Source organism: Winogradskyella undariae, assembly GCF_013285155.1.
GTDB lineage: Bacteria > Bacteroidota > Bacteroidia > Flavobacteriales > Flavobacteriaceae > Winogradskyella > Winogradskyella undariae.
This window is the reverse complement of sequence record NZ_JABTEL010000001.1, coordinates 230686-288356: the sequence shown is the minus strand read 5'-3', so window position 1 is coordinate 288356 and position 57671 is coordinate 230686. Positions and strand designations below refer to the sequence as shown.

Here is a 57671-nt window from a genome sequence, read left to right as displayed (position 1 = left end):
ACAGAATATTACAAAATAGTCGCCTTGTATGCTGCTCTTTTTTTTCTGTTTTACAAATTAGTAGATTACAATAAAACAAACCTTAAACTATTAACGTATACAGCAGTTATATTACGTCTAATTTTTATTTTTTCGACCCCAAATCTATCACAAGATTTTTATCGCTTTATTTGGGATGGACGAATGATATTTGACGGTTTTAACCCTTATTTATACACTCCAGATTCTTTTATTAATAACGGAATATTCCCTATTAAACAAGCACAAGAATTATATAATGGAATGGGAGAATTAAGCTCTTCTCATTACACTAACTACCCACCTATTAATCAGCTGTGTTTCACAATTGCTGCTTTATTTTCTAGTCATAGTATTTTAGGCTCCATTATATCCATGCGACTTATAATTATTGCTGCAGATATTGGTACTCTTTATTTTGGAAAGAAACTCTTAGAACGTTTAAAACTACCTTCAAATAGAATTTTTTGGTATATTTTAAATCCTTTTATTATAATAGAATTAACTGGTAATCTTCACTTTGAAGGTGTTATGGTTTTCTTCCTCATTTGGGCATTTTACCTGTTATATTCAGATAAATGGAAATGGACCGCTGTAATTTTTGCCTGTTCAATTTCAGTGAAGTTAATTCCATTAATGTTATTACCTCTGTTTTTTAAATTCTTTAGAACAACAAAAACATCACAGATTTGTTATCCCAAACTAATCACATTTTACGCGATAATTGGTATAACTATACTCCTACTATTCCTTCCTTTTTTCTCTATGGAATTTGTAAATAATTACTCTAAAACAGTTGGGCTTTGGTTTGGAAATTTTGAATTTAACGCAAGTATTTATTATCTCTTAAGAGCAATTGGCTATAGTATAACGGGCTATAATGAAATTGCTATTATTGGTAAAATTCTACCAATAATTTCGGTCTTCATAATTTTTGGGTTTTCATTGTTTAAACAAAACAATAGTTTACCTAAACTGATCACTTCAATGCTATTAGTATTTACTTGCTATTTATTTTTAAGCACAACAGTTCATCCTTGGTATATTGCAACACTAGTGATATTTTGTGTATTTACTAATTACAAGTTCCCTCTCGTTTGGTCTTTTGTTATTATCTTAAGTTATTTAGCCTACTCAAACACCTCTAATACTGAGAATTTATGGATTATAGGTTTAGAATATCTTATTGTGTTTTCTGTATTTATTTGGGAAGTGGTCTTAAAAAAAAGACTGTCAGTTTCCTAACAGCCTCTATTTACAATTTTTAGAAATTTCTATTTAATTACAACTTTTTGAGTTTAATTATTTTATAACTTTCGTAGATCTCAGTGTAACCATTTTCATCTACTTCTTCATACTCTGTAACTTCGTATGTAATCTCAAATCGCTTACCTATTAAATCCTTAGACTTTAGATTCGCTATTTTTAAAACAGATGCATCAACCGTAGCAAAATAAACAGTTGCCTCAGTGTCTTCATCTTTCTCATCCTCTCTAATTAAAAAGGCATAACCATCATCAATATCATAACCATCATAAACTCCCTGAGCAGTTACGATTGTTTTATCTTGAAATTTATCTTTTGTAATTGAAATTGCATTCACGCTTAAAACCATTACCATAAGCACAAATACTGCTATTGTTCTTGTATTCATTGCACTAAATTTTGTACTGAAATTATTCAGTATGAATTAATATAAGATTGTGGTTTTGGGAATTTGCCACTTCAAGCCCAAATGCTTTTAGAATACAGCCTTATGGCTATAATTACTGTGGATATTTTTGAAGTATTTCTTTCTGAAGTTTCGTTGTGCTAGATTATAAAATAACAACCTTAAGTTGTAAACATATGATTAGGATCCTTAAAACTTTTAAACTCTAACATATAATCATTAGGATCTTTTATAAAAAAAGAGCAATGCTCACCTCGTTTATCACCTAAAAAAGTCGTCTGAGTTACTATTTTTAAATTTGAATTACTAAGGTTTTCATATAACACTTTCCATTTTTCAACAGCTACAATAATACCAAAATGGAATGAAGGTAATAATTTACCTCCAAAGACATAATTAGGACTATTGAAATTAAATTTTTCGGTTTGAATAAAGGTGACTTGATGACCAAAGAGATTAATATCTACCCAGTTTTCTCCTGTTCTTCCTAAAGAACCACCAATGTTATCAATATAAAAGTTTCTAGTATCTTCTATACTTAAACATGGTAAAGACATGTGAAATGCAGTTTCCATAATTCAACTATTTAAAAAGGATTCACTCTTAAATTAAAAACTCAGCTTCAACTTTTTTGTAGACAAAAGCTAAAGCTGAATTCCTATATTAAATTACAAAATATTTTTTACGTGATAATCTTTATTAAGAAAAATCTTCGTCTTCTGCTCCTGGCTCTAATTCTGGATCAACAACTGCATCGGGATCATCATCTTCGAAATCCTCATAATCATCTTCGTCGTAATTTTCCATCGTCTGCTCAAGTTTCGTACTCACTTTAACCAAATACTTGGTATCTTCAGTAGTGACTTCAACAGCTTCAACTATTTCATTTTTTGCATTTTTAAACGAAATTACATTTTCATCATCATATCCATCGGGATATTTCTCTACTAAAAGTGATAAAATTTCTGGTGTTAATTTTTTAAAGTCAACTATAACTCGTTTTAAATGTGCGTCTTTTGGTTTCATTCTTTAATATTATTTCTAAAGCTAAATTTTTTTAAATATAATACTTATTTACTTACTCGAATAACATCGTAAACATCTTTTCTTCGATCTTTTAAATTTTTTACTGCACCAAAAGAATTCAGCTCTCTTAACAACCCTAAGTCTACATCTGCAACTAAAATCATTTCCGTATTTGGCGTGGTTTCTGCTTTTATACCATTACTTGGAAAAGCAAAATCACAAGGCGTAAATACAGCAGACTGCGCATATTGAATGTCCATATTACTCACATTTGGCAAGTTACCTACACTACCTGCAATGGCCACATAACATTCATTTTCTATGGCACGTGCCTGTGCACAAAGCCTTACACGAGAATAACCGTTTTGAGTATCCGTTAAAAATGGCACAAATAAAATATCCATACCTTCATCTGCTAACAACCTTGATAACTCAGGAAATTCAGAATCATAACAAATTAAAATTCCTATTTTACCTGCGTCTGTTTCAAACGTTTTTAGTTCACTTCCACGTTGCATTCCCCAAACTTTAGCTTCATCTGGCGTAACATGAATTTTTTCATAACGTTCTAAACTTCCATCTCTACGACACAAATAACCCACATTATAAAGCACATCTCCAACCAATTCTGGCATACTCCCTGTAATGATATTTATATTGTAAGAAATTGATAATTGCTGCATTTTCTCTACAATAATCTGCGTATAACCTGCTAGCTCCCTAATGGCTTGCGGCTCGTGCATGTGATTGTATTTTGCCATTAACGGCGCATTGAAAAACTCTGGAAATACCGCAAAATCCGAACGGTAAGCAGAAACACTATCTACAAAATATTCCACTTGCTGCATTAAATCATCTAAACCATTATAAGGACGCATTTGCCATTGAATCAATCCTAAACGCACTACTGTTTTTACGCTGCTCGCTTTTTTATTTGGTTTGGTATAATAAATATTATCCCATTCCATTAAAACCGCATATTCACTAGATGCTGTATCGCCTTCTAAATATCCTTTAATAATTCTTAAGGGATGAAAATCATTAGACGTCTGAAAGTTTAAAACCGGATCATGAATCTCCTTACGTTTTACTTTTTGAATGTATTCTTTTGGCGAATATTGATCCTTATATTTATGAAAATTAGGCATTCTACCTCCAAAAACAATTCCTTTTAAATTTAGATTTTCACACAATTCTTTACGGTAATCATATAAACGACGCCCTAATCTTAAGCCTCTAAATTCTGGTTTTATAAAAACATCAATTCCATATAAGACATCACCTTCGGGATCGTGATTTTTAAATTTATCACCTTCAATAATGTCAGCATACGTGTGATTATCATCAATCTTATCGTAATCTACAATTAAAGATAATGCACAACCTGCCAACTGACCATCAATTCTAATAACCACCTGACCTTCTGAAAAAATAGAGGTCAAACGTGCAATGTGGTCTTTTTTCCAATAGGAATTTAAAACACCACCATAAGCTTCTAACGTTGCTGATTTTAATTCCTCAAAATCACCAACCGTTAAAAAGCTTAATTCTATATTATTAATTTTATGATCTTCCATAATTACATATCTAAAAGATAAGCAAAGATTAAAGGTGCAACAATAGTAGCATCACTTTCAATGATAAATTTAGGGGTATCGATATCTAATTTACCCCAAGTTATTTTCTCATTCGGCACAGCCCCAGAATACGAACCGTAACTTGTTGTACTATCACTAATTTGACAGAAATAACTCCAGAAAGGTGTTTCTGGACGTTCCATATCTTGATACAACATTGGCACTACACAAATAGGAAAATCACCTGCAATACCTCCACCGATTTGGAAGAAACCAATACCATTTTCAGAATTATCTGTGTACCAATCTGCTAAAAACGTCATGTATTCTATACCAGATTTCATAGTGCTAGCATTTAACTCTCCTTTAAGTACGTAGCTTGCAAAGATGTTACCCATAGTACTATCTTCCCAACCTGGACAAACAATAGGTAGGTTTTTTTCGGCTGCAGCATACATCCATGAATCCTTTAAATCTATTTCGTAATGCTCTTCTAAAACACCAGATAATAATAATTTGTACATATATTCATGTGGTAAATAACGTTCACCTTTAGCTTCTGCATCTTTCCAAATCTTAACAATATGTTCTTGAATTCTTCTAAAAGCTTCCTCTTCTGGAATACAAGTATCCGTAACACGATTTAATCCTTTTTCAAGTAAATCCCATTCGTCTTGAGGCGTTAAATCTCTGTAATTAGGTACACGTTTGTAATGCGAATGCGCTACCAAATTCATGACATCTTCTTCTAAATTGGCACCAGTACAAGACACTATTTGCACTTTATCTTTACGAATCATTTCAGCAAAAATCTTACCCAATTCTGCTGTGCTCATTGCACCCGCTAAAGACACTAACATCTTTGCGCCAGAATTTAATTGTGCTTCATACCCCTTTGCAGCGTCTACTAAAGCCGCTGAGTTAAAGTGTAAATAATATTTTTCTATAAATTTCGAAATTTCTCCTTTGCTAGTATTCATCTTCTGTATTGAATTTAGATTTTTTATTTCCTTCTTTGTTTGAATCGTTAAAGTTGCTTTCAAAACCATCTTCTATATTTTGATTTTGAAATTTGTAACTCAACATTTTGTAATATAATTTGGCAGCTAAGAAGTCTGAAGATTTATCAGCTTCATTAGGACATAATTCTACGATATCGAAACCAACCACATTCTTCTCGTCAAAAACTTGTTTTAAGAACTCTAGCGTTTCGTAATACAATAATCCTCCCGGCTCAGGTGTTCCTGTACTTGGCATAATTGAAGGATCAAACGCATCTAAATCGAATGTTATAAAGACGTTATTTGTCATTTGGTCTATTGCAGCATCTATCCAGCTATCATCCATAGCCATTTGGTGAGCGAAATACGTTTTTTCTTCATCCATTACCGTTTTTTCGATACTATCCATGGAACGAATTCCAACCTGAATTAAGTTGGTTGTCTGGCTCGCTTCGTAAACAGCACAAGCGTGATTACATGTAGAACCTTCGTAGCTTTCGCGTAAATCTGCGTGTGCATCGATATGAAGTACCGTAAGATCTTCAAACATTTCGTTGAAAGCTCTAATTGTTCCGATAGATACCGAATGCTCACCACCAAAAACAGTAACAAATTTATTTTTCTTAATATATTTTTTTGTCGCTTGGTGCACCGCTTCTACCATAGCTTCTGGCGATGTATGTTCTGTAACCGCATTGGCTAAAAATACACCTTGTTGGTAAACTTCAGAAGCGGTTTCAATATCATAAAGCTCCATATTTTCAGAAGCATCTAAAAAAGCATCAGGACCTTTATCTGCTCCTTTTTGCCAAGTGCTTGTACCATCATAAGGTACAGGAATCAATACAATTTTAGCTGTTTCTAATTTTGCTAAATCTTCTGGAATACCAGCGTAAGTTTTTGTTTTCATTTTATATCATTTTCCGCTAAAACGGAAGTGTTTTATTATTCAATAATTTTATTAATACTGTTTACTTAACCTCCTCTTAAGAGTCATACCCTAAAATACCGAGTAAGTGTTCACTTTTTTGCTGTTCTGCAAAAACGCTAGTCTTTAAGTTTCCATCCGCATCTTTTTGAATTAAAATATGCTTTGGTGTTGGTATTAAACAGTGTTGCAAACCTCCAAAACCTCCTATAGTTTCTTGGTAAGCACCTGTATTAAAAAAGCCAATATATAAGGGTTTATCTTTATTATATTTTGGTAAATAAATAGCATTAGTGTGTTGCTCACTATTATAATAATCATCACTATCGCATGTTAAACCACCTAAAAGTACACGCTCATAACTTTCGTTCCAACGGTTAATTGGCAACATTATAAAACGTTTATTAATCGCCCATGTATCTGGCAATGTTGTTATGAAAGATGAATTAATCATGTTCCATTTTTCACGATCGTTTTGCTGTTTTTGATAAAGAATTTTATAAATCGCACCACCACTTTCTCCAACGGTAAAACTCCCAAATTCTGTAAAAATATTGGGTACCGCTACCTCTTCTTCTTCACAAACTAGGTTTATTTGATTTACAATTTCATCTACCATATAAGCATAATCAAAATCGAAAGCCAATGAGTTTTTTATAGGAAAACCACCACCAATGTTTAAACTATCTAAAGTTGGGCATATTCTTTTTAAAGCTGTGTATACCTTTAAACACTTATGCAATTCGTTCCAGTAGTAAGCATTGTCTCTTATCCCTGTGTTAATAAAGAAGTGCAGCATTTTTAACGCTACTTTTTTATTATCTTGAATTTGATTTTTATAAAAAGGTACAATGTTTTTGTAGCCAATTCCTAAACGTGAAGTGTAAAATTCAAACTTTGGTTCTTCCTCTGAAGCGATTCTGATTCCGACTTGAAATTTTCCATCAATCTCTTCAGATAATAAATCAATTTCTTCGTAATTATCTATAATAGGGATACAGTTTTTATGACCGTCATTAATAAGACTTGCAATATTAGTAATGTATTGATCACGTTTAAAACCGTTGCTTAACACATAAGTTTTGTCGGTAATTTTACCTTCTTTTTTAAGTGCTTTTACAATATCTATATCAAAAGCCGAAGAGGTTTCAATATGAATATCATTGGTAAGTGCCTCATCTAAAACATGCTTAAAGTGTGAGCTTTTAGTACAATAACAATAATTGTATTGCCCCTTATAGTTATACTTTTCAAAAGCATCAGCAAACCATTTTTTAGCACGCTGTATGTTATTAGAAATTTGTGGTAAATATGTAAATTTTAAAGGTGCTCCGTATTCTTCAACCAATTTCATTAGGTCTATATCGTGAAAATGCAAAGCTTTGTCTTCAAGTTTAAATTCGTCTTGAGGAAAGTGAAAGGATTGATCGATGAGATCAATATATTTATTGTTCATGTTGTGGATTAAAAATTCAAGTATAAGATAAAAAATATATGCGTAAACAATGTTAAGGATACGTTATATCATACCTGAATTTGGCTTTGTGTAGTAGGTACAAAACCGTAAATATGCTGACTAGCAGCAATCGATGATGCGGAAGTTAGCTCTAAAATTCGGTTACTTAATCTATAAGCTGCTCTTGAATATGACTTCCTAATTTTCAAGAACCCGAACATATAAACATGTTTCAATTGTTCAGCTAAAATTGGTTTTATTATCTTGTTAGACGGTCACCAATTTCGGGACAAATATATCTTTTTTTTTAATACGTTAATCTTTTTTTATTTTTTTTAAACATTTATTTTAGACTCCTTATCTTTAAAGGAATACATCATTTATTAGAGTTAATAATTAGAGCAACAAAGCCTTAATTCTATATTAATATTAAGAGATAAAGTGTATATTTATAAAACACTATTAACGACATATTACATAATTTGAGAAGACTAATATTTATGCTATTCCGAATTCCATCCTCATAAAAACATTAAATTCTCGTTAAAAAAGAATTAATAAACTCAAAACCCGTAATAAAATTTAAATTTTACGACCTATAGCTTCAACACACTTTAGGTTTTTATATAATCTATTAAGCTTAAAGCAGCACAATCAATCTTCTTAAATGAACAATTCACACTTAAATAAAAGCATAAAAAAAATCAACAATTACCTTTTTTTAAGTCTTTTACTTTTATGCTCTATTTTTATAAACGCACAAGATAAAACGCAAAAATTAGATTTAATTATTGACGCTGACACCGCAAATGAAGTTGATGATTTGTATGCGATTGTAAGAGCTATTTTAGAACCTAGCTTTAATTTAATAGCGATAACATCTGCTCAGTTTTACACCTCTCCTCTAGCTTCAGACAATACCGTTAGCGAAAGTCAAAAAATTAATGAAGACATTATTAGCCTAATGAATGCTAAAGGTATTTCACTCCCCTTAGGAAGCAACACACCTTTAACGGAATACGGCAAACCGGTTTCTTCTGATGCTTCTCAGTTTATTATTGAAACAGCGCATAAAATGAAAGGTGATCAAAAACTAAATATTGTTGTTCTAGGCTCGTGTACCAATATTGCCTCTGCTATTTTAGAAGACCCAACAATAATCCCTAAAATTAAAGTACATTATCTTGGTTTCTGGCACACACCAGAGACTAATATTTATAATAAAAAAGAATTCAACTCTGGAAATGATCCTATTGCTGTAGAAGTTTTACTTAACACAAAAACACTTAATCTAGATGTAATGACAGCGACTACAAGTCAGCATTTAGTATTTACAAAACAAGAAGTAGATCTTCATTTAAAAGATAAAAAAGGTATCGCCGCTTATTTAATCAATAGATGGGAAACATACGATCGCTGGTGGACAAAAGAAGATCCTAAAAAGGAAAAATGGACCATGTGGGATATTGCAATTATTGAAGCTTTAGCAAAACCAAAATTATCCACTATAGAAAGCCATCTAACACCTCCTGAAAACACACAACGCAATATTGGTATACATACCAAAATAGACGCTGAACAAATGACAAGTGATTTTTGGAATACTTTAAAAAAAATATAATCTGCCCTTTTTATGTTTATAGACCTACAAACACCTAGAGAAGACATTAAAAATCTCTTACAAAAAATTGATTTTTTTAATGATATAAACGAAACCATCACTCACGTTACAAAACCAGGTGAAGGCAATATGAATGTAGTATTACGTATTGAAACTAATTTGCGTTCATTTATTTTAAAACAATCACGTCCATTTGTTCAAAAATATAAAGATATACAAGCACCAATAGAACGCATTGATGTAGAATTTCAATTTTATTCTTCTATTGAAAATAACATTTTGGTCAATAAACATTTTCCAAAAGTTTTAAAATACAACGCAGAGCATCATTTATTAATTTTAGAAGATTTAGGTAAATGTGAAGATATGACCAGCTTATATGATGCTCATAAAATTGACTTAAACCAATTAAGACTACTAGCCAATATTGCTGCAAATATTCACAACTCAAAAGCACCTAAAAACTACCCAGAAAATAAAGCGCTACGATTACTAAATCATCAACATATTTTTGAACTTCCATTTATAGAAAATAATGGTTTTTGCTTGGACGACATTCAACCAGGATTAGAAGCGCTTTCTATTCCATATAAAAAGGACACTTTACTAAAAGAGAAAATTAAAGAAATAGGACAGCAATATTTGTCTAAAGGAACAACTTTATTACATGGTGATTATTACCCTGCAAGTTGGATGACAAATAAAGATTCGCTTTATATTATTGATCCCGAATTTAGCTTTTTAGGTTTCCCTGAGTTTGATCTTGGTGTTCTTGCTGCACATTCGATTATAATAACAAAAGACGAAACATTTATTTCTAGGATTAAAGACTATTACCCAAATGAAATAGACAAAAACCTTTTAGCACAAATAACAGGTGTTGAAATTATGCGTCGCTTAATAGGTTTAGCACAATTACCAATTTCGACTTCTATAAAAGAAAAAGAAGCACTCTTACAATTGGCTTACAAATTAATTATGAATTAATCATGAATTAATGCTGCTTCTTAAAACCCGAAGGACTTACACCAACATATTGCTTAAAAAATCTTGAAAAACTACTCATAGAACTAAAACCTAAATCAAAAGCCAACTCTTTTGTTGAAATTTCACTTTTAATCAATCTGCGTTTGGCCTCCGTTATTTGACGCTGCTGAATAATTTGTTTTGCGGTGAGATTTAATTTTTCTTTTAAAATCTGATTCAATCGTTTGGTACTCATACCGATTTCTTCAGCATAAAAATGAGGATTGGTTTCGTTTAAAAAATTAGCCTCCATCAATTCTAAAAATTGAAAAACTCTTTTTTGGTGAAGATCTTGCTTTAAAAAATCATCTTTCTGAGAACGTATTAAATGAAGTAACAAAACTTTAAGTAAGGTTTTTAGCATTATATAAGATGCTAATTCACTATAAAATTCATCTTTAATGAGGTTAATGATTTGTCGAAGTAAAACAACCTCTTTAGCATCTTTAATTTCTAATTCTGGATACTTATTAAAAAGAAACATCACATCTAAAGCATACTCAATATCATCCTCGTCAATAAGTTCACGTTCAAAATTTAATAATACACCGTGATTCGAATTAAAAATGGTCGTATCAAAAACCTCGTTTAAAGGTTTAAAATAAACAATAACTTTATTTTCTTCAATAAATTTGAAATAAACACCCATAGAATTAACTGAAAGTGAAGCTGTATCACTTTCAAAATCATCTACTATCTGAATTTTATTTTTCCAGTGCTCTTTACTCATTCTCTTTTTCAAGTGAACTCCAAAAATAAGAAGAAATTACCCAAATTTATTGTTTAGATAATTTCTGAAACATTACAAACATCGCAATACCAATGATTAAAGCTAGTGCTGCCGCTGTTCCAAAAATCGCTTCATAATCATTAGAAATGTAATTAATAAACGTAGATAAAAATTGACCACCAAACACTCCCATAGAAAACAAACCTAAGTTTTTCCCTTGGTCATGTACCGTACTTGCCTCAACCATCATGTGGTTAAGTAACGGAATGGTAAAACCAAAACCAACACCTATAAACAATACCGTTAACACTAAAAATGGTGCAGATGTAGCAGTTGCTAGCACCAAATACCCTAACATAAAAAACAGAAAACCAAATGAGACCGTTTTTCCATCTCCAAAAGTTTTTACCATTTTAGGCATCTGACTTGCTGTTACAATAGCAATAAGTGAAATAAAAGCCATTAGGTATCCGGTGTGCGATTCGCTAAATCCAAACGATTCTGGCAAGTATAGAGGTAAGGTTACAAAACCTATAAAAAAGAGCATCATAGCTAATAAAGATGCTGTAAAAATTAGCCTAACTTTAAATTTCTGTTTATCACTCGATGTTGTGTTGTCTTGTTCCTCTAGTATTTCAACCTCAGGTTTTGGTAATGTTTTTGCGACTAAAACCAAACACAACAAAGCAATTAAATAAATGTAAAATGGGTATTGCCAATTTAGCTCCCCTAAAATTCCGCCAATTGCAAGAAACACAACGCCACCCAACTCAATAGACATTCCCTGCCAAGCCATCATTTTCATTCTTGCTTCACCTGTAAAAAAATCAGCAATATACGCCGTTACAGAAACCTGAACAGCAACTGTAGCTCCACCTAATAAAAACCGATCTAAAATCAGCAGATAATCATTAGCTATAAAAGCACCAATAAGTCCTAAAATAGCATAAGGAATAAGACCTAAACTCAATAATTTTAGTGTTCCTAACTTATTTAAAAGCCGACCAACAAAAGGCGCAAAAACCACAACACCTAAAGAAGGCAATGTAATTAACCAACTTGGTGAAAAACTAAGATTTTTATGCTCTACAATTCCTGAAAGTGATGGAGCGATAACCGTCCCAACCATTATGGTTAAACTACTCACGAAAAGCAGTGTGAAAATTCCGAAGTTTGATATTTGTTTCATAATGCAAAATTCAAACTATTATAATGAAATGACTTTACCAGTTTTCTAGATAAGTAAACCGAAATGGACATTCTTATAAAATAAAATACATAAGCTCAACTTTCAAGTCTTCTCAAATATCCTTAAGCATTTATATTACGAATCAAAAACAGGATCTAAATTCTATTTTTTGTAATTTTCAATCTTCTAATGAGACTTAGTAAGTATATGATACACACTTTCAAAGAATTTTCTACAAATGCTATTTTCAATATTGGAAATGAGAATGATTTATTGTCCTTCAAAAAAGCAAAACAAAGTGAATTTTACACTTTTATTTGGGTAAAATCAGAAGCTGTAGATCTTGTTATTGATAGTGTCCCATTCACGGTACAACCACACAGTATCTTAGCACTTACACCTATTCAATACCTTCAGTATATAAAAGGAACAAATGTTACTGTATATCAATTTAACCAAGAATTCTATTGCATTAAAGACCACGACCAAGAAGTTAGCTGTGTTGGTATATTATTCTTCGGAAATATCAATATTCCTATTATACATTTAGATGAAAAAGAACAAACAAAGTTTGAAACTTTACATGAAGTTTTTATTGATGAATTAGAAACTGAAGATAACATACAAGCCGAAATGCTCAGAATGCTAATGGCTCGTTTTATTATAAAAAGCACACGTTTATTAAAAGCGAAAGAGGGAATTATTGAAACCCCAAAAAGTTCTAAAGTAGACCTCTTACGTGAATTTAATTTTTTAGTAGAACAACATTTCAAAACAGAACACAGTGTTGGTTTTTATGCCGAAAAATTATTTAGATCTCCAAAAACCTTATCCAATAATTTTGCTAAACTAAACAGAAGTCCACTACAAATTATACACGAACGTATTATTTTAGAGACGCAACGCCAATTAAGTTATACTGATAAAACAGCAAAAGAAATTGCTTACGATATTGGTTTTGAAGATGCTTCTCACCTAAGTCGTTTATTTAAGAAACACACCACGTTATCACCTTCAGACTACAAAAAACGACTAAATACCTTAAGTTAGGAAAAATTGACATGCCATAGGGCAAATTATTCATTTTATAACAGCTTATTCTATCGCATCTTTGCATTGTAATATTAAAACAATTAAAAGATGAAACTAAAAAACATATCCTTATTCAATCTCATAGAAATATTCACTAACAACAAAAAACGAGTTGTTAACACCATTAGCCCTAAAACATACTGTGAACAAAAACATATTCATGACTTCTATTGTGATGCAGAAAAACCTTTTATAGGTTAAAACAAGACAAAGGGAAAAAATGACATGCTAAAGGGAATAAGAATCATTCCCCAACTCTTATAAAACACGCAACTTTGCACCAACAAAAAAAATTAAAATAAATAACATAACACTGAACACCTTTCAGTATAAAAAAATAAATTATGAATACATTTAATATCCCAACAAAAGAAGAAGTAAGTTCAAACAATCAAGCCATTTTTGAAAATTTAAATAAAGCTTTAGGTTTTGTTCCAAATTTATATGCAACATATGCACATAGTGATACAGCTTTAGAAAACTATCTAAACTTTGCTAATGCTAAAACATCATTATCTGCAAAAGAGAAAGAAGTCGTAAACCTTGCTGTAAGTCAAGTTAACGACTGTACATATTGTTTATCTGCACACACAGCAATTGGAAAAATGAATGGTTTTACAGATGAACAAATCATAGAATTAAGAGCTGGTTTTTCTTCTGTAAATGACAAATTAGATGCTTTAGCAAAATTAGCTAAAAACATTACCGAAAATAGAGGAAAAACAGATGATGCTGTATTAGAAAACTTTTTTAATACAGGATATACAAAAGGAAACCTAATTGATACTATTTCTTTAGTTGGAGATAAAACAATTTCTAATTATATACATAGCACTACACAAGTGCCAGTAGATTTCCCAATTGCTCAACCTTTAAAATAATAAACCCAATACTTAATAATAAACTTTAAAAATAAAAAAAGATGAAAAAAATTATCACATTACTCGTAATCGCGTTAACTTTTACATTAACAGGAAATGCTCAAGACTCTATGAAAATGAAAACTAAAGCAACAACTGTTTCTTTAGAACAAACGACTGGAGAATTCACTCAAAAATCACTTAAATTAAAAGAAGGAGATTATATTTTTGAAATCGCTAACAAAAATGTAGGACACCAAGTTGGTTTCGTATTAGTACCTAAAGGAAAGGATGCTTCTAAACCAGAAAACCACATCAGCACAGCTTATGTTACTAAAGCCGTAGAGAACAACACAAAAGAAACTAGTAAAGTTACAAGCTTAACTAAAGGAGAGTATATTTATTTCTGCCCTTTAAATCCAACACCTCAATATACATTGACTGTAGAATAAAGTAAATGTCTCTAATTAAATAAAGAAAGAGCAATCCAATGGATTGCTCTTTCTTTATTTAATGTCACCCTCTTCACAATAGCATATTATATTACCTCAGGAAAATATATTAATCATTAAAATAAACACATAAAAAAATACCCGTTAAAAGGATGCTAAATTCTCAAAAAATCAGGAAAAATACTGCTTCTTACCAAGTAATGTGAAGATGTTTCTTGCTAAATTATCTATACTTCAAAAATAAACAAAACCTATTTTAACTATGTTAAACACATGTTTTATCTAGGTTAAGTATTCGTTGCAAAACAATATGACAAAATAGATAACAGACTATTTAATTATACAATAGTTAACTCTACTCCCATTTCTAGTAATCTGCGTTTTGTATTCTCGTCAATACCAGAGTCAGTAATAATTTGATCTACCTCATTAAGTTCACAAATTCTACCAAAACCCTTTTTATTAAATTTTGAAGAATCAGCTAAAACAATAATTTTTTGTGACGACTTTATCATCTCCTTATTTAAAGAAGCCTCCATTAAATTGGTTGTTGTAAGCCCATAATCTAAATCAATACCATCAACACCTAAAAACAATTTAGTAAAGGTAAATTCTGCTAACATTTTCTCACCAATAGGTCCAACAACAGAAGCAGAACTAGGCCTCACCATACCCCCTAATTGCATAACATCTATTTCTTTATTTTTAGATAAAATAAGAGCTGTACTTAAAGAAGCCGTCAAGACAGTTAATCCCTCCACAGGTTTAATGCGTCTAGCAAATTCAATAACAGATGTACCAGAAGCAATAATTATGCTGTCATGTGGCTCTAAAGTTTTTGTAGCAGCTTTGGCTATTTTATTCTTTTCTTTTGCATTAATTTTTTCTTTAACCTCAACATGATTCTCTGTAATATATGGATTTACAGGTATTGCTTTTCCATGAGATCTAAACAGTAATTTTTTTTCTTCAAGAAGCTTAAGATCCTTTCTTATAGTCACCAATGAAACATTAAACTCTTCACTTAAATCATTGACATTTACAAATCCATCTTCATTTAATTTACTTAATATGAGTTTATGACGATCTATGATATTCATTGCTTTTTCTTCGTTTTAAACAAAAATAAAGATTATTAATATCATTTTAACATTGAAATCACAAATATTCTTGATTTTTTTAACACAAAACGAAACCTCTTTTATGTATTCATGAAATAAATTGACAAAAAAATCATAATTACAAAATTAAAACACGCCTTTATTGTTAAAAAAACATATAAAAATTAAAAATAACAATAAAAAACTTTTTTTTAGTTTCGTTTTGTTGTAGTTTTATACTCGGAAACAAAAATAACAATAAGTTAACAACATATTAATCTAACCCGTTATGGATAGAAATAAAATGATAAGTAAGTTAAGAAGTGATTCAAAAACTTATGATTTCGTAATTATAGGAGGAGGAGCAACAGGTATTGGTATTGCTCTCGAAGCATCTGCAAGAGGATATTCAGTTGCATTGCTTGAAAAATCTGATTTCACTAAATCAACATCAAGTAAAGCGACAAAATTATTACACGGAGGTGTAAGATATTTGGCGCAAGGAGATATTGGACTAGTAAGAGAAGCCGTAGTAGAAAGAGGTTTAATGCTAAGAAACGCACCCCACATTACTAAAACTCAATCTTTTATAATTCCAACACATGGACTTTGGGATGAAATATTATATACTGTTGGTTTAACATTTTATGACTTATTAGCTGGTAAGTTAAGTTTAGGAAGATCAAAACGCATCTCCAAAGAGAAAACTTTAAAACGTATCTCTCTCATCAATCCAGATAAAATATCTGCTGGTGTCGTTTATTACGATGGTCAGTTTGACGACTCACGTATGGCGATAAATGTTCTTCAAAGTTCAGTTGAAATGGGAGCCTTAGTCGCTAACTATTGTTCCGTTGAAGGCTTAATTAAAGATGAAAACGGAAATGTAACAGGTGTTAAAGCTCATGATGAAGTAGACGGAACCTCTTTCGAAATAAAAGGAAAGCAAGTTGTTAATGCTACTGGGGTTTTTGCTGATGATGTGTTACAGATGGACAAACCGGGTGCTGAAAAAACAATTGCACCAAGTCAAGGTGTTCACTTAATGTTAGATAAGTCTTTTTTACCAGGAAATGACGCTATCACTATACCAAAAACAGATGATGGCCGTGTGTTATTCTTAGTGCCATGGCACAACAGAGTTATAGTAGGAACAACAGATACACCTTTAGAAAAAGAATCATTAGAGCCAGTTGCTCTTGAAGAAGAAATAGGGTTTATTTTAAACACCGCAGGTCGTTACTTAACCAAAGCTCCAAAAAGAAGCGATGTACTAAGTGTATTTGCAGGATTACGTCCTTTAGCAGCTCCAAAAGCAAAAGGAAATAAAACTAAAGAAATATCAAGAAGTCATAAAATCTACACTGCAGATTCTGGACTATTAACTATCGTTGGAGGTAAATGGACCACTTTTAGAAGAATGGGACAAGATTTAGTAGATACTGCTGAAAAAAATCACGATTGGAAACACATCCCTACCAAAACAAAACGTTTAAAAATTCATGGTTACAAAGAAAACATTAATCATAATGATCCTTTGTATTTCTACGGTAGTGATGAAGAAGAAGTGCTAAAATTATCTAAAGAAAACGGATGGGATAAATCCCTAAGTGATTCTATGGGAGTTATACAAGCACAAGTTGTATGGGCTGTACGAAATGAAATGGCTTTAAACATCGAAGATTTTCTTGCTAGAAGAGTTCGTTGTCAATTATTAAATGCTAAAGAAAGTGTTACAATGGCACCAGAAGTTGCTAAAATAATGGCAAAAGAATTAGGTAAAGATGAAGCTTGGCAAGCTGCACAAGTAGAAGAATACACTAAGGTGACCTCTAATTATATACTATAAACAACAAATTAAAAACAACTAAATCAAACTGTAATGAAAGACAAATTAATTTTAGCGTTAGACCAAGGGACAACATCGTCTCGAGCTATTTTGTTTAACCACAGCGGAGAGATTGTAAAAGTATCTCAAAAACCTTTCGAACAAATATTTCCAAAACCGGGATGGGTAGAACATGATCCAAATGCTATTTGGTCATCACAAATATCAGTTGCTGCAGAAGTTATTGCACAACATGGAATTAACGGAGAATCTATTGCTGCTATCGGTATCACAAACCAAAGAGAAACTGTAGTGGTATGGGATCGTGAAACTAGCGAACCTATTCATAATGCAATTGTATGGCAAGATAGAAGAACATCTAGATACTGTGACGAGTTAAAAGAAGCTGGTCACACAGATATGATTAAAAAGAAAACAGGTTTAGTAATTGACGCCTATTTCTCTGCTACAAAATTAAAATGGATTTTAGATAATGTAGAAGGAGCAAGAGAAAAAGCTGAAGCTGGAAAATTATGTTTTGGTACTGTTGATTCATGGCTTATCTGGAAACTTACTAGAGGAAAAATGTTTATCACAGATGTTTCAAACGCAAGTAGAACAATGTTATTTAACATTCATACTATGGCGTGGGATGAAGAATTAATGGAATTATTTACTATTCCTAAAGCTATGTTGCCAGAAGTAAAACAAAGTAGTGAAGTATACGGAACTACTGCAACAACATTATTCTCTACAAAAATTCCAATCGCAGGTATCGCAGGTGATCAACAAGCTGCATTATTTGGACAAATGTGTACAAAACCAGGAATGGTTAAAAACACTTACGGAACAGGATGTTTCTTATTAATGAATACTGGTGAAGAAGCTGTTTACTCTAAAAACAACTTATTAACGACTGTTGCATGGAAAATAAACGGAAAAACTACTTATGCGTTAGAAGGTAGTGTTTTTGTTGGTGGTGCCGCAATACAATGGTTACGTGATGGTGCAAGAATGGTAAGAACTGCCCCAGGTATTAATCACTTAGCTGAAATGGCGGAAGATAATGGTGGTGTATATTTTGTACCAGCATTAACAGGTTTAGGTGCTCCTTACTGGGATCAATATGCACGTGGAGCTATGTTAGGAATCACTCGTGGAACTACTGATGCACATATTGCTCGTGCAACATTAGAAGGTATTGCTTTTCAAGTTTACGATATCGTTAGAGCTATGGAAGCTGATGCAGGTAAAAAAAGTATTGAACTTAGAGTTGATGGTGGTGCAGCTGCAAGTGATTTGTTAATGCAAATTCAATCTGATTTATTTGGATTTAAAATCATTAGACCTAAGACCCTTGAAACAACAGTTATGGGAGCTGCATATTTAGCAGGTTTAGCAGTTGGTTATTGGGATAGTATAGATGATATTCAATCTCAATGGGAAATTGACAAAGAATTTTACCCAGAAGCTCCTCAAGAAAAAGTAGACAACATGCTGCATTACTGGCATAAAGCAGTGAAGTGTGCTCAGAACTGGATTGAAGAATAAATAAACTCTAATACAACAACTATAAAATTAAACAATCATGTCAATATTATTAGCAGAAATATTAGGCACCATGATCCTCATTATATGTGGTAATGGTGTCGTAGCAAATGCCGTATTAAAAGGCACAAAAGGTAATGGATCGGGGTGGATTGAAATCACCACAAGCTGGGCCTTAGGTGTATTTCTTGGCGTTATCATAGCAGGACCATATAGTGGTGCTCACTTAAACCCAGCTGTAACTGTTGCTTTAGCAACAACAGGTGGTATTTCTTGGGCTGTAGTACCAGAATATCTTGCCGGTGAAATGATCGGTGCCATGTTAGGTGCATTTTTTGTATGGTTAGTATACAAGGATCACTTTAAAATTACAGATGATGAAGGAGGTAAATTAGCTTGTTTTAGCACAGGACCAGCAATAAGAAACACGGTCTCTAACTTAACTAGTGAGATTATTGGAACTTTTGTTTTAGTATTTGTCATCTTTTATATCGCAGGACCTACTATTAACTTAGGAGTTTCAGGAAGTACTGAAGCAGCTATAGGACTAGGATCAATTGGAGCAATACCCGTTGCATTTCTTGTTTGGGTAATAGGTTTATCCTTAGGAGGTACAACTGGCTACGCTATTAATCCCGCAAGGGATTTAGGACCAAGAATTATGCACGCTATTTTACCTGTAAAAGGTTCTAGCGACTGGAGCTATTCATGGATCCCAGTAGTAGGACCTATTATAGGTGCTTTAATCGCATCGTTTTTATACATGGCCATAAGCTAATACATCTCTCTAATAACAAAAACAAATGAAAAAATTATTAATAATATTCGTAGCACTAATTGCAGTGCAAATGGGCTATGCTCAAGACACAGAATTAAAAGACAGTCCAATTGATTTTAATTTAGACGTAAAAACAAACCATCTTTGGAGAGGGTTAGTTATTACAGATAAACCAATGGCAGCTGTTTTTTCAAAACTAAAACTAAACGAATCAGGTAGTTTTACTGCTGGATTCTGGGGAGGAATGGCTTTTTCTAATGATAGTGATGGTACTTCTTACAAAGAGATAAACTACTATGCTCAATATGCAAAAAACGGTTTTTCTATAGCGTTATGGGATTTATTTAACACAAGAAGTGTAGAAAATCCTGATGTGTGGAATTATGATAAAAACACAACTACACACCTATTAGATTTACGTACTTCTTACACTTTTAAAGGTGATTTTCCTTTAAGATTAGAAGCTGATGTATTGCTATACGGAACTGGAGATGCACAATTAAATGACGAAGGAGAGTTAGAGCAAAGATATTCTACTTACGTAGAAGCATCTTACCCTATTATCAGAGACTCTAAGGTTAATTTAAATGCTTTTGCAGGTGCTGCTTTTTCTTTAAACGGAGACACTCACTTATATGGTGATGGTGAACAAAATTTCGATTTTGTTAATGTAGGATTTACAGCTTCAAAAACACTTAAATTTTCAGATTTAAGTTTTCCTGTATCAGCTACAACAATGTGGAATCCTTCACAAAAAATAGCTAGAATACAGTTAGCAGTTAGCTTATTCTAAGAAAATTATCATAAGTTTTATTACATACCCTATGGTTTGAAACGCTTTTCAAATCATAGGGTATATTTTTTTGAATATCTTTTCAAGATAATTGAATCCATATAATAAAAAAACCTTTGATTACGTGTGACATTTATTATCACATGTAATCAAAGGTTCAATTATAAATAGTAGATGTTAACTACCTATTTGTAATTACAACTTTATATCATTTTTAAGGTATTCACCTCTTGCTCTGTAAGATGTTTCCAGTGACCACGAGGAATATCTTTTTTCGTTAAGTGACCAATTGCAACACAATCAATTCTTACAATATCATATTTAAGTTCATCAAATATAGTACGTAAGATAGTGTTACCTGTATTTTTAATTTTAATACCTACTTGATTTTTAGATTCACCTTGTATGTAACTAATCTCTTCTACAGAAACAAGTTTTCCTTCAATTTTAAAACCTTCTTGAATCTTTTTTAGATCTTCAAATTTTAAATTTTTATCTAATTCTATTTGAAATAAGCGAGCTACACCATTTTTTGAATTAGTAAATTTTTGAACCACTTTGTCATCATTAGTAAACAATAGCAACCCTAACGAGTTTCTACCTAAACGACCTATTGGCTTTATGTTTACATTAGTTGCGTTAGCTACTAAGTCCATAACCGTTTTACCTTTACCTTCTGCAGTTGTAGTTGCAAATCCTTTTGGCTTATTTAATAACACATAAACATTTGGCTCTGGAGTAATACGTTGACCATCGTAACGCACCTCATCAGTACGCTTTACTTTATGCCCCATTTCGGTAATTACTTTACCGTTAACAGATACTAAACCAATAGCTATATTCTCATCAGCTTCACGACGCGAACAAATACCTGAATTTGCTATATATTTATTTAAACGCATCTCATCTGGATTAGATGGTTTGCTTGCTGCTGGTGTTTTCTTTTTTACGGGAGCATTACCTCTAGCTAAACTATCGGTTTTACTATTAGCATTTCCTCTTCCTGAAGTTTTCCCTTTCCCTTTTCCTTTGCTATCTTGATTTCTGCTCATGTTCTAAATTTTTTGCAAAGATAAACAATAGTTTACATCTTGCACTTAATTATTAAAGTAGTTTAACTCTTGTAATTTTCAACACTTTAAAACTATAAAGGCAATTCTATATTCTATTTAAAACGACCGAAACATCAATTAATAGAATTGAAAAAACACCTGTTACAATTATAAATTTAAGAATATTATGCAGTATTAAATAGTGCGTTTTCTTATTTGATTTTAAAAGGATGATAAGGTAGATAAGCAATAGCATTATACTCAAATAAAAGAAATAATACATATATCCGATTTCAAAAAACAGAATAAGCAACACTGCAGAAACAATAGTTAAAACAGCTACAATAGTTAGCATTAACTTAGACATCTGCTCTCCATAAACTACAGGGATAGTTCTGTAATTTAAAGCTAAATCACCTTTTATATTTTCTAAATCTTTAGTGAGTTCTCTCATAGAGATTAATAAAAACAAAAATATACCATGAGCAAAAACAACATGCTCAAAATTCTGATAATAAATAAAGATGACAAAAAATGGTGTTACAGTAAGTATTGCAGATACCAAGTTACCTACTAAAGGACGTTTTTTTAAACGATGTGAATAAAACCAAATCGCAAAAATGTATATAGAAAAGAAAATTACAGCCTTAAATGACACATAACTAGCAAAGACAACTGCCACAAAATTTAGCACAAAATAAAAAGACAATTTTGTATTTTGACTCACCAAACGGTCAAGCATTGTTTTTCGAGGCTTGTTTATTAAATCTTTTTCAGAATCGTAGAAATTATTAATAATATAACCTGATGCAATTGTTGCTGAAGATGCTAGAACTAACATTAATAAATTAATATCTAAAAGTACTGATTTAACAGGTTTAGTATGTGCAAAAATATAAATAGATGCTAAATACTGAGCGATAACTACAACTAGAACATTATAGCCTCTAACAACAGAGAATAGGCCGAAAAATTTTAATAGAATGTGTTTCCGCCTTCTAGATAACATAATTTGATTAAGAAAAAATTAGAAATAAAACTTCAATCTACTTTAATAAAATACATTTCTTAAAGCTTACTGAATAACGGAATCAAAATCTAAAAATTATAAACAACTTCTAATTTCTGACCCTTAAGCGCTTCCCTAGCTTTATCTATATTTTCAGTAAATCCTAAGATATAACCTCCACCACCAGAACCACAAAGTTTTAAATAGTAATCATTAGTATCTAAGCCTTTTTTCCATAAGTCATGAAATTGAGCAGGAATCATAGGCTTAAAGTTGTTTAAAACAACTTTAGATAATTGCTTTGTATTTTTAAACAACGATTTCATATCACCCTTTAAAAAATCATCTACACAAGCATCAGTATGCTTTATAAATTGATCTTTAAGCATGCTACGGAAACCTTCATTTTTCATGCTTTCCATAAAAATACTTACCATTGGTGCAGTTTCACCAACAATACCACTATCTATTAAAAATACAGCTCCTTTTCCTTCTGCTTTTTGTGAAGGAATACCTGTAGCTTCAATATTATCTTTCGAATTGATTAAAATAGGAAGACTTAAATAACTATTTAAAGGATCTAATCCTGAAGATTTACCATGAAAAAATGATTCCATAGCAGAAAAAACAGATTTTAACTTTAGAAGTTTTTCACGTGTCAAGTTCTCTAAAACTGTGATTTTGTCACTTGCATATTTATCATAAATTGCAGCAACTAAAGCACCACTACTCCCTACTCCGTATCCTTGTGGAATTGAAGAATCAAAATACATGCCTTCATTAAGATCTCTATGTAATTTACTTGCATTAAAAACCACCAAATCCTTATCTAAACCCTCTAAATACGTCGCAAAACGTTTTAAACTAGCGTTAGAATCTGTAGCTTCTTTAGTTTGGTTATCACTAAGTTTTAGTGCACCATTATAAAAATTATAAGGAATAGACAAGCCTTTAGAATCGCGAATGATTCCGTACTCTCCAAATAAAAGAATCTTAGAATAAAATAATGGTCCCTTCATAAATTTAAAGCAATTACTTTAACAAATATACGTATTAAAATTAGATTTGGTTTGCACCCAAACCAATTTGGTCGCAAATATAATGTTCATTTTGACAATAGCTAACCAATTCATTTTTAATAAACTCAAGAACACTTTTGGTTTCACTTTCTGGATACAGAATATGCACATTTGCACCTGCATCTAGCGTGAAACAAACTTTAGAATCGGTCTTTGCTCTAAAGGCCCAAATTTTATTAATAACCTCTAGTGTGTTTGGTTTCATTAATATAAAATAAGGCATACTCGTCATCATCATAGCATGGAGCGTTAAGGCTTCACTTTCTACAATTTTTACAAATTCATTTAAATCACCCGAAGCTAAAATCGTTTTTAAAGTCGCTAAATTATCATGCGCTTGCTTAAAACGTTCTTGAGCAAATGGATGTCCATACATTAACTGATGACCAACCGTACTACTCACCTGCTTCTCTCCTTTATCGACTAACAAAATAGTGTCTTGATAATTTTTAAAGTTAGAATGCACTTCACCTTCAAATTTTACACCGTATAAATCTGAACTTTCAGCTATACTTTCATTCTCTCCCCAAACAACAAGTTCTCCTTCAATACTTCTGCATGCACTTCCGGATCCTAATCTTGCTAAAAAAGATGCTTTTTGATTAAAATATTTAAGATCAGAAGACTTTTCTACTGCATTCAACTTATATTCAATACTCATTAAACACAAAGCAATAGCACTCATACCTGATGCAGATGAAGCAATACCAGAACTATGAGGAAATGTATTTGAAGTATCAATTTTAAAATGATAATCTCTTAAAAATGGCATATAAGCTTCAATACGCTCAAAAAATGTTTGAATTTTTGGTTTGAAGGCTTCATTTTTTTCACCTTCAAAATACACTTCAAAACTAAATTCTTTGTCTTCCTTTTTAGTATAAGTAACTTCCGTTATGGTTTTACAATTAGAAAGAGTAAAACTTATAGATGGATTTTCTGGAATTTGATCTTTCTTTTTCCCCCAATATTTTACCAAAGCAATATTACTTGGTGAAGCCCATTTTACAGAACCTGTTTCAACATTAGTGCGGTATGATTTTAGAATAAAGTCTTGTGCTGTCATTACATATTAAATATTAGACAAAGATAAGAGTTTTACCATTGTTTTATAGTTTCTGGCTGTAGCATTGACATCTAGTTTTTTTTCGAAGTAACTTAAGTTGAATTTAGATTTACCATAACCTTGAGAACAAAACAAATAAATACAGTTGTTCATAATCTTATAATCATCATCTATATATCTTTTTTCTGAGGCTTCTTTTATCAACTTTTCGTTTGAAATATCACTCAAAATAACGAAATAACTATGCTCTTTTTTAGCATCACTAAAAGGACAATTATTAAAAATAATTTCTAATTCACTTCTTAAAAGTACCAAAACCGGAATTTCAAAACCAAAATGAGTTAATATTAAATTTTGTATCTTATTTTCTAAAACTCTTTTATCCTCATCTATAGTCTTAAAAATAACATTACCACTTTGCATATAAGTTTGTACATTTTCTAATCCAGATTTAGATAATAAAGTTTTAAGCTCTTGTATTGAAATTTTTCTATGTCCACCAACATTAACCCCTCTGAGGAGTGCTATATAATTTTGCATATTACATCATATTAAAGTATTAGCTACTAATTATTAATAAAACTCGTTATAAATAATATTTCTTTTACAAAAATCTACTAAAATAAATTTACACAACAAAAAAAACACTAAACCACCTATACTACAGGCACTTAACATGATTTTTAATTGTTTAAAACATTATAAATTAGCTAATTAACATCTTCAAAATACAAATAAACACGATTAAATGTTGCAAAAGCTTGGTAAAAGTTTAGTTTTACACTCTTAATAGTTGAATTACATGTGTTTCCCCAGATCCAATGCTATTATTATTTTATTTGTTTTCTTTTTTTTTACAGCTTTAAATGTAAATGCGCAAAAAAAGAATCTAACAGATAATAAAAGTGCATTTTATTCTTTTGATAGTTATACACTAGATCGGTTAGTTTCTAAAGACAGCCTCTACAAAGCTACTATACTCGTTAATGAAGCTATAGATTTCTCGAAAAAAAATAATTTCAAATTAACTGAAGCCAAGGCCTACAATGCTTTAGGGACAGTTCTAGTTAAAACTTCTAATTTTAAAAAAGCGGAAAGTTATCATGAAAAAGCATATCAAATATTTGATTCACTGCATAATAAAAAAGGAAAAGATCTTGCTCTAGCAGGATTAGTAAATACTTATGTTCACGAAAAAAACTATAAGAAATTTGATAGTATATACCCTATAGCTCAAGCATTATCAAAATCTTTGAATAGTGAAATTTATTTTATAAATTTTGAGAATTTAATTAAAAGGAACTATTATAATTTAAAAAACAATAGTCTTTTAGAAACTTCTACAAAAGGATTAGAAATTATCAATAATACAGATTTCAGTACTCTAAACAACTCAAAAGATTATCGTACCGAAAATTTAAAACAAGCTTTAACTTTATCTTATAAATACTACAACAGTATTGCTAGAGTAAAAGTGGACAACGTTACTTCTGAAGATTATACGGCTCTATTATCAATAAATGATAAGGATTTAATGTCTGTTTTAAAAACAGACATGAGCACTTATAGAAAAGTTGCTACACTAAATTATTATAAATATTCATACTTCACTTATGCTAATAAAAATTTAGACTCAGCAAATAAGTATCTTTTAAAGTCTGACAACTACAAATACATTGCATTAAGACTCAATGAAAAAAAAGAGGCCCGAAATGGCGAGTTAATTTCTAAGATAATTAATGCTGAACAACAACTAAATTTAACTAATGAGATTCAGAAAAAAGATATTAATAATTCTAAAATTTTTCTGCGAAGTACAATCATAGTTAGCATCTTATTTATTATTACATTGGTTAGTTTCTTTTTCTACTTTAAAGGAAAAAAGAATCTTGAAAAAATGAATAAAGCTTTAAAAGCTTCAAATTCTAAATTTATTAAAATTGACAAAGATAGACTTGAATTTTTCTCAATATTAAGTCATGAGTTACGTACACCAATTTATGGTATTAATGGATTAGCAACACTAATCGATCAGGAAAATGATAAAACGAAAAAGCAATCTTATTTAGATTCTCTTATATCATCTAGTAATTATTTATCTGTTTTAATTGATAATATTCTACAAGCAAACCGATTAAAATTCGACAAGAAAAGTCTTAGACTAAAACCCGGAAAAATAAATAAAATTGTTAACCATGTTGTGAGTACCGTTGCTGTAGCTGCAAAAAACAAAGGTTTAGATCTTAAGGTTCATATTGATGAATCTGACGAATACGAGCAGGTATATATAGACAAAGTAGCCTTTAGTCAAATACTAATCAACTTGGTATACAATGCTATTCGCTATACAAAAAAAGGATATATTTCCATCAATGTTTTTGAAAAAGCACGAAATGAACATCATATTACTCTACGTTTTGAAGTAAAAGACACAGGTATTGGAATTAAAGAAGAACATAGATCTGTTGTTTTTAATGCCTTTGAAAACAAAGCCTTTTTGAATAAGAACAGTAGTGGATCTGGGTTGGGTTTACACATTGTAAAAACCTTACTTGAAAGCCATAATTCTCATATAGATTTCACTTCAACACCTAATAAAGGCACTTGTTTTTTCTTTGAGATAACATTTAAGAAAATTGACCTCAATAATCAAACTGAAAAAATTGCAGATACATCACCCGTTAGAGACATGCATATTTTAGTTGTTGATGACAACAAAATAAATCTATTAATCACCAAAAAGAATATTGAAAAAATTGAAGGTTACAGCTGTGAAACCGTTTCTAACGGAGAAGAAGCCATTTCTTTAATTAAAAAGATGAATTTCGATTTAATTCTAATGGATATCAATATGCCAGATATGGATGGCTATGATGTTACAAAACATATAAGAATGTTTAATTCAGGAATTCCAATTTTAGCATTAACAGCATTAAACTCTAACGAAATTTCACAAAAAGCAGAAGAAGCAGGAATAAATCATATTATAACCAAACCTTATATTTTTGAAGATTTTAAAACTGTTATCTCATCTTACAGTGGTGACAACGAAAACTATTGCAGAATCATTGATCCAGAAGCAATGTAAGCACTCGTCCATGCATTCTGAAAGTTAAAACCACCCGTTACAGCATCTACATTAATAACTTCGCCTGCGAAATAAAGATTAGGAATTCGGCGACTTTCAAAAGTTTTAAAATTCACCTCTTTTAAGTCAACACCTCCAGCGGTTACAAATTCGTCTTTAAAAGTACTTTTTCCTGTGACCTGAAAAACAGCACTTGTTAATTGGTTAGCTAATGCTTCTAATTGTTGCTTATTAAGATCTGCCCAACGTTTATTATCTTCAATATCTGAAGCTAAAACTAATTGTTTCCAAAGTCGTTTTGGTAAATCGAAATGCGATAGATTAATTACAGTCTTCTTTGCAAATTCTTGTTTAAAAACTTTTAGTTCGTCTAAACAAGATTCAAAATCTAGATTAATAAAATTGATTTCAATCTTAAAATCATAATCCATTTTCGCCAATTCTACAGCTCCAAAAGCAGAAAGTTTTAAAATGGCAGGCGCACTCATACCAACATGAGTTACTAGTAACGGCCCTTGTGATTCCAAATCTGTACCTACAACTTTAATGTTTGCATTTTTAGCAACAACGCCAGGAATATCTTTAATGCGTTTATCTTTTATATCGAAAGTAAAAAGTGATGGAACCGGATGAATAATAGTATGTCCTAAACCTTCAATAAGTTTCCAAATTTTAGGATTACTACCCGTAGCGATCATTACTTTTTTAGACTGAAAATCGCCTTGAGATGTTTCTATTTTAAATCCACTTTCTAAAGCATCCATAGATTTAACCGAGTGATTATATAAAATCTCTACGTTATGCTTTTTAGCTTCATATAGAAAACAATCGATTATAGTTTGAGATGAATTTGATGCAGGAAACATACGTCCATCTTCTTCAATTTTAAGTTCTACACCACGTTCTTCAAACCAAGCAATTGTATCACCTGTCATAAACTTATGGAAGGGTCCTAAGAGTTCTTTTTCGCCTCTTGGATAATTATGTACCAATTCCGAAGGAATAAACTCAGCATGTGTTACATTACAACGCCCTCCTCCAGAAATCTTCACTTTTTGCAAACCTTCTTTTCCTCGTTCTAATATAGCGACTGATAACTGAGGGTTTTGTTCAGCAATATTAATCGCTGCAAAAAAACCAGCAGCACCTCCACCTATAATAATGACATCTTTGGTAATAGACATAAAATATATTTAAGAAATTGCGTAATTCAGTCTATCAGCTATTAATTTCACCTATTGAACCTCTAAGGAATATTCTGAAGGAATTACAGTTTTAAGTTTTGCAATATAGGATTTAATCACCTCAATATCTCTATCATTTTGATGATTATTTAAAACATCATTTCTAAGATTTATGATTTCTTTTATAATAATTTCTTTATAATTTTCTTTTAAAACATCATTTTGCTGCAACAAATATTGAAACATAATAAATAATTTCTGAACAATTATAATATCATGCTTACAGTAAGTTCTCATGGCAGCCATTACATTATAAAGTAATTCCTGAAAATTTACAGTTTTAATAGAAATAACTGCTTTTTCATCTTCATTAAAATAGTAACTTTTATCTTTTTTAGTCATCCTTAACGCAAACAATTCCGTTAAATAATCAATTGCATTGATGCATGTACCTGGATCATTAACTCCTGGCGACATTGCTTTTAATGCAATCTCAGTAATCTGCTTAAAAGCCAAAATATAATTATCTTCAATAAGCTCACTGTTAGAAAATGTAACAGCTTCTATCAACTTTTTTTCAAGATCTATGTGATCTTCTTTTTCCTCAGCGACTTCACCTTTGTATTTTAGAACAGGTATACCTTTAAGAATATACATTCCTTTTACAGGCACAATATCAATTTTTAAATGATGTTCTTCTGCTAGTGTCGCCAAAGTCTTCATGTTTACATCTTGCATGTAACCTGTTGTGTTAGCGATAATACTCTTCCAGTCTGAGGAATCTTCAAATTCTACATCAATGTACTTTTCATTTTCAATTAACCCTTCTAAACGTTGCTTCGATTTTTTAAATATTTTATCCATAATTGTATTCACTTGAATTTCTTGAGAAATAGAATGAATAAAATAAATAAAAGCTCCTAAACTAAAGGTCATGAAAATAATAGCCAACAGCACAGAGAACCCTGGTAGTTGGTATTTATCTCCCTCTGGTGCAATTGAAACTAAAGTAAAAATACAGTATAGTAAAGAAGAATTATAAATACCAAGTATCACTTGATGTCTACGATTAGAAATTAATCCTGGCAATACTCTAGGCGAAAAATTACTTGAAGCTTGGTTGAGTAAAATCATTACCAAAGAAAAACTAAAAACCATTATTGATATAAGCCCAGCAATAAATGTGGTTAATAAACTTCTAGCAGTCTCGGTATTATTAACAACCAAAATTGGCGCATGCTCTACTAAATATTTAGAAATCCCTATGCTCTCTAAATAGATCATAAAAAAAGCAAATAACACCCCAAATAGGCTAATTATTGAAGGATAGAAAGCAATATTACTTTCTAACTTTTCCAACGTATCCCATATTTTATAAATGTAGTTTTTCAAATTATGTTTTTAAAAACTAAGCCCTAAGCCAAATGAAAATCTAAGACCATCTTCTCCAGTAAATAAATTAAAAGTTCCTGAAAGTGATTCTGCGGCAGTAACCCAAAAACCACCTCCGTAATCATTGTGCCATTTATCTGAAACATCATCTTTTAACCAAACTCTACCAACATCAAACCCTCCAAAAACACCAATTTGTAATGGCGTTACGCTCGTTCTAAACGAATTGAAGCTATATCTTAAATCTGCACTACTTACAAAAGATTTCTTTCCTGTAAATCGTTCTGTTCTGTAACCACGTAAACCTGTATCTCCACCAATATTAGCAGCTTGATAAAAAAGCATATCATCACCTATTCTAAATTGACTTTTTACGTCTGTTTTTAAAACCAGTTTTCTGTCTTCAGATAGTGCATTGTAAAAACCTAGATTTGCATTAATATAGCCATATGTATTATTAGTATCTTCTAATTCGGTCTTAGCCCCTGCATTGATCATGAATTTCATTCCTCGTGTTGGATTTATTTCAGAATCAAAACTCTTATAATTGAATTGCCCCTCTAAACCACCAAAATATTGTCTTTCATAAAATTCTGATGTAGCATCTGGTATAAAATCTGTAATAAATCGATTATCTGTGGCTTCTAATTCTATGCCTTCAAATATTGCTTTTACTCCGTAATCACTACCAAAATCACCTTTTTTAGAAATCCCTGCATAGGCCTGAATGATACTTGTTTTTACACGGTTATAATCGCGATCTAAATCATCTTCAAGATTTACAGTTTCGTTTCCATAACCAAAGAAATTATTAGTGTAATTTTCTGAAGTAAATTGCCCTCCAACTTGTAAATTCCAATTACCAAAGATATTAGAAAACTCACCATCGTAGGTTAAAGAAAACCCATCCGTTGCAAAGAAATAACCTCCATTAAATCTATGTTGACTAGAAAATGGATTTCGTTGAAAACCGTTTTTAGTAATTACATGAGATATACCAAGAGAAATACCATCATCTGGATTATAACCTATAGCTGGGGTTGTAACACGCTGATTCAAAATGTTTTTGTTAAAATCGAATAAATTAAGATTATAAATATCTGTTAATCTTACAGCAGCTCCGCCCTTTTCTTCAATTGTATTCTTTTTACTTTCGTGATCGTAAATCTTTATTTTACTCCCCGATTTGATTTTATACGTATCGTTTTCTTGACCGCCAATTAGCCGTGTAAAGATCTTATGACTTCCATTTCCTGTAACTTCAAAAATATCTTTATCATCTAATCCGTAAATCCATAGCTCTTTTGTTACATCTTTATTCAGTACCTTATCTACAATAACATCGGCTTTTTCACCGCCTTTAATTCTAGATATAATAACACGAGTTTCTTTATCTCCTTGACGAATCACCTCAATATAATCATCCTTATCTGTTCCTGTTAAAATGACTAATTCATTTAAATATTCGTAATATCTAGTAGCAATATCTACAAGATTTTTGCGACGTCCTTTTAAATTTCTCTTAATATCTTCTAATGTTTTATCTTGAACTTCTTTAGGAACTTTAGAAAATGCTTTTTCTATCACCTCATCCGTAATATGCTCTTGAAGAAATTTAGCATGCTCTAACCATTCTTCTTTTCCTGATTGTTGGATTAAAGTACGATCTAGTTTTATACCAGCGTTATTCATCCATTTTATATTCTCTAATTTATCATCATAAATCTGAAGTTGGTTAGCTGCACCTGCAACCACACGAGCGACATCTAATAAGGCTCCATCAAAATTAGAAAACACCTGATCTCGGTCTCTAGGGATTGGTCTGTATAATTTGTCTCCATTTGGCTGATCGAATTGTGCCCAACGCCACTGATCTTGATGCCTATCCCAATCACCAATTAACATATCAAATAAACGTGCTCTTATAAATGCGTTCTCATCAATTTTATATTCTTCATCCTCTCTTACTTTTTCAATAATATCATGCGTACTTTCAATATCATCTGCATAACCAAAATTACGTTCATCTGTATAATTTTCTTCAGGTCGCTCTTCAATCATATAGAGCTCATCCCCATATTCTTCATTAAAATCACCTAAATATTTATGCTTAGGTATAAAGAAAAGTCTTGGATTGGTATGGTAGACCTCTGCTGCATCTGATAAATCTGGCACCACAGTAAAAGCATAAGGGTGTGCTGCTGTATAGAAATCTAAAACTAAACCTTCTACTTGTGTGCGTTCAAAATCATCTTGAATGTAATTCTCTTTAAATAGAACCGTCTGCAAGTATTGCGTGGCACTTTTCTTTAATGCTCGCATATTTAATTCTCTACCATCTTTAGTCTTTAGACGTAAAGACCTTGTTTGGTGCCCACCACCTTTACGCACAATCTCTAAGCCACCGTATAGAGTATCTAATGTGGCTACTTTCGCTTTTATTTTAGTACTGTAGACTTCTCTGTAATGATCCCCCCAAACGGATTTAAAAAAACCTGTTCTATCCGTCTCTTCTTCATCATAAACAGAAACACTAATTTCATTTGGAAATGTATCGGGTAAATTAGAAACATCGTAAGGTTCTTTAACACCTATTATTTCATGTTCAAAAACAAGTTTTGGATTGTCATTTTCTACACTAAAAAACTTAACCCAAGAACTGCCGTCTTTATAAACCACAAGTTCTGCAAAACCTTGCCCACCGTAACTAAATAACCCTTTTGTCCCTAAAGCTGCTGCACCGTCTTTAGAGCCCGACCCTGATACAATTTGTTTTATATTTTCATTTTCGAGATATTGAAGTGTATGCTCGTGACCAGAAACAAACACAATATTTTCTTTATCGAACGTCAGCGTTTCAATACGCTTCATTAACTCGTTGTAACGTTCGTTATAACGATCTTGAATTGAAACACCACCTTGCGTCCTTACTTGTGTAATAAGAGTTGCTAAAATTGGCAATGGCACATTACCTTGCGTTGGATAAAGGTGTTTTTTTGCACCATAATAACCTCCATGAACTCCATTGGTATACATTGGATGGTGCATGGCTATAATGGTTGTTTTATTTTGAGCTTTTTTAATTTCGCCTTCTAATTCTTCAAAAAAACGATCTCTGGTCTTTATTTCACACTTATCATTTATAGTAGGGTTGTTATTCCAATTTTCTAAATACCATTGTGTATCTACCACAATAAGCTTTATATTATCTCCTATATCAATATCCTCAATTGGGCAACCATTTTCTGGTTGAAACGTATTTTTACCTAAGGCATCTTCAATATATTTCTCTTGACGTTTTAGCCCTTTTAGTCCGTTTGAATACCAATCATGATTTCCAGGAATAAATAAGACCTCTCCTTCAAAATCTTTTACCGCATTAATTTGTACATCTAAAGCCTGTTCTGCCTCTGCTCTATCTGAATCATCTTTATCTGGCAGACCTACAGGATAAATATTATCACCTAGAAAAAGAGCAACATCGTCTTTTGTTTCCTTTGTTGAAATATAATTTTTGAAGGCAGACAAGGCACTAGACATGCCACCATTATCCACTAAACCAGCATCACCTATTAAGTAAAATCGTCTATCAACTTCCTTTTCTGGTGATTTATTTACTTTTAATTTTTCTTCTTTATACTGCGCTTCGTATGTAGCACAAGCATTAAAAAACAAAGTAAAAAGTATAACAAGTAGTGTGTATTGTTTTCTCATATTTTAAAGTAAATCACAAAATAATGCTATTTTTATGGAAGAACTTGACTGTTATACAATGAATTTTAGTCTTTATACTTTCTCCCAAAGACTATCTGTAAAGTAATGTTTACAATCTAAGAAATTAGATTTGACATCAAAATTAGTAGCACCTGCTAATTTTTCAATTTCATTGAGTGCATATTTTTTTGATAGCTCTGTCCATATTAACTCATTGTAACCAAAGGTAATCGTTTTATTTATAGCTTTGAGTTGTACCGTTTGTTCTCTAAGGCTAACAATATAACTTTTTACATCACCTGTTAAAGGATTGTAATGTGCATAAAAATCGAAATCATCAATTTTAAAATCGGCATCTAATTCTCTATTGATTCTTATTAGTAAATTAAGATTAAATCTTTTGGTTATTCCATGTTTATCGAAGTAAGCATCATGAATAGTGATCGGATTTTTCTTTAAATCGAAACCAATTAAAAGCTTATCTCCCTTTTTCATGTTTTTATTAAAAAGCTGAACCAATTCTTTAGCTTTATCTTCAAGATAATTTCCAATATTACCGCCTAAAAACAATAATAGACTAGGATGTTCACTTTGTTTATTTTCTTTTAAAATCTCAAAATAATCACCTACCTGTGGCTTAATACTAATACCTGGCAAACGTTCTTTTAAGCGCTTTTCTAATATATCCATGGCCTCTTTAGAAATATCAATAGGCAAATAATTAAAATCGATATTATTAGCTACTAAATATTCTAAAAGCTTGAAGGTTTTTAAGCCATCTCCTGCTCCTAATTCTAAAATATTAAACGGTGTAGAAAACTGTAAAGCCTCTGTAATTTGCTGACATTGCATGGATAAAATCTCAAATTCAGCGTTAGTGAGATAATATTCTGGCATATTCATTATATCTTGAAATATGCGACTACCATTATCGTCATAAAAATATTTTGAAGGTAAATGTTTTTCCTCTGCGGTTAAGCCTTCAAGGATATCTTGTGCAAATGTATTAGTCATAAAAAAGTTTAAGGTTTAAAACGGATCTAAAGTTCTTTGTATAATGATTGTGTTTATTTGGCAAGTCTGATTCCTGAAAATTGCCAGCGTAAGTTTGCTTGAAAAAAGTTACGATAAGTAGCTCGGCTATGATTTTTAGATGTTGCTACTGAGGCGCCACGCAAAACCATTTGATTCACCATAAATTTACCGTTATACTCTCCTAAAGCACCATCTACTTTGGTGTAATTAGGATACGGTAAATAAGCACTATTGGTCCATTCCCAAAGCTGACCATATTTAAATTGAACGGAAGCCACTTCCCATTCAAATTCCGTAGGCAAACGCATACCTTTCCATTGTGCATAAGCAAAAGCTTCATAAAATGTAACGTGACTTACCGGTAAATTACCATCAACTTCTACAAAACCGTTAAGTGTATATTGCATCCATTTCTCTTCTACATAATGCCAATACAAGGGTGCTTTGAGTTTATTATTTTGAACAAAATCCCAGCCTTCCGCATGCCAAAGATTAAAATCGTTATAACCACCTGCTTCTATAAATTGAATATATTCTGCATTAGTAACCAATCGGTTGGAAATTTGATACTCATGAAGATACACTTTATGCCTTCCTAACTCGTTATCAAAACAAAAGCCATCGTTATTATGTCCAATTTCATAAACGCCTTCTTTGATTGGAATAAATGTTTGTGTTTGTGTTTCTACCTGTAATTGAATTGTGTAATCCAATTTTGGAAATGAAGGTTGATTACCAAAAATATATTTAATATCATAAATTAATAATTCTTGGTGTTGTTGCTCGTGCTGAAGGCCAATTTCAATAATATTTGAAATTTCTTCTGATATTCCTTTCGCTATAAATTGTGCTAAGTGCTCATTTACACAAGCTCTATATTCTAAAACCGATTGTAATGTAGGTCTAGTCATTAAACCTCGTTCTGCTCTCAAAACACGTTTTCCTACATTATTGTAATAACTATTAAAATAATAGGCATAATCTTCATGAAAAACCTTGTAATCGGAACAAAAATCAGACAGTATAAATTGTTCAAAAAACCAGGTGGTATGTGCTAAGTGCCATTTTGGTGGCGACACAAAATCGGCTGGTTGAATAGAAACATCTTCGGGCTCAAGCGAACTACAAATTTGTTCCGTTTGTTGTCTTATTTCTAGAAATCGTTCAGATGTTATGGTGTTGGTGGTTATAGCTTGCACGTGTATAATTTATAGGATTTCTGTTTCAAAAATAACTTCGCTAGCAATCGTTTTATGTACTGGACAACGCGATGCTATTTCTTTTAATCGTTGGGATTGTTCTTCACTTATATCTCCTATAAATTTTAGCTTTTTACTAATATGATCTAAGTACTTAGGCTTTTCTAAAACAAGATTTAAGTCGTCACTATGTTTTCTAGAGTGCGATATGTAAACATAAACCTCTTTTAAATCCCACTTTTTTCGTTCGGCATACATTTTTAAAGTCATTACCGTACATGCAGCTAATGCCGCATTGAGATACTCGTATGGTGAAGGTCCAAAATTACTACCACCAACACTTGCTGGTTCGTCTGCAATTAACGTATGATTTTTAGTTTGAATAGAAGTGGTAAAATTATCTTCCACAATATTAAGATGTCCAACTAATTGTTCCCCTTCGGTATCGAGCATTACATTTTCCACCTTAGGGAAATATCGTTTTGCCCAAGTCCCTATAATTTCACCAACATACTGACTATCCTCTTCTTTAGTTAATAAATGATCTGCATTATCTAATGAGACAAAACTTTTAGGGTGATGTGCATTTTTATATAACTGCTCTGCATTTGCTATACCTACTGTTTTGTCAAAAGGCGAATGCATTATTAACAAAGGTTTACGCAGTGTTTTTACAAGTGCTGGTAAATCTGTTTTATCAAACTCTTCAACAAAGTCTTGATTAATAACAAAAGGGCGTCCTCCAATATTAACTTTAACATCTCCCTTTTCTTCCGATTCTTCAACCTGATGAGAAAATAAATGTTTTACATGATCTACTGTAGCTGGTGCTCCAACGGTGGCAACTGCTTTTACAGCTTCTATTTCTGAAGCCGCTACCAATACTGCTGCACCTCCAAGAGAATGACCAACAAGTAAACTTGGTGCTTGATAATGTTGAGACATATAACTATGTACGTCTAACAAGTCCTCTACATTTGCAGAGAAATGACTATCGGCAAATTCGCCTTCACTTCTTCCTAGTCCTGTAAAATCGAAACGCAGAACCGCGAATCCATTTTGCGTTAATGCTCTACTCACATTTCTAACAGCTTTTAAACTGCTACTACAAGTAAAACAATGTGCAAAAATGGCGTAGTAGTTTGGTTTCTGATTGGCTGGTAATTCTAAATTAGCATTTAGAGTTAGACCTTTTCTATTTTGTATTTTAAGCTTTGTACTTTTCATTACCTAATTTTAATCTTCAATTTGCACACCGCGCCAAAAAGCCACATGATTTTTAATCCCTTTTGCCAATTCTGATACCTCTGGATAAAACCAAGCTGCATCTTTATTTTGTTTTCCATCCACTTCTATGGTGTAATAAGAAGCAGTTCCTTTCCAAGGGCATACGGAGTGTATTTCACTCGTTTTGAAAAATTCTTTATTGATACTCTCGTGAGGAAAATAGTGGTTTTTTTCAATAACTATCGTTTTATTACTTTCTGCTATGACTTTATTATTCCAAATTGCTTTCATCTTTGTTGTTTTTTAATACCTAATAAGGACTTTTATATTACCCTATTTATGCACACGTAATTTCTATCTGTATTCAGGATTTTCGAAAGACCAATGCGTCCCACTATCCCAAGCTTCTCGAGAGTTACCATAATTACTGTAACCTTTGTTTTCCTTTAATAATTTTGCCAAGTGTAATAGATTGTAAGTCATAAAGGTCGTGTTTCTATTTGTAAATTCCGAATCAAAACCTACAGGTGGATTAATGGATTTATCCTTCCATTTTGTATCTCCATAACTAGGCCCAGGACCAACTTCACCAATCCATCCAGAATCGGCCTGCGGCGGAATAGAATAGCCAACATGTTGTAAAGCATACAATATACCCATTGCACAATGTTTTACCCCATCTTCATTACCTGTTACCATACATCCACCAACTTTACCGTAAAAAACATATTGGCCCTTTTCGTTGGTTTCTCCACTCATTGCATACAAACGTTCTATTAACTTTTGAGCCTCTGAAGATTTTTCACCTAGCCAGATTGGGGTTCCCACTATTAAAACATCTGCCTCACTTACTTTTTTATAAATACTTGGCCATTCATCTTTATCCCATCCATGCTCTGTCATATCTGGATAAACACCAACAGCAACATCACGATCTATAAATCGGATAGTTTCAAACGAAACTTTTTCCTTTTTCAGAATGTTCTGTGACACTTGCATAAGCTTTTCTGTGTGGCTTACAGCTGGTGATTTTTTTAACGTGCAATTAATATACAATACTTTGAGTTTCGAGAAATCCATTATTTTGTTTTTTAATTATTAATTTTTTTAAGAACTACATGAAAGCATTGAGCAACCCACTTTATGTCTTGCCCATTCTGGTCGTTTGGCAAACCATTTTTCGTTTTTGGGTTGCTCATCATAAGGCTTTTTAAGTAGTTGAAATAATTCATCTATTAAACTATAATCACCTTCATCAGCTTTATCAATAGCTAATTGCGCCATATAATTACGAAGTACATATTTAGGATTTACAACATTCATGCTTTGTTGTCTTTCGCTATCTGTAGCTTCTTCACTCTGTAATTTTATGTCGTAAGCTTTGAACCAAACTTTCCATTGGTCTAAAACTTTATTTTTTATTTCTTCTGATTTATAAAATGCATTACTTATAATTTCTATGCCTTTTTCGACATCTCCTTTTTTGTAATAAGCTAATTGTCTAAAGAAAATAGTCATGTCCGTTTCCGTTAAAAGCAAACAATCTTCAAGATCCGTCATTAATTTTGCATCAGCTTCAGCTTCAAATTTTAATCCTAACTTAGAACGCATCATTTGAAGCGATTGCTTTTCAAAATCAGTTTGGTATTGATTTAAAATAGCCTCTATCGGTTCTGCTTCTTCTACAAGTGGGTAAAGTGCATTGGCGAGTTGTAGTAGATTCCAAAGCCCAATGTTTGGTTGATTTCCGTAACGGTAACGCTTATTTTGCTTATCTGTAGTATTTGGCGTCCATCCAAAATCAAAATCTTCTAACCAGCCGTAAGGTCCATAATCTATCGTTAAACCTAAAATAGACATATTATCTGTATTCATAACTCCATGTACAAAACCGACACGTTGCCAATGGATAATCATCTCTAAAGTCTTTTTGGTAACAGCTTCAAAAAATTTGATATAGGTTTCTTTTGAAGGTTCTCCTAATTCGGGATAAAAGTATTTTATAGTATAATCTGTTAGTTTTTTTAAGTTTTTAATATCATTTCTTGCCGCGAATAATTCAAAATTCCCAAATCGAATAAAACTTGGTGCCAACCTAGAAACAATGGCGCCTTTTTCATAATCTGCATTTCCATTATAAAGCATATCTCTTAAAACTGCATCACCAGAGGTCATTAAACTTAACGCTCTTGTGGTTGGCACGCCTAAATAATGCATGGCTTCGCTACAAAGATATTCACGAATAGAAGATCTTAAAACCGCAAAACCATCTCCTTGTCGGGAATATGGTGTTTCACCAGATCCTTTTAGTTGTACTGCCCAACGTTTATGATGATGTTCTACTTCAAATAAATTTATTGCTCTTCCATCTCCTAATTGCCCTGCCCAATTACCAAACTGATGTCCGGCATAAGCCATAGCATAAGGTTTTGTGTCAGGATAAACTTTCGCCCCTGAAAAGGTTTCTAAAAAATCATTTGATTTTGCATCAAGTTCATCTAAACCAATTGCTTCTAACATCTCTTTTGAAACATGAAGTAATTTTGGTTGCGACGGAATCTTTGGTGTTACAAAAGAATGTGTAGCTTCAGAAACCTGACGTCTAGAGTTTCGAGCACTAGGATCTGAAGGTAATTCTCTATTAAAAGAATCTTTTATATTTAATTTCATGTATGGAAATATTGCGCTTTGTAAAATTCAGTAAAATAACATTGAAATGTTACTGCATATAAGTCGACTATTGACTCAGATCATTTCAAAATTTGAATTTTTATAAAAATACGATTTGATTGTAACTCATATAGCAAACAAAATGTTAAGTCTTAGAACTTTTTTGTAATTTCACATGATTCTTAAAAATTATTTAACCCAATGTCACAATCTCTAATTGAAGAAACTCAAGAATTTGTTTTTAACTTACTTAAAGACGAGCTCCCTAATACCTTTTTGTATCATAATTATACGCATACACAACGTGTATTGAAAAGTACGAAAGAGATTATTGAGCATTCTTCTTTGAGTGAAGAAGAAATCTTAATTTTAGAATTAAGCGCTTTGCTTCATGATACTGGCTATGTAAAAAGTTGCGAAGAACATGAAAAGGAAAGCGTTAAGATTGCTAAGACGTTCTTAAAAGATAAAAAAGTTGATGAAACTATTATTAATGCAATCTCAAGTTGTATTATGGCAACAAATGTTAACGTTGAGCCCCAAAACGAGCTTGAAAAGATTTTAAGAGATGCAGATGGCTCTCATTTTGGAAAAACATACTTCAACGAAGCCAGTGAGTTTTTAAGAAAAGAACTCGAATTACAAGGAAAGAAAAACTTTTCACCATCTGAATGGAGAAAGGAAAACATTAAAGTTTTAACTGAGAAACATCATTACTATACCGATTATGCTTTAAAAAACTGGCAAGCAGTTAAGGAAGAAAACTTAGCCAAACTTCTTAAAAAGAAGAAAAAACATAAAAAGAAACTTAACGTAGAGAAGCTAAAAGCGAAGTACAAAACGCAATACAAAAACGAAAGTCCAGAGCGTGGTGTACAAACGTTCTATAGAACAGCATTGAGAAACCACATTAAGTTAAGTGATATAGCAGATACAAAAGCTAACATCTTATTATCTGTAAATGCTATTATTATTTCTGTAGTCTTAGCCAATCTTATTTCTAAATTAGATAACAACCCATATTTAACATGGCCAACGGTAATATTTACTTTGTTCTGTGTTGTTTCTATGATTTTATCTGTCATTGCTACACGACCAAACGTTACTAGTGGACAATTTACAAAACAAGACGTTATAGATCAGAAAGTAAACTTAAGTTTCTTTGGTAATTTTCATAAGATGAAATTAGAAGAATTTGAGTGGGCTATTGGAGAAATGGTAAAAGACAAAGACTACATTTATAAAGCTCTAACCAAAGATTTATACTTTTTAGGTATTGTTTTAGAACGAAAATACAGATTACTTAGAATGACATATACCGTATTTATGATTGGCATTATTGTGTCCTTAATTTCGTTTGCTGTGGCTATAAAAAATAATCCTGCATTAGATATCGTTGATATTATTCCAGAATCCTCATCAACTACTTATATTAACAGTTTTCAAATTACCCCCCACCTTTAAGACTCTATCGTAGCCATTAAATCATCATAAGTGTAATGCTCTTTATCATTATTTAAACCACTATACAACAAACTAACACGCAAGGCTTTTAAACCAGTAACACCCTGTAAATCTTCAACTTCTATATACTCTAAATCATCAGACAATATCTGTTTAGATTGTAAGAAATTAATATATCTTACATATTCTTCTTCATCTTCTTTTTGAGAATAGAAAATTGTAATTTTCCCTTTTTGAGTAATACGTTCTTGTGTTCCTTTAACAAAAGCTTTATCTACACGCTTTTTAACCACTTCGTAACGCGCATTATAAGTCCCATCAACATCAAATCGTTTTTCATCCATTCTAAAACGAATCGATAACGGCTGATTAAACACCAAAATCATTGAGGCAACATCTAAAGCTATTGGATATTTATCTTGATTATGGTAATAATCATTTTCCATCTCACACATAACCTGCAATTGCCACAGTCTTAAATTGTAGAGATAAATCATATCAAAACTATCCTCCTTGGTAATAGACTCACCTATATACATATTATGTTCTACACCATCCGTTTTAAAACGTTCAAAAAAGTGAGGATACATCTTCTGTGCCTCTATTTGTTTCTGATCTAACAATGAAGACATATTTCTGTTAATATACTTTACAGTATCATCATAATGTTTTCGGTTAAAATAGACGACATTTAGATTCTTATCTATCTTACTAAAATAAGATTCAACATCAGCTTTCAGTGACGGTTGTGTTTTCTTAATTAATTCAAAAACAGGTTTTAATTTCTCACTTAAAAAAACAGAAACCTCATGTTCACTATAAACTTTAAAAGTTGTTTTTAATCCATTTTCAAATTCACCAATTTGAAATTTCATCTGTTCATAAATAGGCAAATCACTGACCTCAATACTCTTATCTAAAACTTTATCAGCTAATTTTAATTGCAATAACAAATCTTTCTGTGTCGCTGTATTTCTAGCTGTTGAAGAACCTTTGACATCAATCTGACCGTATAACGGGTACACATTTTTAAATGCAATTTTTCTAAAAGAAGGAGATTTATCTGAAAGCCTTTCTGATTTTATATAATGTTTAGCTTCTTCAACAAATTTCCAATGAACACTAGAATGAATAGAAGTACATTCCTTTTGTATAAGCGCCTCAATTAAGTTAGACTCTTCATTTTTAGAACGCTGAATAGCCGACTCAATAAACGGCATAACGTCCTCTAATTTATTTGCATTAATGCTATTTAAAACTTTTGGTTTTTTAGAAACAATTTCTAAAATCCCCATTAAGCCCTCATCATTTGCTATGGGTGCAAAAATGGCACTTTGTATATTTTGATTATCTAAAACTTTAATATGAGGAGGGTTACAATCCGTGTTTTTCAATGCTTTTTTTACATCTGAAACAGAAAAATATTTCTTCTCATTAAGTAGTCTATTGTAAGACCAATCACAAAGCGTATCCGAACACTGTGCTGTATCTAATTCATTAAGTAAAAAACTATTTACTCCTACTCCATAAAGACGTTCAAAAGTATCCGTTTCTTTATTATACATTGAAAAACCGACCTTAATAGATTTCAAGCCTAAAAGTGAGCGAAATATTTCATGGAAATTATTGAAAAAATTTTTATCGTCTCCTTTAACTTCTTTAATTAAACCCGATTTAATATTTGAGATCGATTGGTCATCTGTAACATCAAACATATTTGATATTATAAAACCATCAAATTCATAACTATTTGGTGGAAACTTTTCCTTCCAAAGATCTATATTATCAAAGTTATCTAATAACTCATCGTAATCTTCTTGAGTTATTTTTGGCGTACCAGGTTTTGGTTTTATTTCTGTAAAATCTGCATTATATAAAATTTTATAATAATGCATAACACCGTTTTCATCAGGAATTTCATAAAAAAATGGACGCTTAAAATTTAATGAGTATCCATAACAGAAGTTTAATACAATACTACAAGCCGTAATATACATCTGCTCTGTAGGCATATTTTGTATTTCTAACTCATAATCATTCCCCGCTGCTTTTATAATGGATTTAAAACGCTCGGAAGGATTAAATATGAAATTATAAAATGGCAAAGCTGCTGTTTTAATTTCATTTTGAGTTAGTAACGGATTAAAGGTATCCTGAAGAATCCCTTCGATTTCCTTTTCATAAGTTTTAAATACAGAAAACTTGCTAAAACCCTCTCTTAATATAGGGTTGTTTTCGGCAATTTTAAGCACACGCTGTGCATTAGCAACAATAAAGTCATTATCAGCATGAATTAATTCATCATACTTTTCTAATAATTTATTAAAACTAACCTTAATGCTAAAAGGAGATTCTATATGGTTATTAATGTCCAACACTTAATTTTTGATGTTAACCTAAGTTACGAATAATTATCTTAGTCGTAACTTAGGTCTATTTATTACACTGCAAAATTAACGTAAAAACAAATATTTAAACTCAAATAGAGCCGCTATTATTTCTTTTTTAAGCTGATAGCAAAACCACCTCCTTCAGCTAATTTCACACTTAATTTAGAATCTTTTTTAATCTCTATTTTTTCGATAGAAATATCTAAAGGATTGTTATCCCAATGCGCATTTTCACCATCTTTATAAATAACAACCTCATACTCTTGATTCTCGCCTAAAAAATCGAATGTTAAATCTACAGTTCTAGCTTTTTCATCTGTAATTCCTCCAACAAACCAGTTTCCTGTTCCTCTTTCTTTTCTAGCAATAGTAACATAATCACCAACCTCACCGTTTAATACTTTGGTTGTTTCCCAATCTACTCCAACATCTTTTATAAACTGAAGTGGTTCTGGATTCGCTTCGTAATGCTCTACCAAATCGGCAGCCATTTGCACCGGACTATAAATCACCACATACAATGCTAATTGTTGAGCAATAGTAGTATTAACTTGATTATCCTTTTTGTACTCATCAAATTTAATATTAAAAATACCAGGTGTAAAATCTATCGGTCCCGATAACATTCTTGTAAAAGCAACAATTGGTAAGTGCTCTGGTGGATTTCCGCCATCTGTAGCCCAAGCGTTAAATTCTTGCCCTCTTAAACCTTCTCTCGATATAATATTTGGATACGTTCTACGCAATCCTGTTGCTTTTATAGGCTCGTGCGCATTAACAGCAACCTCATATTTTGCGGCCTTAATTGCTGCGTTATTATAATGATTCACCATATATTGTCCATGATGATATTCACCTTTTGGTAAAATCTTACCAACATAACCAGATTTTACGGTATGCATGCCGTATTTCTGCATCAATGCATAAGCAGTATCTTGTTGTTTAGTATAGGTTTCCGTTGCTGCAGAAGTTTCGTGATGCATAATAATATCTACACCTTTTTCCTTTCCGTAACGCACTACTTCATCTATATCGTAATCCGGATAAGGGGTTACAAAGTCAAAAACACCTTCGCGGTCTTCAAAACCAATCCAATGCTCCCAACCGGTATTCCAACCTTCTACTAAAACACCTCCCATGTTATTTTTAGCGGAAAAATCAATAAATCGTTTTACGTTTTCAGTATTAGCACCGTGTGTTCCATTAGATTTCCCTCCGTCAGTCCATGTACTCATATCTTGCGTCATCCCATAATCCCAAGATGATTTACCCAAGTGCATTTCCCACCAAATACCTGTGTATTTCATGGGCTTAAACCAAGATACGTCACCTAGTTTATTAGGTTCATTTAAATTTACAATAAGTTTCGATTCTATTAAATCTGGCGCATTATCTGCAATTTGAATCGTTCTCCAGGGCGTATTAAACGGTATGGTACGTTTCACCTTATAATCCGTGTTTTCAGAACCTACTAAATTACTTACTAAGTTTAAATTTTCTGTATCTACTTTTAAAGTCATACCTGAATAATCCACTAAAGAAGCTTCATGAAAACTTAAATGCGTTCCGTCATTCCCAACCATTGTAACAGGTGTATTTACGGCATTTTCTGGTATATACGTTTGTGCTAAATTAGCATGATTAGCATGCTTTAAAGCATCTATTTCTGATAGCTTTGTAGTATTATATAAATGCTCGTAAATATCCCAATCTCCAGGAATCCAAAAGGTTTTGTAATCTTCAGTAAGATTAAATTCAGTATGCTCTTCAGTTATAAAAATATCACCTTTTAATCGTGCTTGCTTTGGGAATTCGTATCTAAAACCAATACCATCATCATAGACTTTAAATACAATATTTAAAAAGCGTTCTGGACTTGTTTTTTCTTGAAGCTCAACCTTTAATTCGTTATAATGGTTAACTACATCTAACTGTTCTCCCCAAGGCATTTGCCATGTTTCATTAAACGTTGAGGCTGTCGTGCTTTTAATTATGAAATTCTTATTAAAAGCAGGAGCATCTTTAAACTCGAAACCTAAGTAAGAGGTATCAACAACCGTTTTATTATTGAATTGAACCGTATAAAATGGTCGTCCTTCATTATTAATATTGAAACTAATGGCAACTTCTGAGTTTGGCGACTTAGCTTCTAAAATTGTTTTTTCTGTTTTAGAACAAGAGAAAAAACCAATAGTTATTAGAAGTATGGCGAATTTAATTTTCATGTTTATCTTTTTTCGATTAATACTATATTAAAACCTGAGTCTATCGTTATTTTTCCATTTTCTACAGTTGCTGTTTCTCCAGAATATGCATCACGCAGCATTACTCTTTCTTGAAAAACTTTAGAGACATCAATTACTTTTTTACCTTTTTCAAGATCTAAACCAACAACCACTTTATCTATATAATCCTCTGATTGGTAACTTCTACAGAAATAATAAGGCGAAGCTAAAATCATCTGATGAGTTCCCGCACCAACTGCTGGATGTTTAGCTCTAAATTGTCCTAATTTTTGCCAATGCGTTAATACTTTTTTCGTTGTTGGATTATTAGCTATAGAATCCCAATTCATAAATGAGCGTAATGTTGCATCTCCTTCTGTTCCTTCAATAACTAAAGACCTAGCCGATTCATCACCATAATAAATTTGAGCTGTTCCTGGTGCCAATAACAATTTATTAGCCGTAACATAAGGCTTTTTTCTTAAAGCATCAAATGGACTGCCATCATCATGAGAACTTAAGTAGTTTAAGGTTCCGAAGCCTTTTAATTCATTCTGTAAAATCTGAGAATAATTAGAAAATAAATCTTCATAGCTTTTATCTTTTGAATTGTATTTGAACTCAAAATTAATCAAACTTTGAAAACTTGGTGGATTAAAATAATTCACTTTTTTATCTCCAAAATCATAAAATTGACCGCTACTAATTCCGTAGTTATAAATCTCTCCAACTAAATAAAAATTGTTATCATCTATAACTTTATCTGGATTGCTTTTCTTGAATTCTGCAAACGCATAATCACATTCTACTTTAAATTCCTGCCAAACATATTCTTCCGTATGCTTTACAGTATCTGCTCTGTAACCATCTACACCAAATTCTGTAATGTAATCCGTTAACCATTTCATAATATAAAAACGCGGTGCCCTTGGGTGACCTGTACGCTCAAAAAATTCGTCGAGCTCTTTTACTTCTTGATCGTAACGTCCTTCTGCTTTCCACTTTTCTACTAATTGTGGTGGTAAAGCAACAGCTTCATTACTTTCGGTTCTAATATCTGGAAGATTTGCTACCAACGTACAACTGATGGTATTGTTGTAATTATCGTAAGAACATTGTTTGTCCGTACGCACCCATTCTTCTGGCCAAACTGGGTCTTTTTCCGTTACTGGACCTGTATGATTTATTACCGCATCTAACACTATTCTAATCCCTTTAGCATGTGCTTCTTTTACTAACTGGTGCAAATCTTCTTTGGTTCCAAAATTTGGATCAATAGTAGTCCAATCCTTAGTCCAATACCCATGATAACCATAAGTCGTTCCTGTTCCTTCATCAGTTCCACCATGAATTTGCTCTACAATTGGCGTCATCCAAATAGCATTAATTCCAAGATCGGTAAAATAACCTTCTTTTACTTTTTGTGTAATCCCTTTAATATCTCCACCTTCAAAACCTCTCAGCTTTCCTGTTTCTTTTGTTCTATCAAAATTGAGATCATTAGACGTATCACCGTTATTAAAACGGTCTGTCAATAAAAAATATAGATTTGCACCTTCCCAAACAAATGGCGTTTCTACAACATCTGATACCTCTGCAGCAGTTGTCTTGTTCTCTGTATCCTTATTTTTACAACTCAAGGTGATTAGGATTATGGTGAATAAAATTAGTTTTTTCATGTGTTTTTATTATTACTTCTCGATATAAATTTGTTCATACTTTTCAAATTCACTCGAAGTGACGATTGTTTATTATTGTAAGACCGGCTAGGACTTTATTTGATTTTTAAGATGAAAGACTCTAAAGGTTTCACATCAATTCTTACTTCAGCCTTACCATTTACAACTTTTAATGTTGAAGTATAGGTATTGTATAATTGATCTTTTACTTCGTATTCTCCATCTTGAAGCTTTAATTTCTGAACTAAATCTTCAGGTAACTGCAACTCAAATCCGTACGCATTATCTGCATTAAAATTTGAAATAATAATCAACTTCTCATCTTCACTCCAACGCACAAAAGACAATACTTTATCGTTATACCATTCCGTATGTTCTTGATTATACCATTGAATATCTTGATAATCTCCCATCAATGCAGAACTATTAATGGTGAAGTTTAATAAACGCTTATAAAAATCACGAAGTTCTTTTTCTGCTTCAGTAGATTGTCCGCCATCAAACCAATAATCATTTACCCAACGCACTTGACTTGGCACAGATCCATAATCAAAAATAGAGGTTCGGCTTGGATCTCCAAAACCTAAATCTTCTGCTCCTGGCTCTCCTAATTCTTGTCCAAAATAAATCATCGTTGGTGCTGTAGACGAAGTTGCAGAAACCACCATTGCAGGTTTTCCTTTAACTGCACTGCCTGCAAATTCGGGACTTGCAATACGTTGCTCATCATGGTTTTCTAAAAAGTGAAGCATGTGGTGTTCAATATCACGCAATTCATTTAAAATTGGTGGAATATTATTTGTACTTCCGTGACCTTGCACCACGTTTTTTAATGTATCGTACAACTGAACTTTATCGTAGAGATAGTCCATTTTACCTCTTTTAATATAATCTCTATATAAACTTGGATTGTAAACCTCAGCTAATAAAAAGGCATCTGGATTTTTCATTTTTATATGAGAATTCATATAACTCCAAAACTCCACAGGCACCATTTCTGCCATATCATAACGAAAACCATCAATACCTTTTTCTGTCCAATACAGAGCGATATCTTTAAATTTTATCCATGAACTAGGAACAATTTTATCACTCCAAAATTCATAATGTTTTTTGTAATTTTCATTCTCAAAACCATCTGGCAATTCGTCAAAGTCTTTTCTCCCATCTGGACTAATTCCGTAATTAACCTTTACGGTTTCGTACCAATCATTCATATCTGGTTGCGATGCTCTTGAGCCATTTCCAGTCCATTTTGCCGGAATCTCTTCAAACTTACTGTCTGCTAAAACTGTTTTTTCACCACCTAAAGGTTGGTAACCATTTTTCCATTTGGGTACTTTAAAAGCTTCACCTGGATTGTAATAAAAGTTATTATTAACGTCGTAAGTTTTGGTTTTATCATCTTCTGCTCCAAAATCGGTAACACCCTCAGGGTTGGATAAACTTTGGTAATTACGAGCCACGTGATTAGGCACTATATCAATAATCACTTTTAATCCTGCTTCATGAGAACGCTTTATTAAGTTTTCAAATTCTAGTAATCTATGATCAATATTTATCGCTAAATCCGGATTTACATTATAATAATCCTTTACCGCATATGGTGAACCTGCTCTTCCTTTTACAATATCTGGATCGTCATTTGAAATGCCATATTTAGTGTAATCTGTAATCACATCATGATGCGGAACACCTGTGTACCAAATGTGAGTGACTCCTAAATCTTTAATTTCAGCTAAAGCTTTATTTGTAAAATCATTAAACTTCCCAACACCATTCTCTTCCAAAGTTCCCCAAGGTTTATTGGTGGTATTTGTGTTTCCAAACAAACGTGTAAAAACCTGATAAACGACTTCCTTTTTCTTCATTTCCGTTTTAATTACTTCTGATTTTGGCGATTCTTTTACTTCATTTTTACAACCGACAAACACCGTAAAAACAAGAGCAATTAAGATAAGATTTTTTATGTGCATTCGTTTATTTTTTTAGTTTGATTTTAATTTCTTTTACTTCGGAAGTATTCCAAGTTACAGGAACTATCAATGTATTTGTTTCTTCATTATAAAAGAAAGGAATTTTACTACCAATAATCTTTACATTTTTTGGACTCTCTAGAATATTATGAATAATTAAATCTATTGATTTAGTTTTCGATTCAAACTGAGAATCCTTACTTGTTTCGAATTTAAATTGCAGATTAGACCCTTTAAATGCAGCTTTAAAATCTAATAATTCAAAATTCTCTGTATTGGCTTCAAGTCCGTTATCATTGTATAATTTGTATGTAGTTTTTGGCGTACTTGAATCGAAATAATAATGTAACTCAAAATTATCACTATTAAAATCCGTTGTCGACTGCATCGGTTTTGCCATCGGAATAAAAGCACCTGCTCTTACATAAGTTGGAATCGTATTTTCTTTTAGTTGAACGGTTTTGCTTTGTCCACCTTCTACTTTTTCATTGGTATAAAAATCGAACCATACATTATCCTTTGGAAAATAGATTTCTTGTTCCGTAAGCTCAGCTTCCAAAACTGGTGACACTAAAATAGCATCTCCCCATAAATAGGTTTTTGAATAATTAAATAGAGCTACATTATCCGCTTCTTCAAAAAACAAAGGTCGCATTAAAGGTTTACCAGATTGGTTATTTTCATAAACCAAATTGTAATTATATGGCAATAATTTATAACGCAACGTAATTGCTTCTTTGGCCAATGCTTTTGCTTTTTTACTTCTAAAAACGGGTTCGCTTGGTACGTCTTCTTGCGCGTGTGGTCTAAAAATAGGGTTAAAAACTCCGTATTGTAACCAACGCACATATAATTCATCATCTAAATTAGCACCTGCAAATCCGCCTAAATCACTATGCATATAAGCCAAACCTTGCATTCCCATTTGTAGAGCAATTTCAGGTTGACTTTGTAAACCTCCCCAAGTTCGGTTAACATCTCCAGACCATGGAATCATACCGTAGCGTTGTGAGCCTGAATAACCTGCTCGCATTAAAATGAAAGGTCTTGTATTTGGAAAATCACGTTGATAACCTTCGTGGATTAATCGTGCCCAATCGTGTCCATAAATATTATGAACCTCATCTGCAGAACCTGTATGATGTTGTACCCAACTTGGATGTACTTCTGGCTCTCCTAAATCACCCCAAATACCTGCAACACCCATATTAGCGATATCTTTATAGATGTTCCAAAACCATTTTTCGCCTTCGGGTTTATATATATCTATGAGTCCCGTATTTCCGAAATAGAAATCATATTTAGCAGGATTCCCTATAGAATCTTTAGCTAAAACATCTTTTTCAACAGCTTCTTCCCATTTTTTAGACGTAGTAAGCACAAAAGGTTCTGTAATAGTTATGGTTTTTACACCTTTATTATTAAGACGTTTTACCATGCCTTCAAAATCAGGAAAAGAATCTCTGAAGACTTCCAAATTCCCCATCGTTCCTTTTAAGTCTTTTCCGAACCAATATAAATCTAGAATGATAGCATCAACCGGAATTTCTTCTTCTTTAAATTTATTGATAGTCATTTCTACTTCTTCCTGCGAATGATACCCAAAACGACTAGAGAAATTCCCCAAAGCCCAACGTGGCAACATAGGCTGTTTCCCTGTTAGATTTGTATAATTATTAGTGATGTCGTACCAAGACTCCCCTACGATGACTTGATAGGTTTTACGTCCTGAAATCGTTTCATATTTCAACGTATTATCGCCTTTACTATCTAAGTCTAAGAAACCAATTGGTGCATTATCAAAGTGAATCATGTATTGGTTAGAAGACAATACAATTGGCAAAGTAAAGTTCATTAATTCACTATGGGTTTCGTAACCATAATGCGCTCTATTATAAAGCTGAAGTCGATATCCACGACGATTCATACCTAAAGCTCTTGCGCCTCCTCCATATAAAACCTCATCTTTAGTAAGGTTAAATTCTATGGTTTCTAGACTGTCGTTTTTAACATAACCTCCTTTTTCAGATGTTATGAGTTTGTCTTTGTAGTAATATGAAATTTGAAATGGATTTTTAGTGATTTTGATAGCAATACCATCTGTTTTAAGATCTATAATTTCTTCACCTTCTAAAACTTCAAAAATTAAAAAATTAGGTTTTGCTATAACGGCATGAGAATCTGAATTTATAGTTTCACCATTTGGAATAAATGAAGTTTCTACCACTTCTGAAGCATAAGCTTGAAAAATATAAACACCATCATTTACTTTTATAGATGGAACCCCTTTATTTACCCAAGCGAAGGATTGAAATGTGCGTTCTGTATTTTGTGCATTAATTAAAAATGAGGAAAATATACATGCTAAGAATAGAATTATTTGCTTCATATTAAAACTTATAATTACAAGGTTTATTTTTTCAAACGCAACGAAAAATTTATTCTATTTCATTTCATTATGAAAAAATACCTACAAGGTTTTAGAAACCTTGCAGGATATTAAATTTATTTGGTTTTGTACTTCGTTTGCACTTAACTACCGACTAAATCTACAGTATTACACCGTCATTAACTTATTAGGACTGATAGTCACTTCTTTTCCGTTGACAAAAATCTGTAAATCCTTATCGCCTTCTAATTCGAATTTCGTTTCATTTTGATTGACACTTACTTTAACAACTTGGTGTCTAAAATTTACTTTAAAAGAGTAACCATCCCATTGTTTTGGAATTTTTGGTTCAAATGATAAGGTGTCATTTTTAACACGCATACCTCCAAAACCTTCTACAATACTCATCCACGTTCCTGCCATTGAAGTAATATGCAATCCTTCGTGAACTTCGTGGTTATAATCGTCTAAATCTAAACGCGAAGTTCTTAAATAGAATGTATATGCTTGGTCCATTCGGTCTAACTTAGCCGCCTGAATACTGTGTACACATGGTGACAAAGAACTTTCGTGAACGGTGAATGGTTCATAAAAATCGAAATGACGCTCTAATTCTTCCGTTGTAAATTCATCTTCAAAGAAATACATCCCCTGAAGTGTATCGGCTTGTTTTATATATGGTGAACGTAGAATTCTATCCCAAGACCATTTTTGATTAATTGGACGTTGCGACTTATCTAAATCTGTAACTGTAATTAATTCTTTATCTAAGAAACCATCTTGCTGTAAGTATACATTATGTTTTTCAGAATAAGGAAAATACATATTGTCAGCAACATTTAACCATTCGCTAACTTCTGCTTTAGATAGCTTGGTTTTATCCATTACACGTGTGTAGTCCGCACTGTACTCTGCTTCTACTTTTTCTATACTTTGAGCTGCATATTTAATACACCATTGCGCGATATAGTTGGTATAAAAGTTATTATTTACGTTATTTTCATATTCGTTTGGCCCCGTTACACCTAGAATAACATACTTATTTTTATTCGTAGAGAATGTGGCGCGTTGATGCCAGAATCTTGCAATACCAATAAGTACTTCTAATCCCATTTCGGGGATATAACTATAATCTCCAGTATATCTATAATAGTTAAAAATAGCAAAAGCGATAGCTCCGTTTCTATGGATTTCTTCGAATGTAATTTCCCATTCATTATGGCATTCTTCACCATTCATCGTTACCATAGGATACAATGCAGCACCATTTTTAAAGCCTAATTTTTCACCATTTTCAATAGCTTTTTGCAAATGATCATGTCTGTAAGCTAATAAATTTCTTGCAACACTTTGGTCTTTTGTTGCCATGTAAAATGGTATACAATACGCTTCTGTGTCCCAATACGTACTTCCACCATATTTTTCACCTGTAAACCCTTTTGGACCAATATTTAAGGTTTTATCAGTGCCTAAATAGGTTTGATTTAAGTGAAATATATTAAAACGAATACCTTGTTGTGCTTTTACATCGCCTTCTATTGTGATATCTGCGGTATCCCAAATATTAGCCCATGCTTGTTTTTGATCTTCTAATAATTTAGTGAATCCTATTAAGGTCGCTTTATCTAAAGTTGATTTTGCTACCGTAATTACTTCGGTTTTATCAAGATTTCGATCTACTGTATAACCACCAAATTTATGGATAGAAAATGTATCGCCTTTAGTTACCTTTTGTGTATATGAAAATGCAATAGTCGTATCTGTTTCTTCTTTTTCTGAAGCTATTTCTACTTGATTTCCATTATGAAATAATTGCGATTCCATAAACGTACAGGTATAAAACTCAGTTTTCATGGTTTTAGCTTCTATAAACGCTTTTTCACCTTCTTGAGATACTTTTACGGTATCCCAAAACTTATCGTCCCAGTTAGTATCTTCATTAGTGATGCCACTATCTAAATAAGGTTGGTAAGTTATAGTTGCATCTGCATTTAATGGCTTAACAGAATAATCAATAGCACCTAATTCGTCTATATCTAAACTTAAAAAACGCTTTACATTGACTTCTACTTCTATATCATTTGGAAGTGTTGCCGTAAAACTTCTTGACAACCAACCTTCTTTCATGTTTAATTCTCGCTTAAAATTTTCTACATTTTTACACGTATGAAGATCTAAAGCCTCTCCATTAATAGAAACATTAATCCCAATCCAACTTGGTGCATTTAATACCTTTGCAAAATATTCTGGATAACCGTTTTTCCACCAACCTACTCTAGTTTTATCTGGATAGTATACACCCGCGATATAACTACCTTGAAATGTTGGTCCTGAATAGTGTTCTTCAAAATTAGCACGTTGTCCCATAGCTCCGTTTCCGATACTAAACAAACTTTCTGATGCCTTAACTTGTTGAGGATCGAATCCTTCTTCTAAGATTGACCAATTGTTTGGTATGATATAATCTAGATTCATTATGATGATATTTTAAACCTCTTTACGAGATACTTATTTTTAATTTATTTTTCTATTAGAGATTTTAAAAAATCTTCTGATATTTCTGTAAAATCATTGAATACATAATCCGCATGACCTAAAATAGCTTTGCTTCCTATTCCGATAGAAATCATATTTGCTGTGTTCGCAGCTTCTACTCCTGCCACTGAATCTTCAAAAACAATACAATTTTCTGGCTTCATATTAATTTCCTTAGCTGCTATTAAAAACACCTCAGGATCTGGTTTTGCTTTTGTAACATCATTTCCATCTACAATAGCATCGAAATCAGACATGATATGAACACGTTCTAAAATTGTTCTCGCATTTTTACTTGCCGAGCCTAATGAGATGGGTTGTTTATTTTCTTTTAGAAACTTTAAAACCTTTGGTACATCTGGTAATATTTCGCTTTCATCCATTTCTGCGATGTAACCTAAATATTCTTCATTCTTTTTTCCCATAAGGTCATTGAACAGCTCTTGAGAAATGGTTTTATTTCCCCATGCTAATATTTTTTCTAAAGAACGTACACGGCTAACCCCTTTAAGTTGTTCATTTTCTTCCTCTGTAAAATTTATACCTAAACCTTTAGCGAGTTGTTGCCACGCTAAAAAGTGATATTTTGCAGTATCTACGATGACACCATCTAAATCGAATATGAATCCTTTTTTGTTCATTTACTTTTATTTTTGAATAACGTCATCAACGTCTTTTACTTTTGATACTAAAGCTGCAGCGATTAAAAAGCTGACACCACTCATTACTAATGCAAATATGGCTTGGTCACCATAAGCGTATTTTATAAGAGGTCCGCCAATTAATGCGTTAATTATTTGTGGAATTACTATGAAGAAATTAAAAATCCCCATATAAACCCCCATCTTTTTAGGTGAAATAGAACCGGCTAAAATAGCGTAAGGCATAGCCAAAATACTTGCCCAAGCAATACCGATACCAATCATAGAAATAATAAGCCAATTTTTATCTGGCATAATATAAATGGAAAGTAATCCGAGTCCACCAATAATTAATGAAATAGAATGGGTACGTTTTCTCCCTATTTTCTTAGCGATATAAGGCAATGCGAAAGCATAAAATGCAGATACAAGATTATAAATACCAAACAAAATACCTATCCAATCGCCAGCATCTTGATACGCAGAACTACTGCTATCTGTAATTGGCAATCCATAAATATGTTGTGCAATTGCTGGTGTGGCAAATACCCACATACCAAAAAGACCAAACCATGAAAAGAACTGCACCCAACTTAATTGGCGCATGGTTGTTGGCATTTTTTTAAAATCTTCTAAAATATCTAAAAGACTAGATTTTTCTTCTACAGGAATTTTAAGACTATCAGTGTCTTGGTGTTCGTTTTCAAAAGCATGTAATTCTTCTGGTGAATATTCTTTAGTCGTAACCACAGTTACTAAAATTGAAATAATCAACATTACTGCTCCTATAATAAAAGACCAAATTAAATTTCCTGGTACAACACCTGCTACAGTTTCATTTGAAACACCAAACCAATTGGTTAATGCATAAGGTAACCAAGACCCAATTACAGCTCCGAAACCGATTAAAGCTGTCTGGATACTAAAACCTGCAGTACGTTGATCGGTTCTAAGATTATCTCCTACTAAAGCACGGAAAGGTTCCATGGCAATATTGAAAGAAGCATCCATAATCATTAACATTCCTGCTCCAACCCAAAGTGCTGGTAAAAATGCAATAAACATATCTGCTTGTGGCATAAGTACCAAACCAACAGATGCTAAAATAGCACCGACTAGAAAATAAGGTTTTCTACGACCGAATTTTCCCCAGGTTTTATCGCTACAATGCCCTACAATAGGCTGAACGATTAATCCCATAAGGGGTGCTATAATCCAAAACCATGACAGTTCGTGGATATCTGCTCCGAAAATTTGAAGTATTCTACTTGCGTTGGCATTTTGAAGGGCAAAACCCATCTGAATTCCTAGAAATCCAAAACTCATGTTCCAGATCTGCCAGAAACTTAATCTACGCTTTTCCATTAAAATAGTATATTAATATTAATACTATTCTGACAAGCTTAGCTTATCAAAACTTTTTTCATTGAGAAGTGAAAATATAAGTTTTGATTATGGTACAAAGATATAAAAGATTTTAAAACGGCAATGTTAAATTTCTATTTGGTGGATTCTCGCTCTACTAATTCGGTATTAATTACAATGGTCTGAAACTGCTCTTCTTCCGCTTCAAACTCTTTCTCTATTTTATCTATTAAAAGGTCCGCAGCACGTTCTCCCATTAATTGCGCATGCTGACTCACAGTAGTTAAACTAGGTGTTGAATGTTTTGAAAGCACACCATCTGTAAAACCTATAACCTGTATATCATTAGGTACATTTAATCCCATTCTTCTTGCTACTTTCATAGCAGATAATGCGTATAATTCATTTACTGCAAACACACCATCTATCTCTTTATGAGCATTAAAAAGCTGCTCAATTTCATCTTCTAATTTTTCTAAATGAACCTCATAATCTAAGGTATCATCCATTTTTAGAATTAATTCTGCTTGAGGTGTAATTTTATTTTCTTCTAATGCTTCTAAATATCCTTGCGTTCTTAACCTACCAACACTCACA

Annotated in this window: 45 protein-coding genes (2 of these 45 only partly in view); 12 read left to right on the top strand and 33 right to left on the bottom strand. The window is 32.1% G+C overall.

The window, feature by feature from the left end; genetic code table 11:
* On the top strand, nt 1-1263 hold the 3' portion of the coding sequence (locus tag HSX10_RS01200) for an MptA/MptB family glycosyltransferase (RefSeq protein WP_173586374.1). The gene continues 102 nt to the left of window position 1, outside the view; the window shows 1263 of its 1365 coding nt (coding positions 103-1365); its start codon lies beyond the left edge, outside the window; the stop codon is at nt 1261-1263.
* Between the two features lie 37 nt (nt 1264-1300).
* Here the strand turns inward: HSX10_RS01200 and HSX10_RS01195 are convergent, their stop codons facing one another.
* From HSX10_RS01195 to HSX10_RS01165, 7 genes are all read right to left on the bottom strand, one after another.
* The gene (locus HSX10_RS01195) at nt 1301-1672 is read right to left on the bottom strand and encodes a hypothetical protein (RefSeq protein WP_173586373.1); all 372 of its coding nucleotides are present in this window, start codon (nt 1670-1672) and stop codon (nt 1301-1303) included.
* Between the two features lie 179 nt (nt 1673-1851).
* On the bottom strand, nt 1852-2265 hold the full coding sequence (locus tag HSX10_RS01190; protein ID WP_173586372.1) for a VOC family protein: 414 nt from the start codon (nt 2263-2265) through the stop codon (nt 1852-1854).
* Nucleotides 2266-2389: 124 nt separating this feature from the next.
* Nucleotides 2390-2716, bottom strand: coding sequence for a hypothetical protein (locus tag HSX10_RS01185; RefSeq protein WP_173586371.1), 327 nt, complete (start codon nt 2714-2716; stop codon nt 2390-2392).
* A gap of 44 nt (nt 2717-2760) precedes the next feature.
* The gene (locus HSX10_RS01180; RefSeq protein WP_173586370.1) at nt 2761-4293 is read right to left on the bottom strand and encodes a carbon-nitrogen hydrolase family protein; all 1533 of its coding nucleotides are present in this window, start codon (nt 4291-4293) and stop codon (nt 2761-2763) included.
* A 2-nt stretch (nt 4294-4295) separates the two neighbouring features.
* Nucleotides 4296-5273 carry a deoxyhypusine synthase family protein gene (locus tag HSX10_RS01175; protein ID WP_173586369.1) on the bottom strand — a complete coding sequence of 326 codons (978 nt, stop codon included), beginning with the start codon at nt 5271-5273 and terminating at the stop codon, nt 4296-4298.
* On the bottom strand, nt 5263-6204 hold the full coding sequence (speB, locus tag HSX10_RS01170) for an agmatinase (RefSeq protein ID WP_173586368.1): 942 nt from the start codon (nt 6202-6204) through the stop codon (nt 5263-5265). The genes HSX10_RS01175 and speB overlap by 11 nt, the downstream gene beginning before the upstream one ends.
* A gap of 76 nt (nt 6205-6280) precedes the next feature.
* Nucleotides 6281-7678 (bottom strand): arginine decarboxylase, encoded by a 1398-nt coding sequence (locus HSX10_RS01165; protein ID WP_173586367.1) that lies wholly within the window; start codon nt 7676-7678, stop codon nt 6281-6283.
* A gap of 667 nt (nt 7679-8345) precedes the next feature.
* Here HSX10_RS01165 and HSX10_RS01160 point away from each other — a divergent pair.
* Entirely contained in the window at nt 8346-9299 is a 954-nt protein-coding gene (locus HSX10_RS01160; protein WP_173586366.1) for a nucleoside hydrolase, read from the top strand.
* Nucleotides 9300-9311: 12 nt separating this feature from the next.
* Nucleotides 9312-10286: a phosphotransferase gene (locus HSX10_RS01155; protein WP_173586365.1), complete on the top strand. Its 975-nt coding sequence runs from the start codon at nt 9312-9314 to the stop codon at nt 10284-10286.
* A 7-nt stretch (nt 10287-10293) separates the two neighbouring features.
* Here the strand turns inward: HSX10_RS01155 and HSX10_RS01150 are convergent, their stop codons facing one another.
* Both HSX10_RS01150 and HSX10_RS01145 read right to left on the bottom strand, forming a co-directional pair.
* Nucleotides 10294-11055, bottom strand: coding sequence for a helix-turn-helix domain-containing protein (locus HSX10_RS01150; RefSeq protein ID WP_173586364.1), 762 nt, complete (start codon nt 11053-11055; stop codon nt 10294-10296).
* Between the two features lie 46 nt (nt 11056-11101).
* Nucleotides 11102-12244, bottom strand: a complete 1143-nt coding sequence (locus tag HSX10_RS01145) for an MFS transporter (RefSeq protein ID WP_173586363.1) — start codon at nt 12242-12244, stop codon at nt 11102-11104.
* Between the two features lie 207 nt (nt 12245-12451).
* On the opposite strand from HSX10_RS01145, the gene HSX10_RS01140 reads away from it, so the two are divergent.
* The 3 genes from HSX10_RS01140 to HSX10_RS01130 all read left to right on the top strand — a co-directional run bounded on the left by HSX10_RS01140 (nt 12452) and on the right by HSX10_RS01130 (nt 14648).
* On the top strand, nt 12452-13294 hold the full coding sequence (locus HSX10_RS01140; RefSeq protein WP_173586362.1) for a helix-turn-helix domain-containing protein: 843 nt from the start codon (nt 12452-12454) through the stop codon (nt 13292-13294).
* Nucleotides 13295-13680: 386 nt separating this feature from the next.
* Nucleotides 13681-14217: a carboxymuconolactone decarboxylase family protein gene (locus tag HSX10_RS01135; RefSeq protein ID WP_173586361.1), complete on the top strand. Its 537-nt coding sequence runs from the start codon at nt 13681-13683 to the stop codon at nt 14215-14217.
* Between the two features lie 41 nt (nt 14218-14258).
* A complete protein-coding gene (locus HSX10_RS01130; RefSeq protein WP_173586360.1) occupies nt 14259-14648 on the top strand; it encodes a cupredoxin domain-containing protein in 390 nt (129 codons plus the stop codon).
* 338 nt (nt 14649-14986) lie between these two features.
* On the opposite strand, the gene HSX10_RS01125 is transcribed toward HSX10_RS01130, so the two are convergent.
* Complete coding sequence (locus tag HSX10_RS01125) at nt 14987-15748, bottom strand: DeoR/GlpR family DNA-binding transcription regulator (RefSeq protein WP_173586359.1); 762 nt, start codon at nt 15746-15748, stop codon at nt 14987-14989.
* Between the two features lie 289 nt (nt 15749-16037).
* Here HSX10_RS01125 and HSX10_RS01120 point away from each other — a divergent pair, with 289 nt between their 5' ends.
* Genes HSX10_RS01120 through HSX10_RS01105 form a run of 4 tightly spaced genes read left to right on the top strand, consistent with a single transcriptional unit; the run spans nt 16038 to nt 20695 of the window.
* On the top strand, nt 16038-17597 hold the full coding sequence (locus HSX10_RS01120; protein ID WP_173586358.1) for a glycerol-3-phosphate dehydrogenase/oxidase: 1560 nt from the start codon (nt 16038-16040) through the stop codon (nt 17595-17597).
* Nucleotides 17598-17630: 33 nt separating this feature from the next.
* Nucleotides 17631-19127, top strand: coding sequence for a glycerol kinase GlpK (gene glpK, locus HSX10_RS01115; RefSeq protein WP_173586357.1), 1497 nt, complete (start codon nt 17631-17633; stop codon nt 19125-19127).
* A 37-nt stretch (nt 19128-19164) separates the two neighbouring features.
* Complete coding sequence (locus HSX10_RS01110) at nt 19165-19902, top strand: MIP/aquaporin family protein (protein ID WP_173586356.1); 738 nt, start codon at nt 19165-19167, stop codon at nt 19900-19902.
* A 25-nt stretch (nt 19903-19927) separates the two neighbouring features.
* The gene (locus HSX10_RS01105; RefSeq protein WP_173586355.1) at nt 19928-20695 is read left to right on the top strand and encodes a hypothetical protein; all 768 of its coding nucleotides are present in this window, start codon (nt 19928-19930) and stop codon (nt 20693-20695) included.
* A gap of 203 nt (nt 20696-20898) precedes the next feature.
* On the opposite strand, the gene HSX10_RS01100 is transcribed toward HSX10_RS01105, so the two are convergent.
* The 5 genes from HSX10_RS01100 to HSX10_RS01080 all read right to left on the bottom strand — a co-directional run bounded on the left by HSX10_RS01100 (nt 20899) and on the right by HSX10_RS01080 (nt 25441).
* Nucleotides 20899-21747 (bottom strand): pseudouridine synthase, encoded by an 849-nt coding sequence (locus HSX10_RS01100; RefSeq protein WP_173586354.1) that lies wholly within the window; start codon nt 21745-21747, stop codon nt 20899-20901.
* Nucleotides 21748-21853: 106 nt separating this feature from the next.
* Nucleotides 21854-22756, bottom strand: a complete 903-nt coding sequence (locus tag HSX10_RS01095; protein WP_173586353.1) for a geranylgeranylglycerol-phosphate geranylgeranyltransferase — start codon at nt 22754-22756, stop codon at nt 21854-21856.
* An 89-nt stretch (nt 22757-22845) separates the two neighbouring features.
* Complete coding sequence (locus HSX10_RS01090) at nt 22846-23775, bottom strand: mevalonate kinase family protein (protein WP_173586352.1); 930 nt, start codon at nt 23773-23775, stop codon at nt 22846-22848.
* Between the two features lie 40 nt (nt 23776-23815).
* Entirely contained in the window at nt 23816-24901 is a 1086-nt protein-coding gene (locus tag HSX10_RS01085) for a diphosphomevalonate decarboxylase (RefSeq protein WP_173586351.1), read from the bottom strand.
* A 6-nt stretch (nt 24902-24907) separates the two neighbouring features.
* Nucleotides 24908-25441, bottom strand: a complete 534-nt coding sequence (locus tag HSX10_RS01080) for a DUF1697 domain-containing protein (protein WP_173586350.1) — start codon at nt 25439-25441, stop codon at nt 24908-24910.
* 262 nt (nt 25442-25703) lie between these two features.
* Between HSX10_RS01080 and HSX10_RS01075 the strand changes: the two genes are divergently transcribed.
* The gene (locus tag HSX10_RS01075) at nt 25704-27989 is read left to right on the top strand and encodes a response regulator (protein ID WP_173586349.1); all 2286 of its coding nucleotides are present in this window, start codon (nt 25704-25706) and stop codon (nt 27987-27989) included.
* Here HSX10_RS01075 and HSX10_RS01070 read toward each other — a convergent pair.
* The 9 genes from HSX10_RS01070 to HSX10_RS01030 all read right to left on the bottom strand — a co-directional run bounded on the left by HSX10_RS01070 (nt 27956) and on the right by HSX10_RS01030 (nt 40410).
* A complete protein-coding gene (locus HSX10_RS01070) occupies nt 27956-29173 on the bottom strand; it encodes a BaiN/RdsA family NAD(P)/FAD-dependent oxidoreductase (protein WP_173586348.1) in 1218 nt (405 codons plus the stop codon). The two genes, HSX10_RS01075 and HSX10_RS01070, sit on opposite strands and share 34 nt — an antisense overlap.
* A 51-nt stretch (nt 29174-29224) precedes the next feature.
* The gene (locus HSX10_RS01065; RefSeq protein ID WP_173586347.1) at nt 29225-30565 is read right to left on the bottom strand and encodes a DUF2254 domain-containing protein; all 1341 of its coding nucleotides are present in this window, start codon (nt 30563-30565) and stop codon (nt 29225-29227) included.
* 9 nt (nt 30566-30574) lie between these two features.
* Entirely contained in the window at nt 30575-34279 is a 3705-nt protein-coding gene (locus HSX10_RS01060; protein WP_173586346.1) for a metallophosphoesterase, read from the bottom strand.
* Between the two features lie 72 nt (nt 34280-34351).
* Nucleotides 34352-35293: an L-histidine N(alpha)-methyltransferase gene (locus HSX10_RS01055; RefSeq protein ID WP_173586345.1), complete on the bottom strand. Its 942-nt coding sequence runs from the start codon at nt 35291-35293 to the stop codon at nt 34352-34354.
* Nucleotides 35294-35346: 53 nt separating this feature from the next.
* Nucleotides 35347-36513 carry an ergothioneine biosynthesis protein EgtB gene (egtB, locus tag HSX10_RS01050; protein WP_437344036.1) on the bottom strand — a complete coding sequence of 389 codons (1167 nt, stop codon included), beginning with the start codon at nt 36511-36513 and terminating at the stop codon, nt 35347-35349.
* A gap of 9 nt (nt 36514-36522) precedes the next feature.
* Complete coding sequence (locus HSX10_RS01045; protein ID WP_173586344.1) at nt 36523-37740, bottom strand: bifunctional alpha/beta hydrolase/OsmC family protein; 1218 nt, start codon at nt 37738-37740, stop codon at nt 36523-36525.
* Nucleotides 37741-37749: 9 nt separating this feature from the next.
* On the bottom strand, nt 37750-38031 hold the full coding sequence (locus HSX10_RS01040) for a DUF427 domain-containing protein (protein WP_173586343.1): 282 nt from the start codon (nt 38029-38031) through the stop codon (nt 37750-37752).
* Nucleotides 38032-38094: 63 nt separating this feature from the next.
* Complete coding sequence (locus tag HSX10_RS01035) at nt 38095-38820, bottom strand: flavodoxin family protein (protein ID WP_173586342.1); 726 nt, start codon at nt 38818-38820, stop codon at nt 38095-38097.
* 27 nt (nt 38821-38847) lie between these two features.
* Nucleotides 38848-40410 carry a protein adenylyltransferase SelO gene (locus tag HSX10_RS01030; protein ID WP_173586341.1) on the bottom strand — a complete coding sequence of 521 codons (1563 nt, stop codon included), beginning with the start codon at nt 40408-40410 and terminating at the stop codon, nt 38848-38850.
* Between the two features lie 201 nt (nt 40411-40611).
* Here HSX10_RS01030 and HSX10_RS01025 point away from each other — a divergent pair, with 201 nt between their 5' ends.
* Entirely contained in the window at nt 40612-41874 is a 1263-nt protein-coding gene (locus HSX10_RS01025; protein WP_173586340.1) for a Pycsar system effector family protein, read from the top strand.
* On the opposite strand, the gene HSX10_RS01020 is transcribed toward HSX10_RS01025, so the two are convergent.
* From HSX10_RS01020 to HSX10_RS00980, 9 genes are all read right to left on the bottom strand, one after another.
* Nucleotides 41871-44252: a GAF domain-containing protein gene (locus HSX10_RS01020; RefSeq protein ID WP_367651248.1), complete on the bottom strand. Its 2382-nt coding sequence runs from the start codon at nt 44250-44252 to the stop codon at nt 41871-41873. The two genes, HSX10_RS01025 and HSX10_RS01020, sit on opposite strands and share 4 nt — an antisense overlap.
* A 116-nt stretch (nt 44253-44368) precedes the next feature.
* Entirely contained in the window at nt 44369-46489 is a 2121-nt protein-coding gene (locus HSX10_RS01015; RefSeq protein ID WP_173586338.1) for a glycoside hydrolase family 97 protein, read from the bottom strand.
* 2 nt (nt 46490-46491) lie between these two features.
* Nucleotides 46492-48168, bottom strand: coding sequence for an alpha-amylase family glycosyl hydrolase (locus HSX10_RS01010; RefSeq protein WP_173586337.1), 1677 nt, complete (start codon nt 48166-48168; stop codon nt 46492-46494).
* A 95-nt stretch (nt 48169-48263) separates the two neighbouring features.
* Entirely contained in the window at nt 48264-50144 is a 1881-nt protein-coding gene (locus HSX10_RS01005) for an alpha-amylase family glycosyl hydrolase (protein ID WP_173586336.1), read from the bottom strand.
* 4 nt (nt 50145-50148) lie between these two features.
* Entirely contained in the window at nt 50149-52533 is a 2385-nt protein-coding gene (locus tag HSX10_RS01000; RefSeq protein WP_173586335.1) for a TIM-barrel domain-containing protein, read from the bottom strand.
* Nucleotides 52534-52701: 168 nt separating this feature from the next.
* Nucleotides 52702-55008 (bottom strand): glycoside hydrolase family 65 protein, encoded by a 2307-nt coding sequence (locus HSX10_RS00995; RefSeq protein WP_173586334.1) that lies wholly within the window; start codon nt 55006-55008, stop codon nt 52702-52704.
* 44 nt (nt 55009-55052) lie between these two features.
* On the bottom strand, nt 55053-55709 hold the full coding sequence (gene pgmB, locus HSX10_RS00990; protein WP_173586333.1) for a beta-phosphoglucomutase: 657 nt from the start codon (nt 55707-55709) through the stop codon (nt 55053-55055).
* Between the two features lie 6 nt (nt 55710-55715).
* Nucleotides 55716-57074, bottom strand: coding sequence for an MFS transporter (locus HSX10_RS00985; protein WP_173586332.1), 1359 nt, complete (start codon nt 57072-57074; stop codon nt 55716-55718).
* A gap of 134 nt (nt 57075-57208) precedes the next feature.
* Nucleotides 57209-57671: the end of a LacI family DNA-binding transcriptional regulator gene (locus HSX10_RS00980; RefSeq protein ID WP_173586331.1), read on the bottom strand. It continues 584 nt past the right edge of the window; the window shows 463 of its 1047 coding nt (coding positions 585-1047); its start codon lies off the right edge, out of view — the gene reads right to left on this strand; the stop codon is at nt 57209-57211.

Excerpts from the sequence above, each read along its gene's own strand:
- HSX10_RS01185 (WP_173586371.1), bottom strand. The coding sequence starts at position 2,716 with ATGAAACCAAAAGACGCACATTTAAAACGAGTTATAGTTGACTTTAAA.
- HSX10_RS01165 (WP_173586367.1), bottom strand. The coding sequence starts at position 7,678 with ATGAACAATAAATATATTGATCTCATCGATCAATCCTTTCACTTTCCT.
- glpK (WP_173586357.1), top strand. The coding sequence starts at position 17,631 with ATGAAAGACAAATTAATTTTAGCGTTAGACCAAGGGACAACATCGTCT.
- HSX10_RS01045 (WP_173586344.1), bottom strand. The coding sequence starts at position 37,740 with ATGAAAAGTACAAAGCTTAAAATACAAAATAGAAAAGGTCTAACTCTA.
- HSX10_RS01100 (WP_173586354.1), bottom strand. The coding sequence starts at position 21,747 with ATGAGCAGAAATCAAGATAGCAAAGGAAAAGGGAAAGGGAAAACTTCA.
- HSX10_RS01130 (WP_173586360.1), top strand. The coding sequence starts at position 14,259 with ATGAAAAAAATTATCACATTACTCGTAATCGCGTTAACTTTTACATTA.
- HSX10_RS00995 (WP_173586334.1), bottom strand. The coding sequence starts at position 55,008 with ATGAATCTAGATTATATCATACCAAACAATTGGTCAATCTTAGAAGAA.
- HSX10_RS01035 (WP_173586342.1), bottom strand. The coding sequence starts at position 38,820 with ATGGATTTCTCGAAACTCAAAGTATTGTATATTAATTGCACGTTAAAA.
- HSX10_RS01195 (WP_173586373.1), bottom strand. The coding sequence starts at position 1,672 with ATGAATACAAGAACAATAGCAGTATTTGTGCTTATGGTAATGGTTTTA.
- HSX10_RS01025 (WP_173586340.1), top strand. The coding sequence starts at position 40,612 with ATGTCACAATCTCTAATTGAAGAAACTCAAGAATTTGTTTTTAACTTA.
- HSX10_RS01155 (WP_173586365.1), top strand. The coding sequence starts at position 9,312 with ATGTTTATAGACCTACAAACACCTAGAGAAGACATTAAAAATCTCTTA.
- HSX10_RS01140 (WP_173586362.1), top strand. The coding sequence starts at position 12,452 with ATGATACACACTTTCAAAGAATTTTCTACAAATGCTATTTTCAATATT.
- HSX10_RS01000 (WP_173586335.1), bottom strand. The coding sequence starts at position 52,533 with ATGAAGCAAATAATTCTATTCTTAGCATGTATATTTTCCTCATTTTTA.
- HSX10_RS01090 (WP_173586352.1), bottom strand. The coding sequence starts at position 23,775 with ATGAAGGGACCATTATTTTATTCTAAGATTCTTTTATTTGGAGAGTAC.
- HSX10_RS01105 (WP_173586355.1), top strand. The coding sequence starts at position 19,928 with ATGAAAAAATTATTAATAATATTCGTAGCACTAATTGCAGTGCAAATG.
- HSX10_RS01125 (WP_173586359.1), bottom strand. The coding sequence starts at position 15,748 with ATGAATATCATAGATCGTCATAAACTCATATTAAGTAAATTAAATGAA.
- HSX10_RS01120 (WP_173586358.1), top strand. The coding sequence starts at position 16,038 with ATGGATAGAAATAAAATGATAAGTAAGTTAAGAAGTGATTCAAAAACT.
- pgmB (WP_173586333.1), bottom strand. The coding sequence starts at position 55,709 with ATGAACAAAAAAGGATTCATATTCGATTTAGATGGTGTCATCGTAGAT.
- HSX10_RS01160 (WP_173586366.1), top strand. The coding sequence starts at position 8,346 with ATGAACAATTCACACTTAAATAAAAGCATAAAAAAAATCAACAATTAC.
- HSX10_RS01190 (WP_173586372.1), bottom strand. The coding sequence starts at position 2,265 with ATGGAAACTGCATTTCACATGTCTTTACCATGTTTAAGTATAGAAGAT.
- HSX10_RS01075 (WP_173586349.1), top strand. The coding sequence starts at position 25,704 with ATGTGTTTCCCCAGATCCAATGCTATTATTATTTTATTTGTTTTCTTT.
- HSX10_RS01070 (WP_173586348.1), bottom strand. The coding sequence starts at position 29,173 with ATGTCTATTACCAAAGATGTCATTATTATAGGTGGAGGTGCTGCTGGT.
- HSX10_RS01150 (WP_173586364.1), bottom strand. The coding sequence starts at position 11,055 with ATGAGTAAAGAGCACTGGAAAAATAAAATTCAGATAGTAGATGATTTT.
- HSX10_RS01175 (WP_173586369.1), bottom strand. The coding sequence starts at position 5,273 with ATGAATACTAGCAAAGGAGAAATTTCGAAATTTATAGAAAAATATTAT.
- HSX10_RS00985 (WP_173586332.1), bottom strand. The coding sequence starts at position 57,074 with ATGGAAAAGCGTAGATTAAGTTTCTGGCAGATCTGGAACATGAGTTTT.
- HSX10_RS01110 (WP_173586356.1), top strand. The coding sequence starts at position 19,165 with ATGTCAATATTATTAGCAGAAATATTAGGCACCATGATCCTCATTATA.
- HSX10_RS01080 (WP_173586350.1), bottom strand. The coding sequence starts at position 25,441 with ATGCAAAATTATATAGCACTCCTCAGAGGGGTTAATGTTGGTGGACAT.
- HSX10_RS01095 (WP_173586353.1), bottom strand. The coding sequence starts at position 22,756 with ATGTTATCTAGAAGGCGGAAACACATTCTATTAAAATTTTTCGGCCTA.
- HSX10_RS01010 (WP_173586337.1), bottom strand. The coding sequence starts at position 48,168 with ATGAAAAAACTAATTTTATTCACCATAATCCTAATCACCTTGAGTTGT.
- HSX10_RS01135 (WP_173586361.1), top strand. The coding sequence starts at position 13,681 with ATGAATACATTTAATATCCCAACAAAAGAAGAAGTAAGTTCAAACAAT.
- HSX10_RS01060 (WP_173586346.1), bottom strand. The coding sequence starts at position 34,279 with ATGAGAAAACAATACACACTACTTGTTATACTTTTTACTTTGTTTTTT.
- HSX10_RS01005 (WP_173586336.1), bottom strand. The coding sequence starts at position 50,144 with ATGCACATAAAAAATCTTATCTTAATTGCTCTTGTTTTTACGGTGTTT.
- HSX10_RS01055 (WP_173586345.1), bottom strand. The coding sequence starts at position 35,293 with ATGACTAATACATTTGCACAAGATATCCTTGAAGGCTTAACCGCAGAG.
- speB (WP_173586368.1), bottom strand. The coding sequence starts at position 6,204 with ATGAAAACAAAAACTTACGCTGGTATTCCAGAAGATTTAGCAAAATTA.
- HSX10_RS01040 (WP_173586343.1), bottom strand. The coding sequence starts at position 38,031 with ATGAAAGCAATTTGGAATAATAAAGTCATAGCAGAAAGTAATAAAACG.
- HSX10_RS01180 (WP_173586370.1), bottom strand. The coding sequence starts at position 4,293 with ATGGAAGATCATAAAATTAATAATATAGAATTAAGCTTTTTAACGGTT.
- HSX10_RS01145 (WP_173586363.1), bottom strand. The coding sequence starts at position 12,244 with ATGAAACAAATATCAAACTTCGGAATTTTCACACTGCTTTTCGTGAGT.
- HSX10_RS01030 (WP_173586341.1), bottom strand. The coding sequence starts at position 40,410 with ATGAAATTAAATATAAAAGATTCTTTTAATAGAGAATTACCTTCAGAT.
- HSX10_RS01085 (WP_173586351.1), bottom strand. The coding sequence starts at position 24,901 with ATGACAGCACAAGACTTTATTCTAAAATCATACCGCACTAATGTTGAA.
- HSX10_RS01015 (WP_173586338.1), bottom strand. The coding sequence starts at position 46,489 with ATGAAAATTAAATTCGCCATACTTCTAATAACTATTGGTTTTTTCTCT.